Consider the following 41,955-nt stretch of genomic DNA (forward strand, 5'->3'; position numbering starts at 1 on the left):
TATTTAATATGTTAACGATCGTCAAGCAGCTGTCTTGCATGTTGTGCCGCACCCTGGCGGGCAAGCGGCGAATCACCCAGGATGGCCCAGGCCCGCGTGCTGAAAACAACAAGAGAGGGGCGCCATGCACCCACGCCAACCGATCCCCAACATCAACATCGGCCAGGTCTACGACCAGCGCTACGCCGATGCCCAGGTGCATTACGACAAGCTGAGCAACCTGGCCGGTTTTTTCGGTCGCAACATGCCGGTGCACCGCCATGACCGGTTCTTCCAGGTGCACTACGTGCAAAGCGGCGCGGTGCGCGTCTACCTCGACGACCGGCAATACCTGGAGTCCGGGCCGATGTTCTTCCTCACGCCGCCGACCATCGCCCATGCCTTCGTCACCGAGGCCGATGCCGAGGGCCATGTGCTCACGGTGCGCCAGCAACTGGTATGGGAGTTGATCGGCGCAGACCCGGCCCTGGCCCCGGCTCCCCAGGTGCCGCCGGCGTGCGTGGCCCTGGGCCGGCTCGGTGCCGGGTTCGCTGGCGAGGTGCGGCGCCTGGAATGCCTGTTCCATGAGTTGCAGCAGGAGATCGACGGGCAGCGGGCCGGGCGCGAGCCGGCGCTGCAAGCCTTGACCCGGTTGCTGTTGATCAGCCTGCTGCGGCTCTCGGCCAACTCCCTGGAAGCCCGCCCGGCGCGCCATGAAGACCTGCAGATCTTCCATCGCTTCAACGAGCTGATCGAGGCCCACTACCTGGAGCACTGGCCCCTGGGGCGTTATGCCGGGCAGATCGGGGTGACCGAGGCGCGGCTCAACGATGTCTGCCGGCGCATCGCCGACTTGCCGTCCAAGCACTTGGTGTACGAACGCCTGATGCAGGAGGCCAAGCGCCTGTTGCTGTTCACCGGCAGCTCGGCCAGCGAAATCTGCTACCAGCTGGGGTTCAAGGATCCGGCCTATTTCAGCCGGTTCTTCCAGCGCTATGCCAAGGCCGCCCCGGGCGAGTATCGGGCGCGCCAGGGGCTGGTCACGTCGCCTGTGCCGGGTCACTGAGTGCAGCAGCCGGGCTGGGTGGGCAGGCGTCGCCCGCAGGCCTTGCCGGTGGTATTCGAAACCTGGCGAGCGTGGCAGAATCCGCGCCTTTTCCGACAAGGAGCGTCGTCATGCTGCGTCCCGTTGCGTTGTCCCTGCTGATGCTTGGCGCCATGGCCTGCCAGGCCCGGGAGCTGCCCGAGCTGACGCCGTTGTGGCAGCAGCAGAAGGGCTGGATCAGCGCGTGCGACAACCGCCGCGATTGCCAACTGCTCTACGTGCCGAACATCGAGTTTGCCGAGCAGGTCAACCACCTGACGCTGATCATCCGCAGCCAGGCCGGCCCCGCGGGGCGGGTGCAACTGCAACTGGAGCACCAGGGGGCGCCATTCCAGCTGCAGGCGTTGCGCCTGGATGGCCAGCCGCTGGAACCAGCCTTGCTGGCGGCTTTGGTCGAGGAACCGCAGGGCCCCGACGGTAAGCCAGAGCAACAGTATTACCGGGTTGACGACCAGGCCCTGGCCCGCCAGTGGCTGGCACGGCTGCAGGCCGGGCAGGTGCTGGAGCTGCCCGGTGAGGAGCCGGCCCAAGTGCTCCTGGCGACTCTGCCGCACTTGCTGCACCGGGTGGACCAGGTCCAGCACCGCCAGGGCACGGCCAGCGCCCTGGCCGAACCCGGCGAGCAGCCAGCGAGCTCGGTGCCCCGGGTCCAGCCGCCCCGGGCATTGCGTCCCTACCCGGGGGTGACGCCCCTTGGCGCTCAGGAACGTGCAGGGCTGCTGGCGGCGGTGCAGGCGGCATTGCCGGCACCTAAGGCCGCGCAAGACGATGACTACATCATGCCGCCGAGGATCGAGGTCTATCCCCTGACCGAGCAGCAGGCGCTGGTGTTCGAGTTCTCCGACTGCGGCGCCTACACCTGCCTGTTCGATATCAGCAGCCGCTCGCGGAGCGCGCCATACGGGCTGCAAGCCCTGCAGATACAGGCGTTGCCGGCTGGCAGTGTCGATCATGCCGGTGGCCTCAACTATGACCCCGAGACCGGCCTGCTCAGCAGCTACCTGATGGGGCGCGGCATAGGCGACTGCGGTGAAATGGCCAGTTGGCACTTCGACGGCCAGGCCTTCCAGCTCACCGACTACCGGCGCATGCCCAACTGCAGCGGCCTGGGCTACGACCAATGGCCGGTGCTCTGGAGCGCCGAGGCGCCGAAGCGCTCCTGAGCCCGGCCTCAGGTGCAAGCCTCACCCTGGGGCACGAGGCTCGCTTGCGCCCGCGCGCTGGCCAGCACCAGGTCGGCGGCCTTCTCGCCGATCATGATCGCCGCCGCGTTGGTGTTGCCGGTGATCAGGCTCGGCATGATCGAGGCGTCCGCCACCCGCAGCCCCTGCAGGCCATGGACCCGCAACTGGTCATCCACCACCGCCCATTCGTCATGGCCCATCTTGCAGCTGCCCACCGGGTGGAACACCGTGCCCAGGTTGTGGCGGATCCACTGCTCGATCTGTTCCTGGCTCTGCACCTGCGGCCCGGGCACCAGCTCGTCCTGCAGGTGTTGGGCGAAGGCCCGGGTCGCCGCCAGCCGGCGCACCAGGCGCAGGCCCTCCACCAGCTTGCGCATGTCCTGCGGGTGGCTGAGGAAGTTGGCCTCGATCAGCGGCTTGTCCTGCGGGTCGGCCGAGTTGAGGCGCACCCGGCCGCGGCTCTGCGGGTGCATTACCGCCACGTGCAGGCTGATGCCATGGCCTACCGGCACCAGGCGTTGCGGCTGGTTCTTCAACGCCGGGGCGACGATCAGGCCCAGCTCCGGCACCGGCGAGCCCGGGTCCAGGCGCAAGAAAGCCCCGGACTCCACCGTGTTGGACGTCAACGGCCCCCGGCGCCGGGCCAGGTACTGCCAGGGCGAGCGGGCCAGGGGCAGCAAGCCCCGGGGCGACAGGCCGTAGCTCAATTCGGGGCGACAGCGGTACATCAACACGATGTCCTGGTGGTCCTGCAGGTTATGCCCGACCCCGGGCAGGGCATGGCGCTGGGCGATGCCATGGCGTTGCAGCTCCTCGGCGGGACCGATCCCCGAGAGCAGCAACAGTTGCGGCGAGTTGATCGCCCCGGCGCAGAGGATCACCTCGCGCCGCGCCAATAGCTGGCGTGCCTGGCCATCCTGGCTGACTTGCACGCCGGTGGCGCGCTTACCCTCCAGCACTACACGGTGGGTCAGGGTGGAACTGAGCACGGTCAGGTTCGGCCGCTGCAGAATCGGGTGCAGGAAAGCCCGGGCTGCACTGCAACGCTCGCCGTTGACCTGGGTGACGTGGAAGGGCCCGAAACCTTCCTGCTCCGGCCCGTTGAAGTCCGGGTTGTAGCTCCAGCCCAACTCCATGGCGGCCTCGAAGAACACCCGGTTCACCGGGCTGGGGCTGCGCTGCTCGGCGACGTTGAGTTCGCCGCCACGGCCATGCCAGGGCGCATCCCCGGGCTCGAAGTGTTCCGAGCGCTTGAAGTAGGGCAGCAGCTCGTCATGGCTCCAGCCCAGGTTGCCGGCGGCGGCCCACTGGTCGTAGTCGTGGCGATGGCCACGGATGTAGATCATGCCGTTGATGGCGCTGGAGCCGCCCCAGACCCGGCCCCGGGGGCAGGGGATCGGGCGTCTGCCGCTGGTGGCCTGGGCGCTGAAGGCATGCATCCAGTTCCAGCGCGGGTTGGCGATCAGGCGGATGATGCCCGCCGGCGTGCGTATGTAGGCGCCCGGCAGCAGGCTGCGGTCGCTGGGGCCGGCCTCGATCAGGCACACCTTGAGGCTGGGGTCGGCGGACAGTCGGTTGGCCAGCACGCAACCGGCGGAGCCGGCGCCGACCACGATGTAGTCGTAGCTGTGGAGTGGAGTTTCAGGCATGGCGGTGACCTCTTGGGCAGTCGGGGAAATCCATCTCACAACCCCAGCAGCGAGCCGACGTCCAGGCTCACTTGCAGGCCGACGACAAAGCCGTTGCCGCTCAGCTCGCGGGCTTCGGGGTTGTAGAAATTGTCCGGGTTGATCAGGTACTGGACGCTCGGCTCCAGGGTCAGTTGCCGGGTCAGGGCGATGTTCGCGTTGGCTTCCAGGGCATAGACATTGCGCCGGCCCAGGCGCGAGTCGCCGTCGTTGGCGATCCGTGCCTGCTGCTGGAAGCGCAGTTGGTGATCGTTCAGGCGCAGGTAGCTGGCCTTGAAGTTGAGCTTGTCTTGCGGGCGGTCGAAGGGCGCGAGATAGGTCAGGCCGGCCTCGGCGAAGTGGCTGAAGGGTTGCTTGGCATCGGCCGCCGCCGACAGCGAGCCGAACAACAGCAGGGCCTGTGGCGCGCTGCCTGATCCGCCGCCGGCGCGCCACACAGCCTGCTGGAACTTGAAGAAGGCGCCAGCGCTGCCGAAGGCGGTGGCGCCGGTCAGTGGGTCTTCCTGCTTGGAGGTGTTGTAGTAGCCGTTGAGCTCGTAGTGAAAGCCATAGCCGTCCTGCCGCTGGCTGCCCACGCCCAGCAGCAGGCTGGTGCCGCTGGCATCGTCGGTGCTGAAGTCCAGGCCCTGGCGATGCTTGAGGTAGTCCACCGGGTTGGATTCGAAGGCACCGCCATGCAGGTACCACTGCGGCGTCGCCTGGTACTTCAGGTAGCCGCCCCAGGCCCCGTAGGGTGGCGGCAGGATACCGGTGGAGGCCTCGATGATCGGGTCGTTGCAGGTCACCGTGCTCTCGCAGTTGTAGATGTAGAAATAGCGCCGGGCGTTGGTCCGCCCCAGGCTCAGGTCGACCTGGCCGTCGAGCCAGGTCTGCTGGTAGGTCAACAGGCTCAGCTGGTTGCTGGTCAGGTCGTTGTGGATCGGCGCGCCGCCGAAGTAGCTGCCGGCGGCCCCTTGCCAGTTGCGCGAGGTGGGCACGCCGGTCCCCTCGTCGAGGATGAACAGCGTCTGCTCGACATGCAGGGCCGCACCGTCCAGGCCGGCGAAGGTCGCAAGGTCGATATCGGCGCCGACGAACAGGTCGCCGCTGTTGCCGAAGCTGTGGGGCCGGGGGCCGGTATCGAGGTTCTTCATGGACAGGCTGAGGAACTGGATATGCGGGGTGATGCCTTGTCCGGCCAGGTAGTCGCCCAGGCCGGCCAGCGGTCCGCTGCGCGGTTCGCTGGCGGTAGCGGCAAGGCTGGGCAGGGGCAACAGCAGGGCGGCCAGCAGCGGGCCGAGTGCATGGGTGGCATTCATGTCGGGTACTCGTTTGTTGTTGTTCTTGTGGTGAGTGATGAACAGCGCCTCGATCAGGCTTCGGCCAGGGCCGGGCTGGGGTTGACCAGCACCTTGATCTGGCGCTTGTCCTGCAGCAGGACCTCGAAACCCTCCGTTACCGCCTGCTCCAGGGACAGGCAGCGGCTGACCAGCCGCGACAGGTCCAGGTCCTTGCTGGCCAGCAGCTCCAGCAACGGCGGATAGACGTCGCGGTAGCCGACGCTGCCCAGCAGGCGCAGCTCGTTGTTGACCAGGTGGAAGGCATCGAATTGCACCTGGCCCATCAGCCCCACCAGCACCGCTTCGCCACCTTTGCGCAGGCTGTGCAGGGCATGGTCCAGGGTCTGCTGGCTACCGGCCGCCTCGAAGGCGCTGTCCAGCCCGCCATCGCTCAACTGCCGCAGTCGCTGGCGCAAGTCGGGCGCCGCGCCATCCAGGGCCTGGGTAGCGCCCAGTTCCAGGGCCAGTTGCCGGCGCCCGGGGTCCAGGTCCACGGCATAGATGCGTTCGACCCCTCGGAGCCGGGCCAGCATTACCAGCAGCAGGCCAATGGGCCCCAGGCCGAACACCGCGCAGCTGGCGCCGGGTTGCAGGCTGCTCTGGTTCAGGGCGTGGCAGGCCACGGCCGCCGGTTCCAGCAACGCCGCCTGGCGGAAACTGACGCTATCGGGCAGCCGGTGCAGCATGTAGGCCGGCACCAGCGCCTGTTCGGCAAAACCGCCGTCGCCCATCAGGCCGATGAAACCCATGGACTCACAGAGGTTGTACTGGCCCGCCTGGCAATACCGGCATTGGCCGCAACGGTATTCCGGTTCCACCACCACCCGCTGGCCGAGCAGCCCGGGATCGACCCCGGGGCCCAGGGCCAGCACCTGGCCGCAGAACTCGTGGCCCAGGGTCAAGGGTGCCCGGCAACCGGACAGCGGATGCGCCTGCTGCTGTGGGATGGAGTGCGGGCCATTGGCGTATTCGTGCAGGTCGCTGCCGCAGATGCCGCAATAGGCGACTTGCAGCAGTACCTGGCCAAGGCCGGGCTGGCGCAGTTGTACCTGGCTCAGGCGCAGGTCGCGGGCAGCGTGCCAACGCAGTGCTTTCATGGGCGTTCTCCTTGCAGGGTCGGTGAGTGGAGGTTCGTGGCCTGGCGCCGGGCCAGCACCGCCGGCGCGGTTTCCTTGAGCAGCAGCGCCAGGGCCGCCGCCAGCAGCGCGCCGGCGCAGGACATCCACATGACGATCGACAAACCGAAGCGGTCGGCGGCGAAGCCGGCGAGGGTCGGGGCGACGAAACCACCCACCAGCTCCCCGATGCCCATGATCAGCCCCAGGGCCGTGGCCATGACTTCCCGCGGCACGGTCTCCGCCGGGATGGTGGCCATGAACAGGGTGAAGCAGCCCAGCCCGGTGTAGGTCAGCAGCATCAGCACGCCCAGCAGCCACGGCGTGGGCGCGAAGAGCAGGGCCAGGGGACAGCAGGCCGCCACCAGCGAGAACAGCACCAGGGTCGGGCGCCGGCCGATGCGGTCGGAAATCGCCGGTACGCCAAACCCCCAGAGCACCCAGGCACCGCCCAGGCAGCTCATCACCGTGCCCATGCTGGCCGGGCTGTAGTCGCGGACCTTGACCAGGAAGGTCGGGGTGAAGGAGATCAACACGATGAACCAGGTCAGGAAGAAGCAACTGATCAGGGTGCACAGCAGGATGTTGCGGCTCTTGAGCAGCGCCAGCCGACTGATACCGTTGCCGCTCGGGCCCTGTACGGATGCTGCGCGGCTGGGCGCATCCGGCTGGACGTAGCGCCAGATCAGCAGGGCGATCAGCAAGCCGGGCACCAGCGAGATGATGAACGCATGGCGCCAGCCGTAGGCCTCGGCCAGGGCCACCAGGACCGGCGGGCCGATCACCGCCCCCAGCAGGCCGGCGGCCGAGCCTTGCAGCAGGCCCATGTTCAGGCCCCGACGGTGAGGCGAGGAAGCTTCCACCATCAGCGATTGCGACAGCGGCAGGATCGGCCCTTCGGCCAGGCCCATGATGGCGCGAAACAGCAGCAGGCTGAGGAAGCCGGTGACCAGCCCCGACAGCGCCGAACACAGCGAGAACAGCAGCACCGCGACGATCAAGAGCGGCTTGCGCCGGCCCCGGCGGTCCGACCAGGCCCCTACCAGCGCCCCGGAAACCGCCCAGGCCAGGGCCAGCACCGAAGACAGCAAGCCCAGGTGGCGGTTGCCCAGTTGCAACTCGTCGGCCATGAAGGGGAACAGGAAGGACAGCGCCAGGCGGTCGAAAAACACGAAGCCGAAGGTCAGGAACAGCACCCCCAGCAAGGTGTTCTCGTAGCTGGCCTTGTTGTTTTTATAAGCCATGGTGATTCTCCGCACGCAGGTCGAGGCCGTGATCAGCGAAACAGGGTGTCGATATGGGCCGCGCCCAGGCCGATGTTTTCGTAGTGCGCACGGCACAGGGCGATGTAGGAGTGCACGTCGAAGTAGCCGTCGGGCTCGCCCTGTTCGTCGAGCCAGATCAGCGGGCCCTTGACGATGAAGAACACCCGCATCGGCTGCTCGTGTTCGTAGGCCACCAGGGTGTGGCCTTCGCCTGGGGTCTCGTAGACGAAGTCGCCGGCGGTGGCGGTCCATTCGTGCTCCAGGTAACCCCACTTGCCGGACAGGGTGTAGGCGAAGACCTCGTGGGGGTGGTAGTGGCGGTTGACCAGCCCGGCGCTGCTGGCCATCAGGATGTCGCACCAGCGGTTCTCGCTGGGCGAGATCCACAGCGGGCGCGAAGACACGGTCTCGGTGAAGGGCACGTACAGGCTCAGGTCGTCGCTGGCGGCGTCGGGCAGGTAGACCTCGGGCTTGGCGTCGGGCTTGAAGCAGTTGGCGATGGGCTGCAGGTCTTTCCAGAACTCTCGGGTGGCGGCTTCAGGCATGGTCGGTCTCTCTTGTTGTCGTGGAGTCGTCGGTGCAATGCCAGCGGGGCTGACGGCACGACTCTAGGCCGGCCGGGGGCGGGCGGTTTGTCCGGATCGGACCGCTTTGTTGTCGGTTTCGGACGGTTGCACCACGGCGGTTGACAGTGGGCGGGGGAAGTTGACAGGGCAAATCATTCAGATATTAATGAATGGCCGCAGGCCACGGGTTCCGTGGCTCCAGGTGCCTGGACGGAGCCTTGCCGCCCGGGAAACATCCCGCTGCCATGAGAAGAACAACAATGTCTCCATGCGCCTTGCTCGAAACCCGCCACGCCAGTACCCAGGCCATCGACCGGGACCTGCGCCTGGCATTCTGGGAGGACTACAACGCCAGCACCCTGGTAGGGCTCAAATGCAACTCCTACGCCGAGAGCGGCTTCACCGCCCGCCAGGACAACCTGCACTTGAGCGCCATGCGCCTGGCGCGGATCGTCGGCAATGAACATGTCGTGGAGCGTGACCGTTCGATGATCCGTGGCGTGCCCAAGGAGTCGATCTTCGTCTCCCTGGTCACCGACAGTGGTTCGTTCTTCTACCAGGGCGGCACCTGCCAGTTGCTGGAGCCGGGCGAGCTGGTGGTGTATCGCACCGACAAGCCCTACCTGTTCGGTTTTTCCGCAGCCATGCGCCAGTTCATCTTCGATATTCCCCAGGAGCAGTTCGCCCGCCGTTGCCTGCGGCGCTTCGACCAGCCGTTGAAGATCGGCGTGCAGGGCGGTGGCCAGCGTCTGTTGTTGCGCACCCTGGCCGAGCGCACCAGGGTTTTTTTCCAGCAACCCTTGTGCGGTGCGGCCGAGGATTACCAGGAGCACGCCTTCGAACTGCTGGCCAGCCTGATCGCCGGGCAAGTGGGGCAACGGCCGATCAACGCCTTGAGTGCCTCCTACCTGCTGGCGGCCAAGCAGTACATCCAGGAGCACCTGGCGGACCCGGAGTTGAGTTGCGAGCGGGTGGCGGCGCAGGTCGGCGTGTCGCCGCGCCACCTGGCCCGGTTGTTCGCCCTGGAAGAGTGGCTGCCCAGCCGCTTCATCCTGGAGAAGCGCCTGCAACAGGCCCAGCAACTGCTGTGCAGCCCCCGGGGGGCTGCGCTGGATATCAGCGAGATTGCCTATCGCCATGGCTTTGCCAGCCAGGCGCACTTTGCTCGGGCTTTCAAGGCCCGCTACCAACTCACGCCCAGTGAAGCGCGGCGCCACGGCCCCACGCCAGCTTGAGGGCGCCTTAAAAAAACGTAGGCGAGGCAGCCAGCGCAACGCGGCTTGCGGCGAAACGGCAACAGACCCTAGAGGCGCCCTTGAGCGACCGGGCGCTGCGGGATTCAGCGAGCGAAGGCCTCCAGGGCCTGGGCCTGGCGCTCCAGTAGCTGGCGTTGCAGGGCCAGGACCGGTTCCTTGGGCTGCTGCAGGCGCACGAACTCCAGCATCGGGTCGGTGACCGCAGTGCGGATGCCTGACAGTGCCTCCAGGGTCGCCAGGCCACAGAACGGCACGTAGGCCTCGGAGTAGCCGCCTTCATGCACCAGCACCAGGCGCCCGCCACACAGGCGCGCGGCGGCGTCGCGCAGGCACTGGGTCATTTCGCGGAACGAGTCGCTGTGCAACAGCATCCGCGCCAGCGGGTCCACGGCGTTGGCGTCGTAGCCGCAGGCGACGATGATCAGTTGCGGCTCGAAGCGCTCCAGCGCCGGCACCACGATGCGCTGCATGGCTTGCAGGTAGGCGTCGTGCCCGCCGCCGGGCAGCAGCGCAACGTTGATGTTGCAGCCCAGGCCCGGGCCGCGCCCACGGTCCTGCTCGCCGCCGTAGCCGGCCGGGAAACAGCCGTCCTGGTGCAGGGACAGGGTCAGTACATCGGCGCGCTCCTCGAAGATCGCCTGGGTGCCGTTGCCGTGGTGCACGTCCCAGTCGATCACCGCCACCTTGCCCAGGCCGTGGCGGGCCTTGGCCGCCTCGATGGCGATGGCGATGTTGGCCAGGAAGCAGAACCCCATGGCCTGGTCGGCCAGGCAGTGGTGTCCCGGTGGCCGGGACAGGGCGTAGGCGTTGTCGGCCTCGCCGCTGAGCACCGCATCCACCGCGGCGATGGCCAGCCCGGCAGACAATTTGGCGATTTCATAACTGCCGGGCCCCACTGGTGCCTGGTCGCCCAGCTCGCCGCCGCCGGCATCGCTCAGGGCCTTGAAGCGTTGCAGGTAGGCGGCGCCATGGACCCGCAGCAGGTCCTGGTCGCTGGCCGGTTCGGCGCTGCGCAGTTGCAGTTGGCGGGTCAGCCCGCTGACATCCATCAGGCTTTTCAGCCGGCGCTTGGTTTCCGGCGACTCGGCATGTCCGGCCGCGGCTGGTGGCTGCACCCAACCGCCTACCGGCAGGGTCAGGCTGTGGGGGCTGGCGCTGTGCCATAGGCACAGTTCATCGAAGAAAAACGCGGTTTTGCAGGTCATGGTGATATCCATCGTTCAAGAAAACGGTTACGAGCGGGTGGGGCGGCAACCCAGGACCAGCGCCAGGGACAACAGGGTGAGGGAGGCGCCGGCCAGCAACAGGCCGTGGAAGCCGCCGCTGCTTTCGATCAGGCGCCCGGCCAGGGCGGGGCCGATGGCCAGGCCGACGCTGATCACCAGGTTGGAGGCATTCATCAGCCGTCCGCTGCGATCCATCTGCGCCATGCGCGCCAACACCAGGGGCAGGATGAAGGTCCAGGTGAACTTGAACACCAGGGCCGCCAGGGCGAAGCGCGCCAGTTGCGGTTGCCCGTACAGCAACAGCACCGAGCCGGCCATCAGGCCGTAGCCCAGCCACAGCAGGCCGCTGCCGGGCAGGCGGTCGCCGAACAAGGTGGCGCACAGGGCGCCGACGATGCCCATCAAGGTGGCGATGGCCAGGATGTCGCCGCTGGCCTGGGGCGAGAGCCCGGCCTGGCTGCCGATGGCGCCGATGAAGGTCCAGACCCCGCTCAGGCTGATGTAGAAAGCGAGGATGCCGAGGATGCCCAGGCCGGCCTTGAGCCAGGAGATCGGCGGGGCTGGCGTGGCGGCGTCCAGTGACTGTTCGGCGCCGGCGGGAAAGCAGCGGGCCAGGGGCAGGCAGAGCACCATCAGCAGCGCCAGGATCAGGTAGCAGGCGCCGAGGCCGAAGTGCTCGAACAGCAGCGGCAGCAGGCTCAGGCCAATGGCCCCCAGCACCAGCTGGCCCATCACCCAGAAGCCGTAGGCGCGACTGGGGTTGGGGCTGACAGCGGCGCTGGCCAGGCAGATGATCATCAGCGAGCCGCCGGCCAGGGCGCTGCAAAAACGCGCCACCAGCAACAGCCAATAACCATGGACCAGCATCGACAGCAGGTTGGCGGCGATGAACAGCACGGCGCTGCACAAGGCTGCGCGGCGCCAGTCCAGGCGCTTGAGCCACCAGATGGCGGGCAGGGTGGCCAGGCTCATGGCCCCCAGCTCGGCGCTGAACAGGTCGCCGATCTGGGTCGGGCTCAGTTGCCACTGGCTGGCCAGTTGCGCGGCGATGGCCGGGGCCATCAGCAGCACCGCGGGGGTGATGGCGGCGAACAGCACGATGGCCGCCAGGAGCCCCAGGGGTTGGCGGGCAGATGGCGCGGTGTCGCTCAGGGCAGGGTTGTGGCTATGCATGGACGATCTTCCTCGGGCGGGGGTCAGAACACGTGGACCAGGCGCAACAGGGCGTCGGTGCCGGCGAAACCGTTGTCGGTGGCGACGTTGCGCGACAGGCTGAACATCAGTTGGTTGCGCGAATCCAGCCAGTGGCCCAGCTCGAATCCGACTTGGGTGTAGCGCCGGTGGGTGTCGTCGATGCGTCGGTCGTCGATGCGCAGTTCGCCGCCATCGGCCTGGATCAGCCGCAGGGCGCCGTAGGTGCTGGGAGTGAAGTCGTAGGACGCGAAGGCTTGCAGGCGGTACAGCGGGTCCTGCTTGAGGTCGCTGCCCAGGTAGTCATCGTTGGTGGCGTAGAACTGGGCTTCTAGGTTGGCCTCCAGGACCCACTTCTCGCCCAGGCCCTGGGTGTAGTTGTAGACGAAGGTCGCGCCCCAGCGGTTGGCCCCTGGCGAGACCCCGGGCTCGCGGCTGTGGTACTCGCCCACCGGCAGCGTGATCAGGGTCAGCAAGCCGCTGTAGGTGCGACTTTGCGGCTGGTTGATGAAGAACAGCGTGCCGCCCACCTGGGGATCGCCGAAACCGCTCTCGCGACTACGGCGCGTGGCACCGGGCAGGCGCGCATCGGTGTCGACGAAGGGCACGATGAACTGCGGCGTGCACAGGGTGCCGCACAGGTCGCTGAAGAACACCTGGCGGTAGGCCATGGCATTGACCCGCAGGTCGGCCTTGCCGGTGGTGTCGGCCGGGCCATGGAAGCTGCCGGCGCGAGTGGCGGGCAGGTACAGCACGCCGAGGCTGGTGCCTACCGGGGCGGCGAAGAAGTCCCGGGCGTTGAGATCGGCGGCCTGGGGCGACAGGCTGGCCAGGGTGCTGGCCACGGCGAGCGCGGTACGGATGAGGTTCCTGGTCATGGGCGATGCGTCTCTTGTTGGCGTTGTTGTGCGGCGCAGGGCTTGCCGGCAGGCGGCAGGGGCTGGAAACCGGGCAAGGGCTGCCCGTGGCCGTCACGGGTGACGGCGCGAATCAGCGTGGGAAGGCGCGACGCGGGTCAGTCGGGCGGGGCGTGCAGCAGCTGGGCGATGCGCGCCTTGTCCTTGACCCCGAGCTTGCTGTAGATGGCGCGGATGTGATGGCGCACGGTGTTGGGCGACATGCCCAGGTCGCGCGCCACTTCCTTGTAGGTCTTGCCGTCGCCGAAGCTTTGCGCGACCTCGTTTTCCCGGGGGCTGAGCTGGGGTAGCAAGGTGCGGCTGCGGGCCGCCAGCAGGAACAGGTCGCCCACCGCCTGGGACTCCACTTGCAGGCATTTGCCTTCGTAGTTGCCCAGCTCCAGGGGTTGCGGCAGCTGCGGGCCGCTCCAGTGCGGCCATTCGTTGAGCAGCAGTTCGACGAAGCCACTCTCGGCGCAGTGCAGCACGCCGCGCTGGTCGCAGACCGCCAGGGCCAGGTTGCGCGGCCGGGTGAGTTGCTCGCGGGTGGCCACCAGGGTGCGGATCTGGTTGGCCGAGACCGCCGCCACCAGGTGCAGCATCAGGTTGTCCAGCAGCTCGCGGTCGTGCGCGGTAAAACGCGCTGCGCCGGGTTGGCGATACAGGGCCAGGTGGCTGCTCAGGTGGGTATGGGGGTCGATGTGCACCACGCACAACAGCTCGCCGATGTTGTACAGGCGCCCCAGCCAGTTCAGGCCGGCGCCGTTGTCCGGAGCGGCCATATCGACGATCACCGACCGGCCCGGGACCTGGTGCACCCGGCTCACGGTGACATCGACATGGCGGATCGATTGCCAGTCCGGCAGGTAGCTGGGAGGCAGGCAGTACAGGTAGCAGCTGTGCTCGTCCGGCACGCCGTTTACCAGGGCCGAGCGGCCCCACCAGGCGCTGTCGAAGGGCAGCAACCTGGCGATGCGGGCCAGGGCGTGCTGGTGCAGGTGCTCGATGTCTTTGTTCTGGGCCAGTTGCTGCAAGGCCAGGACCAGTTCGCTGAAGGCCTGCAAGCGGCCGGGCGCAGGGGGCTGGGATCGACTCATGGCGCGGTACCTCGGGGCGACGTTGTTATTGTTTTCGTCACTGAAGGATCGACGGCCGGTACGCCAGGGCAGGCGTGGGCAGGGCCTGGGTCGAGTATCGGCGCCTGGACCTCTGGCCGCCATCCTACAGATGCAGGAGGCGGCGCGGGGGCCAGGCCGGTAGGGCGGGGTTCAGGCGGCCTGGCAGGGCCGGGGCAGGCGGTGGAAGCTGCGGCTGAAGTACACCAGCGAATCACCGCGCTCCTGCACGCTGATCTCGTCCAGCTCCACTAGCATCAGCGAGTGGGTGCCGATTTCCTGGACCTCGGTGATCCGTCCCTGCAGGCTGGCCAGGGCATCCTCCAGCACCGGCAAGGCCTGCAGGCCGTCGCGCCAGGGGTGCAGGCCGAAGCGCTGGTCCATGGCCACGCCGGTCATGCCGGCGAAGTGCCGGGCCAGGTCTTCATGGGCGCCGCTGAGGATGTTCACGCACAGCCGGCCATTGCCCTTGAACACCGGGTTCAGGGCGCTGTTGCGGTTGACGCAGACCATCAGCGTCGGCGGGCTGTCGGTGATCGAGCACACCGCCGTGGCGGTGATGCCGCAACGGCCGGCCGGGCCATTGCTGGTGATGACGTTGACCGCCGCGGTCATGTGCGCCATGGCGTTGCGAAAGGCGAGTTGCTTGGGGTCGAGTACGGACATGAGAGTTCTCCGAAGGCCTGGGTGGCGAGGGCACGTGGCCCTCGCTGCGCACGACTACTGGCGGATGCGGTCGAGCATGTTGATGTCGTCGGGGTTGGTCAGGTGCGGCACGGTCCAGCCGTCGAGGTCGTAGTCGCTCAGGCACTTGTCCACCAGGGCGGTCATGGCTTGCATCGAGCCGCTGGCCTGGGCGTGGCGCAGGCACTGCATGCGGATCTCGTCCTGGCTGCCGGCGTAGTTGATCTCGTACAGCTCGTGGCGGCCGCCGAACTCGGTGCCGATGGCATCCCACAACAGCTTGAGGATCTTGATCCGCTCTTCGTGGCCCATGCCTCCCGAACCGCGGCAATAGGTGCCCAGGTACTGGTTGAGCACGGGGTCCTTGAGGTCCCGGGAACCGGAGGGCAGGTAGATCAGGCCGCTGGCCACCACCTGCTCGATGATCTTCTTGATCTCGGTATAGGCCTGGGGCGCCAGCACCCGGTAAGCCTGCAGGGCCTGGGCGCTGGGCAGGTAGACACCGTTTTGCCACTCGCTGGCATTGCCGTGCATGGCGTCCGTCAGGGACCAGAACAGGTTGCGCCAGGCCACCACCTCGCCGACCTGGGCCTGGACCCCGCGAAACTCCAGGGCGCCGGTGCATTGCAGGGCCTTGACCAGCAGGCCGCTGATGAAGTCCAGCTTGACCGCCAGCCGGGTGCAGCCCTGCATCGGGAACAACCGGCCGAACCCGCCCTGGGGGAACCACTGCCGGCAACGCTCGAAGTCGCGGTAGATCAGCACGTTCTCCCAGGGGATGAACACCTTGTCCATGATCAGGATCGCGTCGTTCTCGTCGAAGCGGCTGGACAGCGGGTAGTCGAAGGGCGAACCGCTCATGCCGGCCTGGAGTTCGTAGGAGGGGCGGCAGATCAGCTTCATGCCCCGGGTGTTCATCGGCGCGATGAACATCAGGGCGAAATCGGTGTTGTCCCCCAGCAACTGGGCCGAGCCCTGGCCGACGAAGTTGTAGTGGGTCAGCGCCGAGTTGGTGGCCACCACCTTGGCGCCGCTGACGATGATCCCGCCTTCGACTTCCTCGTCCACCGAGATGAACACATCCTTGACCTGGTCCACCGGTTTGTCGCGGTCGATGGGCGGGTTGACGATGGCGTGGTTGAGGTAGAGGCAGGCCTCCTGGATGCGCTTGTACCAGGTCCGCGCGTTGTCGGCGAAGGGGCCGTAGAACTCGGCGTTGGCTCCCAGGACGCTGCCGAAGGCCGCCTTGTAGTCGGGGCTGCGGCCCATCCAGCCGTAGGTCAGGCGCGACCAGTCGGCGATGGCGTCACGCTGCTGGCGCAACTCGTCGGGGCTTTTGGCCGAACGGAAGAACTTGTGGGTGTAGCCGCCATTGCCGGTGTCGGTGGGCCAGCACAGTTGCTCATGGGTGGCCGGGTCGTGCAGGGCGTCGTACAGGCGGGCCATGGAGGCGGCCGAGTTGCGAAAGGCCGGGTGGGTGGTGACGTCCTTGACCCGGTCGCCATAGATGTAGATTTCACGGTCGTCGCGCAGGCTGGCCAGGTATTCGGCACCGGTCAGCGGGCGATCGGAGGAGGCACGAAAGTCTTCGGGTTTCATATCCAGTCTCGGCGTTGTTTTTATTGACCGGGACCATGATGGGCAGCGGCGGGCGGCGCAGAAATGGCTTTTTCGGCGAATGGCTTGCACTTTCCATGGGCTTGCCGGGAACTGCCGCGAACCGGGGCAAAAACTCCTGGGCAGCGCGTTTTGGCCCATCCCTGGACCGCCATCAGTGCTTTATCGATTCACTTCGCGTTGTGGCGTTTCAGTCCTGAGTCAGCGGTCATTTCCGGGATTTTTTTTACGAATCAGCCATATGAAAGCGCAACTTCGGCCGATATCCAGGATAGGCCCAAGGACCCCGGTGCCAAGGTTTCCGACGTCGGCGCAGCGCTGATGCGCGGAGCATTCAATGGCAAGGATGCTGATCGTCATGTTCTCCTGCGAGAGTCGCCCTATGACCCTGCGTAACCTGAATATCGCCCCTCGAGCTTTCCTCGGTTTTGCCTTCATTGCCTTGCTGGTCGTCGTGCTGGGGGTGTTCGCGGTCAATCGCATGTCGATCATCCGCGAGGCCTCGGTCGACATGGAAGGCAACCAACTGCCTAGCGTCAGCTACCTGGGCAACCTCACGGAGAACGTGCTGCGCCTGCGGATCTTGTCGTTCCGGGTGCTGGTCAACCGCGAACCGGCGGGCCTGGCCGAAGCACAGACGCGCATCGGCGTGCTGGTGGACAAGGTGCGCCAGGCCCAGGCCAGCTACGCTGCGCTGCCGGCAGGGCCCCAGGAGGCGGCGTTGTACAAGACCTTCTCCACCACCCTGGAGAACTACCTGCAGGCTCAGAAGGAGATGCTCGAGCTGTCGCGCCAGGACAACCTCGATGCAATGCGCCAGCTGATCAACACCCGGATCAAGGACGGCACCGACCAGATGGGCGAGCAACTGAACCAGTTGATCGCCATCAACGCCGCCGATGCCACGGCCGCCTCCAAGGCCGCCGGCGAGCACTACGGCAGCGCGATCGCCGGGATCGTCATCGTCGCGCTGATCGCTGCCGCGCTGACCATCATCCTGGCGTTGCTGCTGACCCGCAGTATCGTCAGTCCGTTGAACAAGGCATTGAACGCCGCCGAGGTGATCGCCGGCGGCAACCTGCGCCAGAGCATCGAAGTCGACGGCAAGGACGAACCGGCGCGGCTGCTGCGGGCATTGGCCGAAATGCAGGCGAGCCTGCGCCGCACCATCGAGCAGATCGCCGGTTCGGCGACCCAGGTGGCCTCGGCTTCCGAGCAACTGAGCGCGGTGACCGAGGAAACCTCCCGTGGCGTCCAGCAGCAGAACACCGAGATCGAGCAGGCCGCTACCGCCGTCAACGAGATGACCGCGGCGGTGGAAGAGGTGGCACGCAACGCGGTGTCGACTTCCGAGGCTTCGCAGCAATCGACCCAGGCCGCCCGTGACGGCCGCGACCGGGTGGTGCAGACCGTCGATGCGATCCAGACCATGGCCCACGACGTGCAGAACACCTCGGTGATGATCGAGGGCCTGGCCACCCAGGGCCGGGACATCGGCAAGGTCCTGGACGTGATCCGGGCCATTGCCGAGCAGACCAACCTGCTGGCTCTCAACGCTGCCATCGAGGCGGCCCGGGCCGGCGAGGCCGGGCGCGGCTTCGCGGTAGTGGCCGACGAAGTGCGGGCCCTGGCCCATCGCACCGCCCAGTCGACCCAGGAGATCGAGAAGATGGTGGCCGGCATCCAGAACGGCACCGGCCACGCCGTGGAGTCGATGCAGCAGAGCAACCAGCGCACCCAGAGCACCCTGGACCTGGCTCGCGCCGCCGGCGAGGCCCTGGAGCAGATCGCCGAGTCCATCAACCAGATCAACGAGCGCAACCTGGTGATCGCCAGCGCCTCGGAGGAGCAGGCCCAGGTGTCCCGCGAGGTGGACCGCAACCTGGTGAACATCCGCGACCTGGCGACCCAGTCGGCGGCCGGGGCCAACCAGACCAGCGCCGCCAGCCACGAGCTGTCGCGCCTGGCGGTGGAGCTCAACGCCATGGTTGCGCGCTTCGTGATCTGACCTGACGCCGCCGTGGGCGGCGCTCGACGAGTCGGGTTGCAGCACCTAGGGTTTGGGCTGAGGCGTCTTCCAAGGAGAAAGCCATGCGCTACTCAGCCCTGACCCAGCGGATCGCCGGCGAAGGTTCCGCGGCCTGGAACATCCATTACCGGGCCCTGGCCCTGCGTGAGCAGGGACGCGATGTGTTGCTGCTGACGGTGGGCGACCCGGACTTCGATACTCCAGGTCCGGTGGTCCAGGCGGCGATCGACAGCTTGCTGGCCGGCGATACCCATTATTCGGACGTACGCGGCAACCTGGCCTTGCGCAGTTGCATCGCCCAGTGCCATCACCAACGCAGTGGCCAGGTGGTGGATGCCGAGCATGTGGTGGTGCTGCCGGGGGCGCAGTGCGCGGTGTTCTCGGTGGCCCAGTGCCTGGTGGGCCCAGGTGACGAGGTGCTGGTGGCCGAACCCATGTACGTCACCTACGAAGGGGTGATCGGCGCCTGTGGCGCGACCGTGGTGCCGGTGCCGGTGCGGGCCGAGCGCGGCTTCTGCGTCGATCCGCTGGACGTCGCCGCGCGGATCGGTCCGCGCACCCGGGCCATGCTGCTCAACAGCCCGAACAATCCCTCCGGCGCCAGCCTGTCCCTGGATGACTGGCAGGCCCTGGCGCGCTTGTGCCTGGAGCACGACCTGTGGCTGATCTGCGATGAGGTCTACAGCGACTTGCTGTATGAGGGGCAGCACCTGAGTCCGGGCAGCCTGCCCCGCATGGGCGAGCGCACCGCCACCATCAACAGCCTGTCCAAGTCCCATGCCATGAGCGGCTGGCGGATCGGTTGGGTGATCGCCCCGACGGTGTTGGCCGGGCACCTGGCCAACCTGGCCCTGTGCATGCTCTACGGCTTGCCCGAGTTCATCCAGAACGCCGCGGTGGTGGCGCTGTCCAGCGATTTGCCGGAGTTGGTGCAGATGCGCCAGGAGTACCGCCGGCGCCGCGACCTGGTGTGTTCGATGCTGCAAGAGTGCCCTGGCTTGCAACCGGTGCGTCCCGATGGCGGCATGTTCGTCATGGTCGATATCCGCCGCACCGGCCTTGGTGCCCAGGCCTTCGCCGATGGCCTGCTGGAGGGCCATGGCGTTTCGGTGCTGGCCGGGGATGCCTTCGGCCCCAGCGTCGTCGGGCACGTGCGTATCGCCCTGGTGCTGGATTGCCAGCTGCTGGCCGAAGCTTGCCGGCGCATCGTCCGTTTCACGGCGCAATTGCCTGCGCAATGACTAGAGCTGTCATGCGATCGATCCGCTTCGCGGTGGCCGTCGATGACGTGCCGGCTGGCCTATGGCTTGGGGCGCAGGGCGCACCAGGCCAGGCCCAGGGCGAGGCTGAACAGGCCGGTCAGGGCTTGCAAGGACCCGGCAGCACTGTCGGCCAGGACGTTGGCCAGCAGCCCGCAAGCAGCGGTCATGGCCATCTGGATGAAGAAGAACAGGCCCGAGGCACTGCCGGCCACCGCCGCATAGGGTTGCAGGATCGCCAGCTGGCAGGCGGGAATCGCCAGGCCCACCGACAGCATGATCGCCAGCATCGGCAGGACGATGGCCAGCAAGCTGTCGGGCCACAAGCTGCGGGTGGCCAGCAGCAAGCCTGCCGCCAGCAGGTTCAGCAGCGTGGCGCGGGCGATCAGGTGGTCGGCGCCGAGCCTGGGGGCCAGGTGCTGGAACAGGCGTGAGCCCAGCAGGTAACCGGCCACGGTGACGGCGAACACCAGGGCATAGCTGCCCGAGGACAGGCCCAGGCCGCGCTGGAGCAAGGCCGGCGATTGCAGGATGAAGGGGAAATAAGTGCAGTACAGGCAGCCGATGGCCAGGGAGTAACGCATGAAGTAGCGCGTGCCCAGCAAGCGCAGGTACAGCCGTGGCAGGCTTTCCCGGGGCGTCGCCAGGGGCTGGGGCACGCGGGTCTCCGCCAGCCTGGCAAGCATCAGCAGCCACACCGCGGCCGCCACCAGGCCCAGGGCCAGGAACAGGCCGCGCCAGCCCAGCAATTGCTCCAGCAGGCTGCCAAGAACTGGTGCCAGCATCGGCGACAAGGCGATGCCCATGGACAACAGGCCCAGCAGCCGCGCCTGTTCCGCCGGCGGGCAGCGATCACGCACCATGACCCGGCCCACCAGGGTGCCGCTGCAGCCACCCAGGGCCTGTAGCAGGCGGGCGGCCATCAATACCTCGACCCGGCTGGCGAACATGCAGGCCAGGGTGGCCAGCAGGAACAGCGCCATGCCCCACAGCAGCACCGGACGCCGGCCAAACCGGTCGCAGAGCGGTCCGCCCAGGAGCATCGACAGGGCGTAGCCGAGCATGTACAGGCTCAGGGTCAGTTGCAGCTGGGCATCGCTGGCCCCCAGTTCGTCGGCCATGGCCGGCAAGGCCGGCAGATACAGGTCGATGCTGATCCGCGGCAGGCAGACCACCACCAGCAACAGCAAGGTCCAGAGCCAGGGGGCCAGGTCTTGCGCGGCGGCGGGAGAGAGGGGCGGGGTATCGGTGGTCGGTCGCATGGTCGGCTCGCAACAAGGGCTTGGCCGGGACGTTAAGGGCTTTATGGTTTAATGCGCAGAGCCATTTACAGTCATTTCGAGTGGACCACTATGAGCCGTGGCAAATACCCCGTTCCCCTGGACTTGCCGCTGCCACAGGCCCTGGGCGAGGGCTTGGGCAAGCAGGACAGCGCCTATGGCGCCTTGCGCCAGGCGATCCTGGACAAGCGCCTGGCGGCGGGTTGCCGCTTGCCTTCGACGCGGACCCTGGCCCAGCGCTGGGCCATGTCCCGGGGCACCCTGGAGGTGGTGTTCGACCGCTTGCGCAGCGAGGGTTACGTCAGCCGGGCCGCAGGTTCCGGGACCCGGGTCTGCGCGGTGGTGCCGGATCTCTACCTGAGTGCGCCGCTTGCCGTGGCGCCTGCGGCCAGTAACGAGGATGGCCCGAGGCCGCAGCCCCAGGGCGTGCGTGCCGGCCAGCCCTTCGTCGCACGCCTGGCCGACCCGGCGCTGTTCCCCCTGGCGCGCTGGACCCGCTCCCTGACCCGGGCCCTGGCCGGCGCCCCGGCCCAGTCGCTGTGCGACCACGACCCCGGGGGCCTGCCGCAACTGCGCCAGCAGATCGCCCAGTACCTGGGACAGCATCGGGGTATCGCTTGCGAGCCTGCGCAAGTGATGGTCACCACCGGCATTCGCCATGGCCTCGACCTGCTGGCCCGCAGCCTGCTGCGACCGGGGGACGAGGTCTGCCTGGAAGACCCCGGCTACCTGTCGGCCAGGGAGCTGTTCGCCCTGGCCGGGGCACAGGCGATACCGGTGCCGGTGCTGGAGGAGGGCATCGATGTGGACCGCCTGCATGAGCATGGCGCGGCGCGGATGGTCTACGTCACGCCAGCGCACCAGGCGCCCTTGGGCATGACCATGCCGGTGTCTCGGCGCCTGGCGTTGCTGGAGTGGGCGCGGCGCAGTGGCGCCTGGGTGGTGGAGGATGACTACGACAGCGAGTTCAATTACCAGAGCGCCCCCCTGGCGGCGCTCAAGTCCCTGGATCGCGACGATCGGGTGATCTACTGCGGCAGCTTCAACAAGACCCTGTTCGCCGGCCTGCGGGTGGGCTTCATGCTGGTGCCCGACGCCTTGCGCGAGCGGCTGCTGGCCACTTTGCAGAGCACCGGGCGCTCAGTGGGGGTGATCGAGCAACTGGCCCTGGCCGACTACATCGCCAGCGGCGCCTTTTTGCGTTACCTGCGGGCCGCCCGCCAGGCCTACCAGGAGCGCCGCGACCTGCTGCTGGCGATCCTGGCCCGGGAGGCCCCGGGCTGCTACAGCATCAGCGGGCAACAAGCGGGCCTGCACCTGCTGCTGCACCTGCCGCCGGGTGGCGATGAAGCGCGGTTGCGCCAGCGCGCCGCTGCGCTCGGGATCGTCCTGCAAGGGCTGGCCGAGCATTGCCAGCAGGTGCGCCCGGGCCCGGCGGTGATCATCGGCTATGCCGCCTTGAGCCTGGCGCAGATCCGCTTCAGTGGCTCGCGCCTGGCGGCCCTGTTGGTGGATGAGGCCCGGCAAGCCCGGGCCGGGGCATGACTGTCATGGCGCTGTCATATTCGCCGGCCATGCTCGGCACCCCGGCCCCAGGGCCTTCGTATTGCACAAGGACGTCATGATCATTGTCACCTCCGGCGCGGCCTACCTGGACATGGACGCCTACGCCGGCTGCATCGCCTACGCCGAATGGCTCAACCTGCGCGGCCAGCCGGCCCGGGCCCTGAGCAGCGCGCCGCTGAACGAAAGCATCCCCCGGCAACTGCGCTCGGCCCTAAAGGGCCTGGACGCGCCGGGACCTGCTAGCCGCGACGATGTGTTCGTGCTGGTGGACGTTTCCAATCACCTGCACCTGGACCCGCTGGTGGATCTTGCACGGGTGGTGGAGGTCATCGACCATCATCCCGGGTTCGAAGGGTTCTGGGCCGAGCGCCTGGGGCCGCGTGCGGATATCCGCCGGATCGGCGCCGCCTGCACCCAGGTCTATGAGCGCTGGCGCGACTCGGGGCTGCTGGCGCAGATGAGCCGCGACAGTGCGCAATTGCTGGCAGCGGGAATTCTCGACAACACCCTGAACTTCACCGCCCGGATCTGCACCGATGCCGATCGCCAGGCCTATGCCATGCTGGCCCGGCACGCCGGGTTGGACGAGCAGTGGCCTGCATGCTACTTCGACCAGTGCCAGCGCCAGATCGAGGAACAACTGGAGCAGGCCCTGCACAAGGACCTGAAAGTCCTCGGGGAAGAGAGCAACCTGCCCAGGCGTTTCGCCCAGTTGACCTTGTGGAATGCCGATCGCTTGCTGCGCCAGCAACGGCCCTTGATCGAAAAGGTGCTGGGGCAGTGGGGCGATGACTGGCTGCTGAACCTGATCAGCCTCGGCGAGGGGCGCAGCTACTTGCTCAGTGGTGGAGCCGCGAGTGCGCAGAAGCTGGACCGGCTGCTAGAGTGCCCGGCCGTGAATGGCCTGCACTGCCTGGACCGGCCGATCTTGCGCAAGGAGTTGCTGCGCATGGGCCTGGCCTGGCAGGCACCGATGACCCCGAGGTAACCGTGGACCTGGATCAAGCCTTGCAGCAAGTGGTGGATGAGCAAAGTTTCCTGGCGTTCGTCCAGGCCTTGAGTGCCGACCGACGCCAAGCCAGCGACTGGCAGAACGACTCCATCGAGGACTTCCTCGACTCCGCCCATGCCTGGGCCGAAGCCAGTGCCATGGGCGCCAGCCAGGGGTTGGCCGACGCCTCACCGTGGAAGCGCTTCGCGGTGTTCCTGTACTGCGGCAAGATCTACGAATGAGGCGCCCGCTGCGCGGCTAATCCTCGAAGCCGCCTTGCTCGTGGATTTCATCCATCTTCAGCTCCAGGCGGTAGGCCACGGCGATGAACAGCGCCTGGCACAGGCACAAGGTGGCGCTCAGCGAACGGAAGGCGAACGAGCTGCCCTCGTTGACCAGCAGCACGCTGTTGGCGCGCTTGGCCAGGGGCGAGAGGGTGCTGTCGGTGATGATCAGGGTCTTGGCCTGGTGGTGCTGGGCAATCCGCAGGCAGTGCTGGGTTTCCTTGGCGTAGGGCGTGAAGCTGATGGCGATCACCAGGTCGCCGGGGCGGATGCTGCGCATCTGCTCGCGGTAGCTGCCACCGAGCCCCGAGACCAGGTGGATGCGCTTGTTGGTGTGCTGCAGGTTGTAGACCAGGTAGTCGGCCACCGCGAAGGAGCGCCGCACCCCCACCACGTAGATGTTCTCGGCATTGACCACCAGGTCCACGGCTCGCTCCAGGGCCGCCTCGTCCAGCTCCTGTTCCAGGCGCTCGATCCCCGAGAGGGTGGCGCCGATGCAGTCGCGAGCCAGGTCGGCACTGCTGGCCTTCTGTGATTTGTTGGCGATCAGGCTGCGGATGCGCTGCTGGTAGTTCTGTACCGGCGTGGCCTTGTGGGTATAGGCCTCGCGGAACAACGCCTGCATGTCACTGAAGCCGCGAAAGCCCAGGCGCTGGGAGAAACGCACGATGGCCGAGGGGTGCACTTCGCATTCGCGGGCGATGTCGCTGATGCGATCGACCATGATCCGGTCGCGCTGCTGGCTCATGTAGCTGGCGATACGCTTGAGCTGGCGCGGCAGGCTTTCGTATTCCCGGGCGATCAGTTGCAGCAGGCCCTCGGCATCGAGCGGGCGAGTGGCGAGGTCGCTGTCCGGGGTGCCTTCGGACAAGGCCGGCTGATCGGTATGGGGCATGGTCAATCCTTCTTGCGGTGCTGATGGGGCGAGCCTGGGTAGTGCCCCTGAGACTAGGCGGACTGCGGGCAGTCTACAGGGTCGGCGCCGGGAAAATCTTGCCGGCCGGGGCCTGCAGCGCATTGCTGAAACGATGCAGGGCACAGATTCCGGCGTGCAGCGAACTTTAGTGGAAAAAATATTCCATGTAAAAAATTTTAGAATAAATATTGATCTGGCAGTGAAAGCCGTTCTAGTCTGCACCCACCAAGAGTGCTTGCCGAGGAACCGGCGGCAGGCAGCGGCTGATAACAATAACAGGAGCCAGCATGGGCCAGGACCGCTTTACCAGTGGGCGTCAATTGGATCTGATCTGCCTCGGACGCCTGGGCGTCGACCTCTACGCGCAGCAAGTGGGGGCCCGCCTGGAAGATGTCGCCAGTTTTGCCAAGTACCTTGGCGGCTCGTCCGCCAACATCGCTTTCGGTACCGCGCGCCTGGGCCTGAAGTCGGCGATGCTGACCCGGGTCGGCGACGACCACATGGGGCGCTTCCTGCTGGAGTCGTTGCAGCGCGAAGGCTGCGACACCCGCGCCGTGCGGGTCGATCCCGAGCGCCTGACGGCCCTGGTCCTGCTGGGCCTCAAGGACCGCGAGAGTTTTCCCCTGGTGTTCTATCGCGAGAACTGCGCCGACATGGCCCTGGCCGCCGAGGACATCGACGAGGCCTTCATCGCCTCCAGCAAGGCGCTGCTGATCACCGGCACGCATTTTTCCAGCGACCAGGTCTACCGGGCCAGCATCCAGGCCCTCGACTATGCCCAGCGCCACGGGGTGCGGCGAGTGCTGGACATCGACTATCGGCCGGTGCTCTGGGGCCTGGCGGCCAAGGCCGATGGCCAGACCCGCTTCGTCGCCGACCGCCAGGTCAGCCAGCATGTGCAGGGCATCCTGCCGCGCTTCGAACTGATCGTCGGCACCGAGGAGGAGTTCCTGATCGCCGGGGGCGAGCCGGATTTGCTGGCGGCCCTGCGCCGGGTGCGCGAGCTCACGGCCGCGACCCTGGTGGTCAAGCTCGGGCCCAGGGGCTGCACGGTGATCCATGGGGCCATTCCCCGCCATCTGGAGGCGTTGCAGGTGCACCAGGGCGTGCAGGTCGAGGTGCTGAACGTACTGGGCGCCGGCGATGCGTTCATGTCCGGCTTCCTCAGTGGCTGGCTGGAGGGGGCGGACGATGAGCGCTGCTGCCAACTGGCCAATGCCTGCGGCGCCCTGGTGGTCTCGCGCCATGCCTGTGCCCCGGCGATGCCGACCCGTGCCGAGCTCGACTACCTGTTCGGCAGCCCGCGGCCCATCACCCGTCCGGACCAAGACCCGACCCTGCGGCGCCTGCACCAGGTCAGCGTGCCGCGCAAGGCGTGGCGGCCGCTGTTCATCTTCGCCTTCGATCATCGCGGGCAACTGGTGGAGCTGGCCCGCCAGGGTGGGCGCGAGCTCAAGGTCATCGAACAACTCAAGCTGCTGTTCGTCGAGGCGGTGCAGCGGGTCGAGGCCGACCTGCGACGCGAAGGCGTCGAGGCTGATGTCGGCGTGTTGGCGGACCAGCGCTTCGGCCAGGATGCATTGAACGCCGCCACCGGTCGTGGCTGGTGGGTGGCACGCCCGGTGGAACTGCAGGGTTCGCGGCCCCTGGTGTTCGAGCAGGGCCGGGCCATTGGCAGCAACCTGATTGCCTGGCCCCAGGAGCAGATCATCAAGTGCCTGGTGCAATTTCATCCCGATGACGAACCCATGCTGCGCCTGGAGCAGGAGGCGCAGATCCGCGCCCTGTACCAGGCGTCCCAGGCCAGCGGCCATGAGTTGCTGCTGGAGGTCATCCCGCCCAAGGACTTGCCCGGGGCCCATCCCGAGGTGCTGTACCGGGCCATCAAGCGCCTCTACAACCTGGGCATCTACCCGGCCTGGTGGAAGATCGAGGCCCAGGATCGCGAGCAGTGGCAGCGCCTGGACCAGTTGATCCAGGAGCGTGATCCCTACTGCCGCGGGGTGGTATTGCTGGGGCTCAACGCCTCGCCCCAGGCCCTGGCCGAGGGCTTTCGCCAGGCCGCCGGCAGCAGCAGTTGCCGGGGCTTCGCCGTGGGTCGCACGATCTTCCAGGAGCCCAGCCGTGCCTGGCTGGCGGGGGAGATCGACGACCAGCAACTGATCGAGCAAGTACAGGGCACGTTCGTCCAGTTGATCGAGGCCTGGCGCAGCGCCCGCCCGTGAACGCCCCAGGCCTTGGTGGCGAGGCGGTTTTTTAGAGTGCGATCCGAACAACAATAAAAGGTGCAGCCATGCCCGCGATCCGAATTGGCATCAACCCGATTTCCTGGAGCAATGACGACCTGCCGTCCCTGGGGGGCGAGACGCCCCTGGACACGGCGCTGGCCGAAGGCAAGGCCATCGGCTACGAGGGCTTCGAGCTCAACGGCAAGTTCCCCAGGGATGCCCAGGGGGTGGCCGAGGTGCTGCGGCCCTACGAGCTGGCGCTGGTTTCCGGCTGGTACAGCGGCCAGTTGGCGCGGCGCTCGGTGGCCGAGGAGATCGAAGCCATCGCCGCCCATGTGCAGTTGCTGGCGCACAATGGCGCCACGGTGCTGGTCTATGGCGAGGTGGCCGACTCGATCCAGGGCCAACCCATCGCCCTGGTGGAGCGCCCGCGCTTTCACGCCGAACAGGCCTGGCAGGAATATGCCGACAAGCTCACCGAGCTGGCCCGTTTCACCCTCTCCCAGGGCGTGCGCCTGGCCTATCACCACCATATGGGCGCCTACGTCGAATCGCCGCAGGACATCGACCAGCTGATGCGCCGCAGCGGCCCCGAGGTGGGCCTGCTGTTCGACTCCGGGCATTGCTACATGGGCGGTGGCGAGCCCCTGGAAGTGTTGCGCCGGCATGTCGGGCGGGTCTGCCATGTGCATTTCAAGGATGTGCGCAAGCCGGTGGTGCAGTTGGCGCGCAACCAGCTCTGGAGTTTTCCCGACTGTATCGTCAACGGCACCTTTACCGTGCCCGGTGATGGCGACCTGGATTTTGCCGCGTTGCTGCAGGTGTTGCTGGGCGCCGGTTACCAGGGCTGGCTGGTGGTGGAGGCCGAGCAGGACCCGGCGGTGGCCCCCAGCGAGGTCTATGCCCGCAAAGGCTATGACACCCTGCGCGCCTTGCTGGCCAGTGCCGGGCACGGGAGGGCTGCTCGATGAGCCTGCTGGTCAAGGGCACGAGCGCGGGCCAGGAGCTGGTGCGACTCGAGGAAGGCCGTTTGCAGTACGTGGGTTTCGCCGCCTACCGCCTGGGCCCGGACGAAAGCCTGCCGGTCAGTGCCGGTGAACGCGAGCTATGCCTGGTGTTGCTGGCCGGGCATGTGCGGGTCGAGGGCGAGGCGCCGGGGCATGGTGCATTCCGTTGGGAGGGGATCGGCGAGCGCCAATCGGTGTTCGAGGACCTGGCGCCGTTCGCCGTCTACCTGCCGCCGGGCTGCCAGGCCCGGATCACCGCGCTGGACCCGGTGCAGCTGGCGGTCTGCGCAGCCCCCGGTTGCCGCGAGGCCGGGCTGGCGCCGCGGCTGATCCGCCCGCAGCAGTGCGCGCGCAGCGTACGGGGCAAGGGCGCCAATACCCGTTATGTCTGCGACATCCTGCCGGCCAGCGAGCCTGCGCATTCGCTGCTGGTGGTGGAGGTGCGCACGCCATCCGGGCATTCCTCCAGCTACCCGCCCCACAAGCACGATACCGACGACCTGCCGCACCAGAGCTTTCTCGAAGAGACCTACTACCACCAGGTCGACCCGCCCCAGGGCTTCGTGTTCCAGCGGGTGTACACCGACGATCGACGACTGGACGAAGCCATGGCCGTGGAGCACCACGACCTGGTGGTGGTCCCCGAGGGTTATCACCCGGTCTGCGTGCCGTACGGCTACCAGTCCTACTACCTGAATGTCATGGCCGGGCCGAAACGCGCCTGGCAATTCCACAACGATCCGCAGCACAGCTGGCTGCTCGATCTCTGAGAGCGCCACGCCATAGGGAGAGTCAGCCACATGCCCCGGCCCTTGCGTTTTGCCTTGAACCGGATGGTCGCGCCGAGCTTGTCGCTGGTGGAATTCCTCGACCTGGCGCTGGAGTTGCGGATCGATGCCATCGAGTTGCGCAACGACCTGCCGGGCGTGGAAATCACCGATGGCACGCCGCCGGAGCGGGTTCGCGAGCTGTGCGCGAGCCGTGGCGTGCGGGTGCTGTCGATCAATGCGCTGTACCCCTTCGATGTCTGGAACCCGGAGCGCGAGCGGCAACTGCGGCAATTGACCGAGTATGCCGTGGCCTGCGGTGCCAGGGGGTTGGTGCTGTGTCCGCTGAATGAGGCCGGGGACCCGCGCGATGCCGCGCAGCGGGCATTGGCGCTGCGCAGCGCCCTCGAGGGAATCGCCCCGGTACTGCGCCGGCATGGCCTGTACGGCTTCATCGAGCCCCTGGGTTTTCAGGAGAGCGCCTTGCGCAGCAAGCGCCTGGCGCTGGAGGCGGTCCGCGATACCGCCAGCCTGGATGTCCTGCGCCTGCTGCACGACACTTTCCATCACCGCCTGGCTGGAGAGCAGGAGCTGTTCGCCGAACTGACCGGCCTGGTGCATATCTCGGGGGTCGAGGATGCGCAGGCGCCTCTGGGCCTGTTGCGCGATGGCCATCGGGTGCTGGTGGGCGCGGCGGATCGGCTCGGCAACGTGGCGCAACTCAAGGCGCTGTTGCACCAGGGCTACACCGGCTACCTGTCGTTCGAGCCTTTCGCCGCCTGCGTCCATGGCCTGGTGGATGTCCGCCAGGCCCTGGGCGCCAGCATCGACCATCTGCGCCGGGCCCTGGAATGAGTGCCCGGCGCGACGTCCCTATACCTTGCAAGGAGCTGAAATGAGCACGCTACGCCTGACCATGGCCCAGGCCCTGGTGAAGTTCCTCGACAACCAGTACGTCGAGGTGGATGGACAACAGAGCCGCTTCGTCGCCGGAGTCTTCACCATCTTCGGCCACGGCAACGTGCTGGGCATCGGCCAGGCCCTGCAGCAGGACCCGGGTGGCCTGCAGGTGCATCAGGGGCGCAACGAGCAGGGCATGGCCCACGCGGCCATCGGTTTCGCCAAGCAACGCCTGCGTCGGCAGGTCTATGCCTGTACCGCCTCGGTGGGGCCTGGTGCGGCGAACATGCTGACCGCGGCCGCCACCGCCACGGCCAATCGCATCCCCTTGCTGCTGTTGCCCGGCGATGTGTTCGCCAGCCGCCAGCCGGACCCGGTGTTGCAACAGATCGAGCAGTTCCATGACCTGGGCATCAGCACCAACGATGCCTTCAAGGCCGTGAGCAAGTACTGGGACCGGATCAACCGTCCGGAACAATTGATGAGTGCCGCATTGCAGGCCATGCGGGTGCTGACCGACCCGGCGGAAACTGGCGCGGTGACCCTGGCGCTGCCCCAGGACGTACAGGCCGAGGCCTACGACTATCCCGAGGCGTTCTTCGCCCGCCGGGTCCACCGTATCGATCGGCGCCTGCCCACCGCGGCCATGCTGGCCGATGCCACGGCGCTGCTGCTGGGCAAGCGCCGGCCGCTGATCATCTGCGGTGGCGGGGTCAAGTACTCCGCCGCCGGCGAGGCGCTGCAGGCGTTCGCCGAGCGTTTCGCGATTCCCGTGGCCGAGACCCAGGCGGGCAAGAGCGCGCTGCTCTCGAGCCATCCGCTGAACGTCGGCGGCATTGGCGAGACCGGCTGCCTGGCGGCCAACCTGTTGGCCCGGGAGGCCGACCTGATCATCGGCGTGGGGACGCGCTACAGCGATTTCACCACGTCCTCGAAATGGCTGTTCCAGCATCCGCAGGTGCAGTTCCTCAATCTCAACGTCAACCCCGGCGACGCCCTGAAGCTCGATGGCGTGCAACTGTTGGCCGATGCCCGCGCCGGCTTGCAGGGCCTGTCGCAGGTCCTGGTGGAGCGTGACTATCGCGCCGGCTGGGGCGAGCAGGTGGCGACGGCCAAGGCGCAGCTGGCGGCCGAGGTGCAGCGCCTGCATGGCGTGCAGTATTCGGCGCAGGCCTTCGTGCCCGAGGTCGACGACTCACTGGACCCGGCGGTGCTGCGCGAGTTCATCGAGCTCACCGGCTCCTGCCTGACCCAGAGCCAGGTCCTGGGCGTGCTCAACCAGGTGCTGGACGAAGACGCGGTGATCGTCGCCGCCGCCGGCAGCCTGCCCGGCGACTTGCAGCGCAGCTGGGCCAGCAAGGGGCTCAACAGCTACCACGTGGAGTACGGCTATTCGTGCATGGGCTACGAGGTCGGCGCGGCCCTGGGGGTCAAGCTCGCCGAGCCTGGGCGCGAGGTCTATGCGCTGCTGGGGGACGGCTCCTACCTGATGCTGCATTCGGAGCTGGTCACCTCGCTCCAGGAACGGCGCAAGATCAACCTGGTATTGCTGGACAACATGGCCTTCGGTTGCATCAACAACCTGCAACTGGGCCAGGGCCAGGACAGCTTCGCCACTGAATTTCGCTATCGCGACCCGCTCACGGGCCGGCTCGACGGCGGCCTGATCCCGGTGGACTACGCCATGAGCGCCGCGGCCTACGGTTGCAAGACCTACCGGGTCACCAGCCTCGAGCAGTTGCAGGCGGCCCTGGCGGATGCCCGCCGGCAGACGGTCTCGACCCTGATCGACATCAAGGTCCTGCCCAAGACCATGCTCCATGGCTACCAGTCCTGGTGGCATGTGGGGGTGGCCCAAGTCTCTGACAGCGAGCGGGTTGCCGCCGCGTCCCGGGCCATTGCCGCCGAACTGGCCAGGGCCCGCCAGTATTGATCCTTTGCCACGAACAACCACAGGAGTACATCCATGTCTTTGCAGCTAGGCGTTATCGGGACCGGGGCCATCGGCCAGGATCACATCCGGCGTTGCAGCCAGACCCTGCAGGGCAGCCGGGTCGTGGCCGTGACCGACATCGATCGGCAACAGGCGGCGCGGGTGGTCGACGACCTGCAACTGCAGGCTGAAGTCCATGCAGACGGCCATGCCTTGATCCGCTCGCCGCTGGTGCAGGCGGTGCTGGTCACGTCCTGGGGCCCCAGCCACGAGGAGTTCGTGCTGGCGGCCATCGCCGCCGGCAAGCCGGTGTTCTGCGAGAAACCCCTGGCGGTGACCGCCGAAGGCTGTCGGCGCATCGTCGAGGCCGAGCTGGCCCACGGCAAGCGCCTGGTCCAGGTGGGCTTCATGCGCCCTTATGACGCTGGCTACCAGGCGCTGAAGGCCGTGGTCGACAGCGGTCGGATCGGCACGCCGCTGATGCTGCACTGCGCCCACCGCAATCCGCGGGTAGGGCCGAACTACAAGACCGACATGGCCATTACCGACACCCTGATCCACGAACTGGACGTGCTGCGCTGGTTGCTGGACGACGACTACGTCTCGGTGCAGGTGCTGTTCCCCAGGGTTTCGAGCAAGGCCCATGGGCAACTGCGCGACCCGCAGATCGTGCTGCTGGAGACCGCCCGTGGGGTGCGGATCGATGTGGAGATTTTCGTCAACTGCCAATACGGCTACGACATCCAGTGCGAGGTGGTGGGCGAGAGCGGTATCGCGCGCCTGCCCGAGCCGCCCCAGGTGCAACTGCGCAGCGCCGCCAACCTGTCCAGCGCCATCCTCATGGACTGGAAGGAGCGCTTCATCGCCGCCTATGACGTCGAGCTGCAAGCCTTCATCGATGCCGTAGCGGCAGGGCAGGTGGGAGGCCCCTCGGCCTGGGACGGCCTGGCGGCGGCGGTGGCTGCCGACGCTTGCATCCAGGCCCAGCAGAGCGGGGCCATCGTGCCGGTGCACTTGCCGCCGCGCCCCGCATTCTATGGCTGAGAGGCCCGGGCCAAGGCCCTGGGCAGGCCCTTGAATGGGGATTGAATAGCGTCTGCAACAAAATTCTAAAATGAGTTAATATAGAAAATATTTTCCAATAGAGTCATTTCCAGGTTGCCGACTACCCAGGCTGCCGGGGTCCTCAGGTTTTGCCTGATGCCCTGGACAGCCATCCAACAAAAACAACACAGGTGCCGTCGATGAAGATCCCTCGCTCTGCCACGCCATTGCCCTCCCGGGCAGGTGCCGTTCCCTCTCGCGAGATGCCTCGCACTCCCTGGTCCTCCCGCTTGCTGTCGCTGCTGGGTTGCCTGTGTGTCGAACACCAAGGTTCGCTGCTGGGCTGCATGCCTGGCGCCCCGGTCCTGTATTCACGCGCCTGAGCCGCGGCGGTGCCCGAGCCGCCAACCGACAACAACGTGGAGAGCACCCTTGATGAATATCCAGACCCGAGTGGTTTTCCTGGCCCTGGCCTTGCTGCTGTCCAGCGGCGTGGCCCAGGCCCAGGTGCGGATCGGCGTGAGCATGTCGCAGTTCGACGACACCTGGCTGACCTACTTGCGCGAGTCCATGGACCAGAAGGCCAAGTCCATGCCCGAGGGCGTGCAGTTGCAGTTCGAGGACGCCCGCAGCGACGTGGTCAAGCAGTTGAGCCAGGTCGAAAGCTTCGTCAGCCAGAAGGTCGACGCCATCGTGGTCAACCCGGTGGATACCGCCGCCACTCGCAAGATCACCGAGGCGGCGGTCAAGGCCGGGATCCCGCTGGTCTACGTCAACCGTCGCCCGGATGACCTGGCCCTGCCCAAGGGGGTGGTCACCGTGGCCTCCGACGACCTGGAGGCCGGGCGGATGCAGATGCAGTACCTGGCGGACAAGATGGGTGGCAAGGGCAGCGTGGTGATCCTGCTGGGGGACCTGGCCAACAACTCCACGGCCAATCGCACCAAGGGCGTCAAGGAGGTGCTGGCCAAGTACCCGGGCATCCGGATCGACCAGGAGCAGACCGGGGTCTGGCTGCGCGACCGCGGCATGACCCTGGTCAATGACTGGCTGACCCAGGGCCGCGAGTTCAACGCCGTGGTGGCCAACAACGACGAGATGGCCATCGGCGCCGCCATGGCCTTGAACCAGGCCGGGGTGGAACGCGGCAGCGTGCTGATCGCCGGGGTCGACGGTACCCCCGACGGGCTGCGCGCGGTGCAGCGCGGCGAGCTGGCGATGTCGGTATTCCAGGACGCCAAGGGCCAGGCCGAAGGTTCGGTGGAGACCGCGATGAAGATGATCAAGCAGCAGCCGGTGGAGGCTGCGGTGTGGATCCCGTATCGGTTGATCACCCCGGACAACGTCGCCCAGTTCAAGTAGCCGGGCCTCATTCACCGAGCAAGCCGACCGGGTGCCCTGGGTGCCTGGCGGCGGGAGTAGCTGAGCATGAACGCCTGTGCGTCCGTTTCGAATCCGGCCGGGATCACCCCCGTCATCGAGCCTTACCTGCTGGAGGTGATCAATGTCAGCAAGGGCTTTCCCGGGGTGGTGGCCCTGTCCGAGGTGCAGCTGCGGGTGCGTCCCGGCACCGTGCTGGCGCTGATGGGGGAGAACGGGGCCGGCAAGTCGACCCTGATGAAGATCATCGCCGGGATCTACCAGCCCGATGCCGGCGAGTTGCGCCTCAAGGGCCGGCCAGTGAGCTTCGCCTCGCCACTGGCGGCCCTGGAGGCGGGGATCGCGATGATCCACCAGGAACTCAACCTGATGCCGCACATGAGCGTTGCCGAGAACATCTGGATCGGCCGCGAGCCGCTGGGCCGGCTGGGCCTGGTCGATCATCGGGCGATGCATCGCGCCACCGCCGCGCTGTTGGCACGCCTGCGCATCGAGCTCGATCCCCAGGAGCAGGTGGGCCACCTGAGCATCGCCGAGCGGCAGATGGTGGAGATCGCCAAGGCGGTGTCCTATGACTCCGATGTGCTGATCATGGATGAGCCGACTTCGGCCATTACCGACAAGGAGGTGACGCATCTGTTCTCGATCATCGCCGACCTCAAGGCCCAGGGTAAGGGCATCATCTACATCACCCACAAGATGAACGAAGTGTTCGCCATCGCCGATGAGGTGGCGGTGTTTCGCGATGGCACCTACATCGGCCTGCAACGGGCCGAGAACCTGGACGGCGACAGCCTGATCTCGATGATGGTCGGGCGCGAGTTGAGCCAGCTGTTTCCCACGCGTGACCAGCCCATCGGCGAGCGCTTGCTGCAGGTGTGCGACCTGCGCCTGGACGGGGTGTTCGAGGGGGTGTCGTTCGACCTGCATGCCGGCGAGATCCTCGGTATCGCCGGGCTTATGGGCTCGGGGCGGACCAACGTGGCCGAGACCCTGTTCGGCATCACCCCGGCCGATGGCGGGCAGATCATCCTCGATGGCCAGGTGTTGCGCATTGGCGAGCCCCACGTGGCCATCAGCCAGGGCCTGGCGCTGCTCACCGAAGATCGCAAGCTCAGTGGTTTGTTCCCCTGCCTCTCGGTGCTGGAGAACATGGAAGTGGCGGTGCTCAAGCACTATGCCGGGGCGGGTTTCGTCAAGCACAAGGCCCTGCGTGCGCTGTGCGAGGACATGTGTCGCCAGTTGCGGGTCAAGACCCCGTCGCTGGAGCAGTGCATCGACACCCTGTCTGGCGGCAACCAGCAAAAGGCCCTGCTGGCCCGCTGGCTGATGACCCGGCCACGGATCCTGATCCTCGACGAGCCGACCCGGGGCATCGATGTCGGGGCCAAGGCCGAGATCTATCGCCTGATCGCCACACTCGCCGGCGAAGGCATGGCGGTGCTGATGATCTCCTCGGAGCTGCCCGAGGTCCTGGGCATGAGCGACCGGGTGCTGGTCATGCACGAGGGGCAACTGATGGGCACCCTGGACCGCAGCGAAGCGAGCCAGGAGCGGGTGATGCAGCTGGCCTCGGGCCTGGCCCTGGAACACTAGCGGCGACACACGACATTCAACCTGGGCCGGCCGCCTGCAATGGCGCCGCCCCTGATCAAGGTGGACGGTGATGAACGCAATACTGGAAAACAAACCGGCCCTGGCACCGGCCAAGAGCCGTCGGCGCCTGCCGACCGAACTGAGTATCTTCCTGGTGCTGATCGGCATCGCCCTGGTGTTCGAGCTGTCCGGCTGGGTGGTCCGCGAGCAGAGCTTCTTGCTCAATTCCCAGCGCCTGGTGCTGATGATCCTCCAGGTCTCGGTCATTGGCCTGCTGGCCATCGGCGTGACCCAGGTGATCATCACCACCGGCATCGACCTGTCCTCGGGCTCGGTGCTGGCCTTGTCGGCGATGATCGCCGCCAGCCTGGCGCAGACTTCCGACTTCAGCCGCGCGGTGTTCCCCGGGTTGACCGATCTGCCGGTATGGATCCCGGTACTGGCGGGGCTGGGGGTCGGCCTGCTGGCGGGGGCGATCAACGGCAGCATCATCGCCCTCAGTGGCATCCCGCCCTTTATCGCCACCCTGGGAATGATGGTCTCGGCCCGTGGCCTGGCGCGCTACTACACCCAGGGCCAGCCGGTGAGCATGCTGTCCGATTCCTACACTGCCATTGGCCATGGGGCGATGCCGGTGGTGATCTTCCTGGTGGTGGCGGTGATTTTCCATGTCGCCCTGCGCTACACCCGTTATGGCAAGTACACCTACGCCATCGGCGGCAACATGCAGGCGGCACGCACGTCGGGGATCAACGTCAAGCGTCACCTGGTGATCGTCTACAGCATCGCCGGGCTGCTGGCCGGGTTGGCCGGGGTGGTGGCCTCGGCGCGGGCCGCCACCGGGCAGGCGGGGATGGGCATGTCCTACGAACTGGATGCCATCGCCGCTGCAGTGATCGGCGGCACCAGCCTGGCCGGAGGCGTGGGACGCATCACCGGCACGGTGATCGGCGCGCTGATCCTGGGGGTGATGGCCAGCGGTTTCACTTTCGTCGGTGTCGATGCCTACATCCAGGACATCATCAAGGGGTTGATCATCGTGGTGGCGGTGGTCATCGACCAGTACCGCAACAAACGCAAGCTCAAACGCTGATGTCGATGCCTGGAGGCGGACGGGCAGGGCGGTAATCTGTCGCAAAAATGGCCAAATCCGCTGTCCGGTACTGCCGTTTGTCTTCTAAAAGACCTGCGCGCATGGAATTTTTTGTTATAAAAGCACTCCGATCACCAGCCCCAAAGCCCGCAATTGCGGGCTTTGTGCGGTTTGTCGGACAGATTCGCTGTCATTTCAGTTGCTGAGCCCTCAAACCGGCCTTAGACTGCCGCCCCTCGTAAATTGAGTGCCGGGTGGCGCTTGGAAGGTATGGCGCCTTTCTGATGACCCTGAAGGTCAACCGGAAACAGTTTGAATTCGCCTTAATGCACGTATTTTTTATAGAGAAATCAATGACCAAGGAAAAGTTGCTGGCCATGCCGGCGGATGACTACATGAATGCCGAGCAACACGCTTTTTTCACTGAGCTGTTGCAAGCCATGAAGGTGGAAACCCACGAGCGCATCGAGCAGAACCGGATCGCCATTGAAAGCCTGGATACCCCGGCTGACCCGGCCGACGCCGCTTCCGTCGAAGAAGAGCGCACCTGGTTGGTCAATGCCATCGATCGCGACCAGCGCATGTTGCCGCAGCTGGAGCAGGCCCTGGGCCGGATCAGTGACGACAGCTTCGGCTGGTGCGACGACAGCGGCGAGCCGATCGGCCTAAAGCGCCTGCTGATCAGTCCTACCACCAAGTACTGCATCGAAGCCCAAGAGCGTCACGAGCAGATCGACAAGCACCAGCGCCAGGCCTGACAGCCGCTGCAAGTGTTTCAAGTGCATTGATGCCTTCAGGGGCGCAGCCTAGCCGGCGCTGCGTCCCTGGAGTGCAAACCCCTCGCTACAATTGCCCTCCCTTCGGGAGCCGCGCCACGGCTACCGTTCCCTTGATCTGTTGCAATACCCATCCCGCCAGAGCCTGAATAATGCCCCGCACGCGCTTCTTGCCGCTTGAGGCTGCAAGCTTGCCGCTGTGCCTGTTCCGACTAAGGGACCATGGATCATGGCGTTATAGTGGCGTTTAATGCGGCAAAACAATTAGAACGATATGGGGTGAGCAACATGTCAAGAGATGGATCTCTCGCGGTGCCTGTGGCGCAGGCGCTGGCAACTCCCGAACCTGCCCGTTGGTGGGCTCCGGCGCTACAGAGTGCGGCCCTGATGGCGCTGTTGGCCGGCCAGGCCCTGGGCGACTGGCCGCTGTACCTGTGCCTACCGCTGGCGGTGGTGGTGATCTGGTTGCCCCGGCTGCGTAGCCGCAAGGTGACGGGGGCGGTGCTGGCGGCCAGCGATGGCGAAATGTCGGCGCTGACCCGCGATCTGTCCTACAGCACTTCCCACAATGCATTGTCCGCCGCTGCCGTGGCCTATTCGGTAACCCGCTTGGCCGACAAGCTGCAATCCCAGCTGGATGCAGCGGTGCGTATCGTCGGCAACGCCGAGGTGATGATCAAGACCGAGCAGGTCACCTCGCAGCTCAGCCGCCAAGCGCTGGGAGCCGCCAGCGAAGCCCATGCCAGCAGTGCCGAAGGGCGCACGGTGCTGGGCGAGTCCATCAACCGCATGCACCTTCTGAGCCAGCGCGCCAACGACAGCCGTGAGTCGATCGAGGCCCTCAGCCAGCGCAGCGAGGAGATCCAGCGCGTGGCCCTGGTGATCCAGTCCATTGCCAGCCAGACCAACCTGCTGGCCCTCAATGCGGCCATCGAGGCGGCCCGGGCCGGCGAGCATGGCCGCGGTTTCGCCGTGGTCGCCGATGAGGTGCGCGGACTGGCCGGGCGCACGGCGGTGGCCACCGATGAGGTCGGGGTGATGGTGGCCGATATCCAGCAGCGCACCGGTGATGTAGTGGAACAGATCCGCCAGTTGTCCGATGACCTGAATCTTGGGGTCGAGCAGGTGGAGCATACCGGTCGCCACCTGGACAACATCGCCCGCCTGGCGGCCGGGGTCGAGGAGCAGGTCAGCGAGATCGCCCGGGGCGCCGAGACCAATCGCGAACAGTTGGATAGCCTGTTCCACGCGGTGGAGCAGATGCGCAGCGACCTGGCGGTCAGTGACCAGCAGACCCGCAGCCTTGCCGAGGCGGCGGTGCAAATGGAAGGGCAGGCGGAAACCATCAGCGAGCGCCTGGCCGCGGTGGGCCTGGATGAATATCACCAGCGCATCTACGACCTGGCCCGCGAAGGCGCGCGACGCATCGCCGAGCAGTTCGAGGCCGACCTCGCGGCCCAGCGCATTAGCCTCGACGAGCTGTTCGACCGCAATTACCAGTTGATTCCCAACACCGAGCCAAGCAGGTACCACACCCGCTTCGATCGCTATACCGACCAGGTGCTGCCAGCGATCCAGGAGTCCTTGCTGCCACGCCATGACGGCCTGGTGTTCGCCATCGCCTGTACCCAGGAAGGCTACGTGCCGACCCATAACCAGGCGTTTTCCCAACCCTTGACCGGCGATCCCCAGGTGGACAACCTGCACAACCGCAGCAAGCGCAAGTTCGCCGATCGCACCGGTATTCGCTGCGGCAGCCATCAGCAGCCGCTGTTGTTGCAGACCTACACCCGTGATACCGGCGAGCTGATGCACGATCTTTCGGTGCCGATCATGGTCCAGGGACGCCACTGGGGCGGCCTGCGCCTGGGCTACAAACCCGAGCAGGCACCATCCCGACGGACCTGATGGCGAGCGGCGATTGTTACCGTTGGCGTAATGCTGATGTGCAATAACCGGCTGTTGTCCAGAGATGGAAATCATTTAGCATGCCTATATCGTTAGGTTGCTAACTATTTCCGCGGGGATAGCCATGTACAAGGTCGATGTAGCGGTGATGATAGGCAGCGGCGTGCCCGGCTCGTTGCAAGCCCTGGGGCGCAAGGTGTGCTGGGTGGTGCTGGTCAATGGCGAACAACGGGGTACCGCGTTCGCCAGTCGCGCCGACGCCGAGGAATGCCAGCTGGCCTGGCAGGAGCAACTGGCAGGGCTTGCCCCCGACCGGGAGCGTTTCAAGCACTCGGCCTAGGCCGGCTCCACTGGCTCAAGGGGCCAGCGCGCCCTGGTCGATCGCTTGCTTGAGGGCCCTGGCTTGTTCCCGGGCTGCTGCCGCGGCTTCCTCCGAGGTCTTGAACCAGCGGTCGCGTTCCACCTGGTAGAAGTGGAACCGGCTCTTGGGCACCTTGGTGCGCAGGGCGATCACGGCCTGGTATTCGCCCCTGACTTCCCGGCACTGGCCGCGGATGAAGAATTCGCCAATATCCAGCTCTTTCATTTCCCCTCTGCTCCTTTGGCTCGTTGAGTCTCGGATGCCCACGGAGTGTGGCCGGTGGACCCGGCGTCGAGTATCGCGTGGCTGGGGAAACCGGATCCTGAGTCAGATCAGCTTGTAAGTATTTTCCTAAAGAGCTGTGCTCAAGTATCGGTAGCAGTCATGCCACGACAGGAGTGAGGCGGCGCACTGGAATGACGCCAGCCGGTAACATGCCGGGGATAACGTTACCGGTTGAAGTGCGGTACTGGTCTTTGCTTGACTGGTGCAAAGGGTGATGGACCTGCGCTTTGCATAGTCGAAGTACACAAAGTTGCTCTAGAATTGCCCCTAGCCGCCCGAAGTGGCTGCCGATTTCGGGAATTGACCAGGGTGTTTGCGGCCAGCAGGCCTGTTCCAGCACTCGTTCCCTACTGCGCGGCGCCACGTTTTTCGGGTTCAGAGCCTATTCTCCAGCCTTCGACATGTGCCTACGCAATGGTGGAATCTTCCCTTGCCCAGTGTCCATGGCCGCCGGAGTAGCAGGTCCAACTGAATGAACTTCTGGTTGAGTGATTGGAGTGAGTACGCCGTCATGGCGTTTTTTTGTGCTGCCCGTTTTTTTAAGGACAGCATCATTTTGAGTATCGGGGAGCCTTTCCTTGGCAGTAAGTAATCTTGAAATGCACGCGTTGTTTGTCTTGGGTGATTTGCGCGCAAAGCTGGTCAAGCAGTTTCAATCTCGTTTTGTCTATGTCACCGAACAATCCGCCGAAGGCATCTACATCGCCGAACTCGATACCGAGACGGCCATGGTGGTGGACGACAAGCCCCGCCTGGAACTGAAAGTGGGAGATCATTTTCGCGCTGCGGTATTGCCCAGCCGCGAAGGCGGCAAGATGGAAATCCGCTTTCGCGAGATCAAGCTGACGGTCTATGGCCTGGGCGACTACGCCTTCGTCGCCAGCCCCCTGGGGCAGGGGATAGTGTTCAGGGAAGGGCAATCGGTGGTGATGGTTTTCGCCGCCAACGAACAGTTGCAGGAAGGCCTGACCAAGACCCTCAAGGCCATATCCGCCAAGGCCGCCAAGTGGCGCAAGGGCGAACTGATCAGCTTCAAGGCCAGCGAGTGACGAGCCAGAGCCGCGCCGAATTCCACCAGCAGCATCTGGCCGCTGCGCGCAGCGAGGCCCAGCGCCTGTTCGCACAGAAGCCCGTCCTGCAAGGTGCCTGGTTGAGCTGGGTGGCCGCGCAGATCTACAACCTGCGGCCAGCGGCCTACGCCAGCATGGTGCGCCGCGAGTTGCAGTGCCTGCAGGAGCCGCCGGACTCCTGATGCCATCCGTGGGTGCTTGAAAACACGGAACCTCTACTACAGTCAGTTGACTTAATGCTTCAGGGGCCTTGCGCTGGTGCGTCGCTGTCCCTCTTGCCCAGGACTCGACCTAGAGAGGTGCTTGCCATGAACGGATTACGTGCGCTGCTGGCCAGCAGCCTGTTGACCCTTGCTGCTCTTGGCGCGGCGCCAGCGGCGACTGCGGCGCCGCAGCCGATCCATTTCGCCGACCTGAACTGGGAGAGCGGCAGCCTGATCACCGAGATCCTGCGCACGGTGGTCGAGGGCGGCTATGGCCTGCCCACCGATACCTTGCCCGGCACCACCATCACCCTGGAAACCGCCCTGGCCAACAACGACATCCAGGTCATCGGCGAGGAGTGGGCAGGGCGCAGCCCGGTATGGGTCAAGGCCGAGGCCGAGGGCAAGGTGGTGGCGCTGGGGGACACGGTCAAGGGCGCCACCGAGGGGTGGTGGGTTCCCGAATACGTGATCAAGGGCGATCCGCAGCGGGGCATCAAGCCCCTGGCCCCCGAGCTGCGTAGCGTCTCCGATCTCAAGCGCTACAAGGAAGTGTTCAAGGACCCGGAAAGTCCCGACAAGGGACGCTTTCTCAACAGCCCCATCGGCTGGACTTCGGAGATCGTCAACAAGCAGAAGCTCAAGGCCTATGGCCTGCAGGACAGCTACGTGAACTTTCGTAGCGGCTCCGGAGCGGCCCTGGACGCCGAGATCAGCTCGTCGATCCGGCGTGGCAAGCCGGTGCTGTTCTACTACTGGTCGCCAACGCCGTTGCTGGGGCGTTTCAAGCTGGTCCAGTTGCAGGAGCCGCCCTTCGATGCCCAGGCCTGGAAGACCCTGACCGATCCCGCCGAGCCCAACCCCCGTCCGACC

General features: G+C 66.3%; 37 protein-coding genes and 2 pseudogenes. 25 read left to right on the forward strand and 14 right to left on the reverse strand.

Annotation, left to right across the window (positions count from 1 at the left end; genetic code table 11):
• Positions 1-124 precede the first annotated feature (124 nt).
• Positions 125-1,045 (forward strand): 4-hydroxyphenylacetate catabolism regulatory protein HpaA, encoded by a 921-nt coding sequence (gene hpaA, locus CAG11_RS30050; protein WP_022639084.1) that lies wholly within the window; start codon positions 125-127, stop codon positions 1,043-1,045.
• Positions 1,046-1,155: 110 nt separating this feature from the next.
• Positions 1,156-2,247, forward strand: coding sequence for a DUF1176 domain-containing protein (locus CAG11_RS30055; protein WP_085599885.1), 1,092 nt, complete (start codon positions 1,156-1,158; stop codon positions 2,245-2,247).
• Between the two features lie 8 nt (positions 2,248-2,255).
• Here CAG11_RS30055 and CAG11_RS30060 read toward each other — a convergent pair whose 3' ends face one another.
• Genes CAG11_RS30060 through CAG11_RS30080 form a run of 5 tightly spaced genes read right to left on the reverse strand, consistent with a single transcriptional unit; the run spans position 2,256 to position 8,200 of the window.
• Positions 2,256-3,917 carry a GMC family oxidoreductase gene (locus CAG11_RS30060; RefSeq protein WP_085599887.1) on the reverse strand — a complete coding sequence of 554 codons (1,662 nt, stop codon included), beginning with the start codon at positions 3,915-3,917 and terminating at the stop codon, positions 2,256-2,258.
• A 35-nt stretch (positions 3,918-3,952) separates the two neighbouring features.
• Positions 3,953-5,254, reverse strand: coding sequence for a carbohydrate porin (locus tag CAG11_RS30065; protein ID WP_085599889.1), 1,302 nt, complete (start codon positions 5,252-5,254; stop codon positions 3,953-3,955).
• A gap of 53 nt (positions 5,255-5,307) precedes the next feature.
• Positions 5,308-6,372, reverse strand: coding sequence for a 2,3-butanediol dehydrogenase (locus CAG11_RS30070; RefSeq protein ID WP_085599891.1), 1,065 nt, complete (start codon positions 6,370-6,372; stop codon positions 5,308-5,310).
• On the reverse strand, positions 6,369-7,634 hold the full coding sequence (locus CAG11_RS30075) for an MFS transporter (RefSeq protein WP_085599893.1): 1,266 nt from the start codon (positions 7,632-7,634) through the stop codon (positions 6,369-6,371). The genes CAG11_RS30070 and CAG11_RS30075 overlap by 4 nt, the downstream gene beginning before the upstream one ends.
• A 32-nt stretch (positions 7,635-7,666) precedes the next feature.
• On the reverse strand, positions 7,667-8,200 hold the full coding sequence (locus tag CAG11_RS30080) for a 2,4'-dihydroxyacetophenone dioxygenase family protein (protein WP_085599895.1): 534 nt from the start codon (positions 8,198-8,200) through the stop codon (positions 7,667-7,669).
• Between the two features lie 281 nt (positions 8,201-8,481).
• On the opposite strand from CAG11_RS30080, the gene CAG11_RS30085 reads away from it, so the two are divergent.
• Complete coding sequence (locus tag CAG11_RS30085; protein ID WP_085599897.1) at positions 8,482-9,456, forward strand: AraC family transcriptional regulator; 975 nt, start codon at positions 8,482-8,484, stop codon at positions 9,454-9,456.
• 104 nt (positions 9,457-9,560) lie between these two features.
• Here the strand turns inward: CAG11_RS30085 and CAG11_RS30090 are convergent, their stop codons facing one another.
• The 6 genes from CAG11_RS30090 to hpaB all read right to left on the reverse strand — a co-directional run bounded on the left by CAG11_RS30090 (position 9,561) and on the right by hpaB (position 16,188).
• Complete coding sequence (locus CAG11_RS30090) at positions 9,561-10,682, reverse strand: class II histone deacetylase (RefSeq protein WP_177409192.1); 1,122 nt, start codon at positions 10,680-10,682, stop codon at positions 9,561-9,563.
• 27 nt (positions 10,683-10,709) lie between these two features.
• The gene (locus CAG11_RS30095; RefSeq protein ID WP_085599900.1) at positions 10,710-11,876 is read right to left on the reverse strand and encodes an MFS transporter; all 1,167 of its coding nucleotides are present in this window, start codon (positions 11,874-11,876) and stop codon (positions 10,710-10,712) included.
• Positions 11,877-11,899: 23 nt separating this feature from the next.
• Positions 11,900-12,772 carry a transporter gene (locus CAG11_RS30100; RefSeq protein WP_085599902.1) on the reverse strand — a complete coding sequence of 291 codons (873 nt, stop codon included), beginning with the start codon at positions 12,770-12,772 and terminating at the stop codon, positions 11,900-11,902.
• 137 nt (positions 12,773-12,909) lie between these two features.
• Positions 12,910-13,887 carry a helix-turn-helix transcriptional regulator gene (locus tag CAG11_RS30105; RefSeq protein WP_085599904.1) on the reverse strand — a complete coding sequence of 326 codons (978 nt, stop codon included), beginning with the start codon at positions 13,885-13,887 and terminating at the stop codon, positions 12,910-12,912.
• 171 nt (positions 13,888-14,058) lie between these two features.
• Complete coding sequence (gene hpaC, locus CAG11_RS30110) at positions 14,059-14,571, reverse strand: 4-hydroxyphenylacetate 3-monooxygenase, reductase component (protein WP_053130693.1); 513 nt, start codon at positions 14,569-14,571, stop codon at positions 14,059-14,061.
• Positions 14,572-14,625: 54 nt separating this feature from the next.
• Positions 14,626-16,188 (reverse strand): 4-hydroxyphenylacetate 3-monooxygenase, oxygenase component, encoded by a 1,563-nt coding sequence (gene hpaB / locus CAG11_RS30115; protein WP_085599906.1) that lies wholly within the window; start codon positions 16,186-16,188, stop codon positions 14,626-14,628.
• Between the two features lie 400 nt (positions 16,189-16,588).
• On the opposite strand from hpaB, the pseudogene CAG11_RS34585 reads away from it, so the two are divergent.
• From CAG11_RS34585 to CAG11_RS30125, 3 genes and pseudogenes are all read left to right on the forward strand, one after another.
• A pseudogene (locus tag CAG11_RS34585) lies at positions 16,589-17,308 on the forward strand (MCP four helix bundle domain-containing protein); the annotation flags it as partial.
• A gap of 306 nt (positions 17,309-17,614) precedes the next feature.
• Positions 17,615-18,214, forward strand: a pseudogene (locus CAG11_RS34590) (methyl-accepting chemotaxis protein); the annotation flags it as partial.
• 83 nt (positions 18,215-18,297) lie between these two features.
• Positions 18,298-19,476, forward strand: a complete 1,179-nt coding sequence (locus CAG11_RS30125; RefSeq protein ID WP_085599910.1) for a pyridoxal phosphate-dependent aminotransferase — start codon at positions 18,298-18,300, stop codon at positions 19,474-19,476.
• A gap of 59 nt (positions 19,477-19,535) precedes the next feature.
• Here the strand turns inward: CAG11_RS30125 and CAG11_RS30130 are convergent, their stop codons facing one another.
• A complete protein-coding gene (locus CAG11_RS30130) occupies positions 19,536-20,756 on the reverse strand; it encodes a multidrug effflux MFS transporter (protein WP_085599912.1) in 1,221 nt (406 codons plus the stop codon).
• A gap of 90 nt (positions 20,757-20,846) precedes the next feature.
• On the opposite strand from CAG11_RS30130, the gene CAG11_RS30135 reads away from it, so the two are divergent.
• The 3 genes from CAG11_RS30135 to CAG11_RS30145 all read left to right on the forward strand — a co-directional run bounded on the left by CAG11_RS30135 (position 20,847) and on the right by CAG11_RS30145 (position 23,573).
• Positions 20,847-22,319 carry a PLP-dependent aminotransferase family protein gene (locus CAG11_RS30135; protein WP_085599914.1) on the forward strand — a complete coding sequence of 491 codons (1,473 nt, stop codon included), beginning with the start codon at positions 20,847-20,849 and terminating at the stop codon, positions 22,317-22,319.
• 76 nt (positions 22,320-22,395) lie between these two features.
• Positions 22,396-23,328: a DHH family phosphoesterase gene (locus CAG11_RS30140; RefSeq protein ID WP_085599916.1), complete on the forward strand. Its 933-nt coding sequence runs from the start codon at positions 22,396-22,398 to the stop codon at positions 23,326-23,328.
• A 2-nt stretch (positions 23,329-23,330) separates the two neighbouring features.
• The gene (locus CAG11_RS30145) at positions 23,331-23,573 is read left to right on the forward strand and encodes a hypothetical protein (protein WP_085599918.1); all 243 of its coding nucleotides are present in this window, start codon (positions 23,331-23,333) and stop codon (positions 23,571-23,573) included.
• Positions 23,574-23,589: 16 nt separating this feature from the next.
• On the opposite strand, the gene CAG11_RS30150 is transcribed toward CAG11_RS30145, so the two are convergent.
• Positions 23,590-24,510 (reverse strand): MurR/RpiR family transcriptional regulator, encoded by a 921-nt coding sequence (locus tag CAG11_RS30150; RefSeq protein ID WP_085599920.1) that lies wholly within the window; start codon positions 24,508-24,510, stop codon positions 23,590-23,592.
• A gap of 308 nt (positions 24,511-24,818) precedes the next feature.
• Here CAG11_RS30150 and iolC point away from each other — a divergent pair, with 308 nt between their 5' ends.
• The 13 genes from iolC to CAG11_RS30215 all read left to right on the forward strand — a co-directional run bounded on the left by iolC (position 24,819) and on the right by CAG11_RS30215 (position 39,503).
• Positions 24,819-26,756, forward strand: a complete 1,938-nt coding sequence (gene iolC, locus CAG11_RS30155; RefSeq protein ID WP_085599922.1) for a 5-dehydro-2-deoxygluconokinase — start codon at positions 24,819-24,821, stop codon at positions 26,754-26,756.
• Positions 26,757-26,824: 68 nt separating this feature from the next.
• A complete protein-coding gene (iolE, locus tag CAG11_RS30160; protein WP_053130668.1) occupies positions 26,825-27,730 on the forward strand; it encodes a myo-inosose-2 dehydratase in 906 nt (301 codons plus the stop codon).
• Complete coding sequence (iolB, locus tag CAG11_RS30165; RefSeq protein WP_085599924.1) at positions 27,727-28,536, forward strand: 5-deoxy-glucuronate isomerase; 810 nt, start codon at positions 27,727-27,729, stop codon at positions 28,534-28,536. Before iolE ends, iolB begins: the two co-directional genes overlap by 4 nt.
• Before the next feature lie 30 nt (positions 28,537-28,566).
• Positions 28,567-29,388 (forward strand): TIM barrel protein, encoded by an 822-nt coding sequence (locus tag CAG11_RS30170; protein ID WP_085599926.1) that lies wholly within the window; start codon positions 28,567-28,569, stop codon positions 29,386-29,388.
• Between the two features lie 40 nt (positions 29,389-29,428).
• Positions 29,429-31,366 (forward strand): 3D-(3,5/4)-trihydroxycyclohexane-1,2-dione acylhydrolase (decyclizing), encoded by a 1,938-nt coding sequence (iolD, locus tag CAG11_RS30175; RefSeq protein ID WP_085599928.1) that lies wholly within the window; start codon positions 29,429-29,431, stop codon positions 31,364-31,366.
• Between the two features lie 33 nt (positions 31,367-31,399).
• Positions 31,400-32,410, forward strand: coding sequence for a Gfo/Idh/MocA family protein (locus tag CAG11_RS30180; RefSeq protein ID WP_085599930.1), 1,011 nt, complete (start codon positions 31,400-31,402; stop codon positions 32,408-32,410).
• Positions 32,411-32,610: 200 nt separating this feature from the next.
• Positions 32,611-32,793, forward strand: a complete 183-nt coding sequence (locus CAG11_RS30185) for a hypothetical protein (RefSeq protein WP_085599932.1) — start codon at positions 32,611-32,613, stop codon at positions 32,791-32,793.
• Between the two features lie 52 nt (positions 32,794-32,845).
• Entirely contained in the window at positions 32,846-33,772 is a 927-nt protein-coding gene (locus CAG11_RS30190) for a sugar ABC transporter substrate-binding protein (RefSeq protein WP_085599934.1), read from the forward strand.
• A gap of 66 nt (positions 33,773-33,838) precedes the next feature.
• Positions 33,839-35,386: a sugar ABC transporter ATP-binding protein gene (locus CAG11_RS30195; protein WP_085599936.1), complete on the forward strand. Its 1,548-nt coding sequence runs from the start codon at positions 33,839-33,841 to the stop codon at positions 35,384-35,386.
• 70 nt (positions 35,387-35,456) lie between these two features.
• Entirely contained in the window at positions 35,457-36,479 is a 1,023-nt protein-coding gene (locus CAG11_RS30200) for an ABC transporter permease (RefSeq protein WP_068578214.1), read from the forward strand.
• A 353-nt stretch (positions 36,480-36,832) separates the two neighbouring features.
• Positions 36,833-37,237, forward strand: coding sequence for a TraR/DksA family transcriptional regulator (locus CAG11_RS30205; RefSeq protein ID WP_022643977.1), 405 nt, complete (start codon positions 36,833-36,835; stop codon positions 37,235-37,237).
• A gap of 690 nt (positions 37,238-37,927) precedes the next feature.
• Entirely contained in the window at positions 37,928-39,163 is a 1,236-nt protein-coding gene (locus CAG11_RS30210) for a methyl-accepting chemotaxis protein (RefSeq protein ID WP_371857928.1), read from the forward strand.
• 124 nt (positions 39,164-39,287) lie between these two features.
• Positions 39,288-39,503, forward strand: a complete 216-nt coding sequence (locus tag CAG11_RS30215) for a hypothetical protein (RefSeq protein ID WP_085599938.1) — start codon at positions 39,288-39,290, stop codon at positions 39,501-39,503.
• Positions 39,504-39,518: 15 nt separating this feature from the next.
• On the opposite strand, the gene CAG11_RS30220 is transcribed toward CAG11_RS30215, so the two are convergent.
• The gene (locus CAG11_RS30220) at positions 39,519-39,749 is read right to left on the reverse strand and encodes a hypothetical protein (RefSeq protein ID WP_022643981.1); all 231 of its coding nucleotides are present in this window, start codon (positions 39,747-39,749) and stop codon (positions 39,519-39,521) included.
• Positions 39,750-40,387: 638 nt separating this feature from the next.
• Between CAG11_RS30220 and CAG11_RS30225 the strand changes: the two genes are divergently transcribed.
• The 3 genes from CAG11_RS30225 to CAG11_RS30235 all read left to right on the forward strand — a co-directional run.
• Positions 40,388-40,858, forward strand: coding sequence for a hypothetical protein (locus CAG11_RS30225; protein WP_083456875.1), 471 nt, complete (start codon positions 40,388-40,390; stop codon positions 40,856-40,858).
• Positions 40,855-41,061, forward strand: coding sequence for a hypothetical protein (locus tag CAG11_RS30230; protein WP_022643983.1), 207 nt, complete (start codon positions 40,855-40,857; stop codon positions 41,059-41,061). The genes CAG11_RS30225 and CAG11_RS30230 overlap by 4 nt, the downstream gene beginning before the upstream one ends.
• 126 nt (positions 41,062-41,187) lie before the next feature.
• Positions 41,188-41,955: glycine betaine ABC transporter substrate-binding protein (locus CAG11_RS30235; RefSeq protein WP_085599940.1), on the forward strand; the 768-nt coding region annotated here is incomplete at its 3' end.

The organism is Pseudomonas sp. B6(2017) (genome assembly GCF_002112765.1).
GTDB lineage: Bacteria > Pseudomonadota > Gammaproteobacteria > Pseudomonadales > Pseudomonadaceae > Aquipseudomonas > Aquipseudomonas piscis.

Excerpts from the sequence above, each read along its gene's own strand:
- CAG11_RS30085 (WP_085599897.1), top strand. The coding sequence starts at position 8,482 with ATGTCTCCATGCGCCTTGCTCGAAACCCGCCACGCCAGTACCCAGGCC.
- hpaB (WP_085599906.1), bottom strand. The coding sequence starts at position 16,188 with ATGAAACCCGAAGACTTTCGTGCCTCCTCCGATCGCCCGCTGACCGGT.
- CAG11_RS30220 (WP_022643981.1), bottom strand. The coding sequence starts at position 39,749 with ATGAAAGAGCTGGATATTGGCGAATTCTTCATCCGCGGCCAGTGCCGG.
- iolB (WP_085599924.1), top strand. The coding sequence starts at position 27,727 with ATGAGCCTGCTGGTCAAGGGCACGAGCGCGGGCCAGGAGCTGGTGCGA.
- hpaA (WP_022639084.1), top strand. The coding sequence starts at position 125 with ATGCACCCACGCCAACCGATCCCCAACATCAACATCGGCCAGGTCTAC.
- CAG11_RS30150 (WP_085599920.1), bottom strand. The coding sequence starts at position 24,510 with ATGCCCCATACCGATCAGCCGGCCTTGTCCGAAGGCACCCCGGACAGC.
- CAG11_RS30060 (WP_085599887.1), bottom strand. The coding sequence starts at position 3,917 with ATGCCTGAAACTCCACTCCACAGCTACGACTACATCGTGGTCGGCGCC.
- CAG11_RS30215 (WP_085599938.1), top strand. The coding sequence starts at position 39,288 with ATGTACAAGGTCGATGTAGCGGTGATGATAGGCAGCGGCGTGCCCGGC.
- CAG11_RS30100 (WP_085599902.1), bottom strand. The coding sequence starts at position 12,772 with ATGACCAGGAACCTCATCCGTACCGCGCTCGCCGTGGCCAGCACCCTG.
- CAG11_RS30210 (WP_371857928.1), top strand. The coding sequence starts at position 37,928 with ATGATCAAGACCGAGCAGGTCACCTCGCAGCTCAGCCGCCAAGCGCTG.
- CAG11_RS30070 (WP_085599891.1), bottom strand. The coding sequence starts at position 6,372 with ATGAAAGCACTGCGTTGGCACGCTGCCCGCGACCTGCGCCTGAGCCAG.
- CAG11_RS30055 (WP_085599885.1), top strand. The coding sequence starts at position 1,156 with ATGCTGCGTCCCGTTGCGTTGTCCCTGCTGATGCTTGGCGCCATGGCC.
- CAG11_RS30205 (WP_022643977.1), top strand. The coding sequence starts at position 36,833 with ATGACCAAGGAAAAGTTGCTGGCCATGCCGGCGGATGACTACATGAAT.
- CAG11_RS30075 (WP_085599893.1), bottom strand. The coding sequence starts at position 7,634 with ATGGCTTATAAAAACAACAAGGCCAGCTACGAGAACACCTTGCTGGGG.
- CAG11_RS30125 (WP_085599910.1), top strand. The coding sequence starts at position 18,298 with ATGCGCTACTCAGCCCTGACCCAGCGGATCGCCGGCGAAGGTTCCGCG.
- hpaC (WP_053130693.1), bottom strand. The coding sequence starts at position 14,571 with ATGTCCGTACTCGACCCCAAGCAACTCGCCTTTCGCAACGCCATGGCG.
- CAG11_RS30180 (WP_085599930.1), top strand. The coding sequence starts at position 31,400 with ATGTCTTTGCAGCTAGGCGTTATCGGGACCGGGGCCATCGGCCAGGAT.
- CAG11_RS30195 (WP_085599936.1), top strand. The coding sequence starts at position 33,839 with ATGAACGCCTGTGCGTCCGTTTCGAATCCGGCCGGGATCACCCCCGTC.
- CAG11_RS30190 (WP_085599934.1), top strand. The coding sequence starts at position 32,846 with ATGAATATCCAGACCCGAGTGGTTTTCCTGGCCCTGGCCTTGCTGCTG.
- CAG11_RS30095 (WP_085599900.1), bottom strand. The coding sequence starts at position 11,876 with ATGCATAGCCACAACCCTGCCCTGAGCGACACCGCGCCATCTGCCCGC.
- iolC (WP_085599922.1), top strand. The coding sequence starts at position 24,819 with ATGGGCCAGGACCGCTTTACCAGTGGGCGTCAATTGGATCTGATCTGC.
- CAG11_RS30140 (WP_085599916.1), top strand. The coding sequence starts at position 22,396 with ATGATCATTGTCACCTCCGGCGCGGCCTACCTGGACATGGACGCCTAC.
- CAG11_RS30065 (WP_085599889.1), bottom strand. The coding sequence starts at position 5,254 with ATGAATGCCACCCATGCACTCGGCCCGCTGCTGGCCGCCCTGCTGTTG.
- CAG11_RS30105 (WP_085599904.1), bottom strand. The coding sequence starts at position 13,887 with ATGAGTCGATCCCAGCCCCCTGCGCCCGGCCGCTTGCAGGCCTTCAGC.
- CAG11_RS30090 (WP_177409192.1), bottom strand. The coding sequence starts at position 10,682 with ATGACCTGCAAAACCGCGTTTTTCTTCGATGAACTGTGCCTATGGCAC.
- iolE (WP_053130668.1), top strand. The coding sequence starts at position 26,825 with ATGCCCGCGATCCGAATTGGCATCAACCCGATTTCCTGGAGCAATGAC.
- CAG11_RS30080 (WP_085599895.1), bottom strand. The coding sequence starts at position 8,200 with ATGCCTGAAGCCGCCACCCGAGAGTTCTGGAAAGACCTGCAGCCCATC.
- iolD (WP_085599928.1), top strand. The coding sequence starts at position 29,429 with ATGAGCACGCTACGCCTGACCATGGCCCAGGCCCTGGTGAAGTTCCTC.
- CAG11_RS30185 (WP_085599932.1), top strand. The coding sequence starts at position 32,611 with ATGAAGATCCCTCGCTCTGCCACGCCATTGCCCTCCCGGGCAGGTGCC.
- CAG11_RS30135 (WP_085599914.1), top strand. The coding sequence starts at position 20,847 with ATGAGCCGTGGCAAATACCCCGTTCCCCTGGACTTGCCGCTGCCACAG.
- CAG11_RS30170 (WP_085599926.1), top strand. The coding sequence starts at position 28,567 with ATGCCCCGGCCCTTGCGTTTTGCCTTGAACCGGATGGTCGCGCCGAGC.
- CAG11_RS30130 (WP_085599912.1), bottom strand. The coding sequence starts at position 20,756 with ATGCGACCGACCACCGATACCCCGCCCCTCTCTCCCGCCGCCGCGCAA.
- CAG11_RS30200 (WP_068578214.1), top strand. The coding sequence starts at position 35,457 with ATGAACGCAATACTGGAAAACAAACCGGCCCTGGCACCGGCCAAGAGC.